This is a genomic window from Clostridium sp. DL-VIII (assembly GCF_000230835.1).
Classification (GTDB): domain Bacteria; phylum Bacillota; class Clostridia; order Clostridiales; family Clostridiaceae; genus Clostridium.
This window is the reverse complement of sequence record NZ_CM001240.1, coordinates 1,502,230-1,558,990: the sequence shown is the minus strand read 5'-3', so window position 1 is coordinate 1,558,990 and position 56,761 is coordinate 1,502,230. Positions and strand designations below refer to the sequence as shown.

The window sequence follows — 56,761 nt, the reverse complement described above, 5'->3', positions numbered from 1 at the left end:
TTTATATAATTATTTTACTAATATGGATAACCTAAAAACAGAAATGACTGTGTATCTTTTAAATGAATTGAATGTGAAATTAATGCAGAGATTAGTTGGCAAGAGCGGAGACGATGCTATAAGAGAATATGCCTCTATTTACAAAGAGTTTGCCTTTGAAAATACCGTTGCTTATGGGCTTTTTATTAGTATTCCAAGTACAGAAAATACTGAATTGTTTCGTTTAGCAAGAGAAACTTCTCATATTATTCGTCAGCTTTTAGAATTTTATATTAAAGATGAAATTCTCTTGGTTCATAAGAGCCGAACCTTACGAAGTCTTCTACATGGTTTTGTATCCTTGCATGCTTTTGGATATTTCCAGCGTGAAATAAATATAGATGAAAGCTTTCAAGTAATGATTGATGACTTTATTTCATCACTTAAGAATAAATAAAACAATTTTATTGCATATTTATTATATAGATAAAAGATAAAAACTACTTAAAATATAGATGTCCTCATATAGCAATACCCTTTAGCAAAGCAAAATGATTTGCTAAAGGGTATTGCTGCATGCATAATCTCTATAAATCATGTTAAAAACTCCATACTATCTGTGGCTTAATTACTTTAATTTAGAATAGCAAAAAATAAGTAGATACATCTACTTAAAGACTCCTAAATATGCAGCTGACAGACAGCTTTAATATAAATTTGTGATACAATTAATTAACTTTTATAAGTTTTTAGATTGTAAATGATCTGGTAAAGGGATATCTGGATCGTGAGAGTCAGTATTAATATATGTTTTAGGGTATGCATCTCTATATTTCGACGGAGTTACACCTTCGTATTTCTTAAAAAGTTTCATAAAATATTTTTCATCTTTAAAACTTAGTATGCGAGAGATTTCTTTAACACTTTTATCGGAGCCTATTAGTAATTCTTTTGACTTGTTTATTTTAACATTATTTATATATTTTAATGTACTTGTGCCAGTATTTTTTTTAAACAAGCGGTTTATATGATCAGCAGTAAAATTGAATCTATCTGCTAGCATTTGCACGGATATATCTTTCCCATCATTTATCCGTATCCACTCCAGAATTTGAAAGAATTTTTGATTTAATACATTCCTCTCTGCATTTGATGTATTAATTGAATTTATGAATTGTTGAGTTAGCTCAACTGTTAATTCTGACACCAAATAATCAGTTGATAAATGTGTATAATATGATGAATTAGCCGTGTGTAGTATCTGTTTCAAATAAATTAATGCTTTATCTAGATCAGTTAATGAAAAGAAAGTTGGTAATAAAATATTTTCTGACTCATTTGAATTTAACATTAAAATAATTTCTTTATAAATCTCAGATTTATTTATCATCATCTCTTCGGCATTACACAAAAAATGAATCCAATAAAAACTACTGCCTTCTTGTGAAGGTGCATATCCAAAATGTAATACTTTAGGAACTAAAAATAAAACATCTCCTGGATTTATTTCATATTGTTCATTTCCTTGCTGAATATATATTGTTCCTTTAATTCCAACAATGATTTCATAATCCTTTACAAAAGTAACAGCTTTATGGTACCAATTTTCACCACAAACAAATTGTCCCGACTTAAAATAATAAAGAGGTTTACTTACATTTGTTTTAAAATATAACATATCTGATTTCACCACCAAAAACACAATTTTGTCAGTTGTTCCATACAAGTAAACGATTTATAATTAAATCAAAAATAACCTATTAATTCCTACTTACATTATAATTTGCTAAAAATTTAATGTCAAACAAAGAAAAAATAATATTTAATGGAGGTGATTTATTAATGATACACTAGATAATTTCAACACTAAATATCGTATTTGTCCACCTAGAAATATTTTATAAGGAGAGATAACTTTGGAACGTGCAAAAAGTAATGAAATAAATTTAAAAAGTATTAACATCACTGATAAGTTTTGGACTAAATATATTGATTTAGTTAAAAACAAAATGATCCCCTACCAATGGAAAGTTTTAAATGATGAAGCTGATATAGTAATTGAAAGAGAACGAGATGATGAAAATATTCCATCTGAAAAAAGTCATGCGATTGAAAACTTTAAAATCGCTGCTGGTTTAAAAAAAGGTCACCATTATGGATATGTTTTTCAGGATAGTGATGTTTATAAATGGTTAGAAGCTGCTGCATATTCTTTAGTTAACTATCCAGATTCAGAATTGGAAGCTATTGCTGATAACGTTATAGATTTAATAGCTCTGGCACAAGAAAAAGACGGGTATCTCGATACTTATTTTTCTATTGATGCTCCTGAAAGAAAATTTAAAAGACTACTAGAAAGTCATGAATTATACTGCGCAGGTCATTTTCTTGAAGCAGCTGTGGCTTACTCTGAAGCTACTAATAAAAGAAAAGCATTGGAAATAGCTTGCCGCTTAGCTGACAATATTGATAGTTGTTTCGGACCAGAGGAATCTAAAATTCATGGATATGATGGTCATGAAGAAATAGAAATCGGCTTAGCTAAGTTATATTCTATAACTCAAAATAAAAAATATTTAAAACTTAGCAAATATTTTTTAACCGAGAGAGGAAAGAATAAAGATTTTCTTAAAAATCAAATAAATGAAGATCCTAATAAAAATTATATATTACCTGGAATGGAAAGGTTCTCATATAAATATTTTCAGGTTCACAAACCGATTTTGGAACAAAAAGATGCTGAAGGACATGCTGTAAGACTAGTATACATGTGCACAGCTCTAGCAAATGTTGCTTATTTGACAGATGATACAGAAATGTTAGATGCTTGTAAAACATTGTGGAAAAGCATAACAGAAAAAAGAATGTATATAACAGGAGGTATTGGCTCTACTGTTATAGGTGAATCTTTCACATTTGACTATGACTTACCTAATGATACAATGTATAGCGAAACCTGTGCTTCAGTTGGACTAATATTTTTTGCTTATAATATGCTTAAAAATGACCCTCTAAGTATATATGGAGATGTTATGGAAAAATGTTTATATAATTCTGTCATTAGTGGAATGGCACTAGATGGTAAACACTTCTTTTATGTAAACCCCTTAGAAGTTAATCCTGAAGCCAGCGAGAAAGATCCTACAAAAAGTCATGTAAAACCAACAAGACCAGCCTGGTTTGGATGTGCATGTTGTCCGCCAAATGTTGCAAGAACTTTAACTTCTTTAGGTAAGTATATATATACTGTGTCCAATAGTACTTTATACATTCACTTATATATCTCTAATGAATCAAATATTTTAGTATATAACAATAAAATATCTGTCAAACAGGAGACAAGCTATCCATGGTCTGAAAACATTACAATATCTCTAGCTGGCGAAGAAAACGTTAACTTAAGTTTAGCTTTTAGAATACCAGAATGGTGTAATTCTTATTCCATCAAGGTTAATAGTGAGATTCCTGAATATAGCATTTGTAATGGTTATGCTTATATTACAAGAACTTGGAGTAAATCTGATATAATAGAAATTCATTTCAAAATGGAAATCCAGGAAATAAGAGCAAACCCATATATTAAATATAACGTAGGAAAAGTTGCTATACAAAAAGGACCTTTTGTATACTGCTTAGAAGAATTTGATAACGGTAAAAACTTACACCTAATTACACTGCCTAAGGATGTTGAATATAAATATGAATTTGATTCAGAAATGCTTGGTGGCGTTGGAAAAATCAAAGTTCAGGGCAAAAAAATGACAATAAACAGCAATTGGAGAGATCAGTTATACAAGCGAAACACAGAAGCTTCTGTCTATGAAAATTCTAACCTTACATTTATTCCATATTACAGTTGGGCAAATCGGTCTGCTGGTGAAATGAGAGTATGGATAGATAAGGATGATATATAGTAAAATACCTATAACATAATCTAAGATGTTATCTAAATCATATTATGGATATTCAGCTATGTTCTATTCTTTTATCTTTAACAATATCTTTTATAGCCTCAAGATCATATTTCATGTTATTCATCTTTTAGACAAAAATAAAGTTAGTTCTTTTAAATAATTAATTTATATAAAAAGAACTAACTTTTATTATATTTTTATATTTTTATTTCTAAATTTATCTTGGCTTTTTAACTTGTGCTTGTGCTGCTGCAAGTCTTGCAAGTGGTACTCTAAATGGTGAGCATGATACATAGTCAAGACCTGTATTATGGCAGAATTCAATTGATGATGGATCTCCACCGTGCTCTCCGCAAATTCCCAAGTGAATGTCTGGGCGAGTGGCCTTTCCTTTTTCTACTGCTATCTTAATTAAAGAACCAACTCCTGTTTGATCTAGTTTAGCAAATGGATCTTGTTCATATATCTTCTTATCATAATAAGCAGATAAGAATTTAGCTGCATCATCTCTTGAGAATCCAAAAGTCATTTGAGTTAAATCATTTGTACCAAAAGAGAAGAATTCTGCTTCTTTAGCTATTTCATCAGCTGTTAAAGCTGCTCTTGGTATTTCAATCATAGTACCAACCTTGTATTCTAAAGTCACTCCTTTTTCTTTCATAACTTCTTCTACAGTCTTTACTATAACATCTTTAACATATTTCAATTCTTTAATTTCTCCAACTAATGGAATCATTATTTCTGGAGTAATGTTATATCCCTTATCCTTTTTAACCTCTATAGCTGCTTCTATAATTGCTCTTGCCTGCATTTCAGCAATTTCTGGATAAGATACTGCAAGACGGCAGCCTCTATGACCCATCATTGGATTAAACTCATGTAATTCAGAAACTGTAGCTTTTAATTCCTCGTAAGTTATACCAATTTCCTTTGCTAAATCCTTAATATCTTGATCTGCAGTTGGTAAGAATTCATGTAAAGGTGGATCCAATAATCTTATAGTAACTGGTCTTTCACCCATTTCTTCATAAATTCCTACAAAATCTGATTTTTGCATTGGTAATATCTTATCTAAAGCTACTTTTCTTTGTTCTACATCTTTAGATGTAATCATTTGTCTTACTGCCATTATTCTATCTTCTGCAAAGAACATATGCTCTGTTCTACAAAGCCCTATTCCTTGTGCTCCAAATTCAACTGCTTGCTTTGCATCTCTTGGACTATCTGCATTAGCTCTGACTTTTAATTTTCTTATTTCATCAGCCCATTCCATGAATGTTGCAAAATGACCTGATATTTCTGGTGTAACTGTCTTTATCTTTTCTCCATATACATTACCACTAGTACCATCAATTGAAATATAATCATCAGGTGTATAAACTTTTCCGTCGACTTCTATTATTCTCTTTTCCTCATCGACTTTAATAGCTCCGCATCCTGCTACACAGCAAGTTCCCATTCCTCTTGCAACAACTGCTGCATGAGAAGTCATCCCTCCTCTTACTGTAAGAATACCTTGTGCAGCTATCATACCTTCGATATCTTCTGGAGAAGTTTCAAGTCTTACAAGAACTACATCTTCACCAAGTGCTGCTCTATCTTTAGCCTCATCAGCAGTAAATGCAATCTTACCGCATGCAGCTCCTGGAGATGCTGGTAATCCTTTTGCAATTGGAGTAGCTTTCTTTAAATCTTCAGTATAGAATGCTGGATGTAATAATGTATCTAATTGTTTTGGTTCAACTTTTAATATTGCCTCTTCTTTAGTAAGCATTCCCTCCTCAACTAAATCAACTGCAATTTTTAAAGCAGACTGAGCAGTTCTCTTACCATTTCTAGTTTGTAAGAAGTACAACTTACCTTCTTCTATTGTGAATTCCATGTCTTGCATATCTTTATAATGATTTTCAAGAGTATTAACGATTCCTTCAAATTGAGCATATATTTCTGGATTTTGTTCTTTTAACTTTCCAATTACAAGTGGTGTTCTAATACCAGCAACAACATCTTCACCTTGTGCATTCATCAAATATTCACCATAAATAGCTTTTTCACCATTAGCTGGATTTCTTGAAAATGCAACTCCTGTTCCTGATGTTTCTCCTTTATTACCAAATACCATTTGTTGTACATTAACTGCTGTACCCCACTCACCTGGTATATCATTTAGTCTTCTGTATACTATTGCTCTTGGATTATCCCATGACCTAAATACAGCTGTAACAGATTCAACCAATTGAATTTTTGGATCACTTGGAAATTCTTCTCCCTTTTCCTTCTTATAAATTTCCTTAAATTGACTGACCAATTCCTTTAAATCTTCAGCTGTCAATTCTGTATCAAACTCAACACCCTTTTTTTCTTTAATTTCATCAATTTTATTTTCAAATAATCTCTTCTCTATTCCCATAACAACATCTGAGAACATTTGAATAAATCTTCTATAAGAATCATAAGCGAATCTAGGATTCTTAGTTAATTCTGCCATAGCCTCTACAGCTACATCATTTAATCCTAAGTTTAGAATAGTATCCATCATACCTGGCATTGAAACTCTTGCTCCAGATCTTACTGAAACTAGTAAAGGATTTGAGTTATCTCCAAATTTCTTTCCTGTTACTTCTTCAAGCTTTGCTAAAGCATTATAAATTTGGTCGATAATTTCATCAGAAATTTTCTTACCATCTTCATAATACTTATTACATGCTTCTGTAGTAACAGTAAATCCGTGAGGAACTGGAATACCTAAGTTCGTCATTTCTGCCAAATTAGCACCTTTTCCTCCAAGCAGATTTCTCATTGAAGCATTTCCTTCACTAAAAAGGTATACATACTTATTTGTCATTTCAATACTCCCTCTCTTCTTGTTATTCTCAATATATTTACTATCGATGCCTGACTAAACCATATAAAAAAATAATAAGTCAGCATGCCACTATACTTTTAGTTTATTTCGTAAGCATGTTAACCCTCGATCTAAAGCCCATTATGAGGTAAACATCCTTCCTATCTAACTAGAAATATACATCGCATCATGGACCTATTATTTTCTTTCATATGCCTAACGACTTCGTAGTCACCCTATTAATTAGTTTTGATTTTCTCCAAGTTTAACAAATAATTTTGTTATGTTGGTCTTAGAAACCTTGCCTATTATTTTAATCCCATCTTTTCCATCTGCTTTTTTCAAAACATCAACAACTGGAATACTATCAATTTCATGTTCAATAATCTTCTTAGCTAAATCATAGGCATTGTCATTTTCATTTGCACAAATTATATTTGGCATTCTTGTCATAATTACACCAATTGGTACCTTATGTATATCAGTTCCCCCTATTGAAATTTTAAGGAAGTCCTTTCTTGAAACTGCCCCTGTAAGTACCCCGTTATTTTCTACAAATAATGTCCCTACATCGTTAAGAAACAGGTATACGATTGCATCATATACCATTGTATCTTCACTTACAGTCACAGGTTTTGACATTATTTCGGATACTTTTATTTTGCTTATGTGTTGATAAACTAATCCACTAGAAGGCTTTCCAGTATATACATATCCAACCTTTGGTCTAGCATCTAAAACTCCTATCATTGTAAGTACTGCTAGATCAGCTCTAAGTGCAGCCCTAGTCACGCCAATTTTTTCAGCAAGTGCTTCACTTGTTATTGGTGCACCTTCTTTTACTAAACATACTATTTCTTCTTGCCTAGGTGATAATTCCAATCTTATCCCTCTTTCTACATTTACAAGAAATATTTGGCACACATTCAATAATTTTTATTACACTCTAATTATATCATGTAATTATTGTTTGACTAGACTTAATTTTCAGAAAAATCAAATAAATTCACCAAATACTTCTTGTTTAATTATTTTATATCACTTTTAAATCTGTTTTTCTTCATTTTACTTATAATATAAGTTAATTTTCTGATTTTTCTTTCTCGTCTTCAAAATTAACAGTATAACTATATACTGTATCAGAACCTGTAGTTCCTTTCTGCTTCGAATCATTATTGTGCCAATTAGCATCATTTTTCACTTCATTAACTTTAGTTCTAATCTTATCTGCAAAATCTGTTGCTTTATCTTTAACATTATTGGCAACTTCTGAAACATATTTATTTACTACTTCTATTGAACCATCTTCTTTAGTTATTTCTATTGTAATTTTTGTCGCTATTGCTGCAATAACACCTGCTGCAAGGACTGGTGGTATTACAACTGCCACAACTCCTGCTGCGATTCCTGCATTAACTGGAATATCAATTAGTTCAGTTTCATCCTTTTTAATTTTTATCCTTGTCACATTACCTTTTTCTATAATTTGTTTAAACCATGCTTTTAACTCTTCTATAGAAACTGAAGTTTTATTTTTTTCATCATCAGCATATTTATTATTCTCTGATATTTTTTCATTCTTCTCAATGTATATTAAAGCTTCTAATACATCTCCTTCGCATATTTCTAATGCATTTTTTGCCTTTTCATAACTAATACCTGTTCTTTCTCGTATCATATCAACTTTTTCTAATGTTACATTTTCCATAATTCATCACTCCTTAATAAACTTTAACATATCTAAACTTTTAGGTCTTTTTGCATAATTGTTGGCTATTAAAAAAGTAATAACTTTTTCTATTTCAGCTTTTATTTCATCATTTAAATTTAATCTATACAATTTATCAACATTCATATTCATTAAAAATCTTAGTGCATTGTATGTACCTTTTGATATAAATACCCCGTGCTCTTTAGGACATTCATCGCACACCCCTCCATAATAAGATAAACTTATATAATTGGAAGCTGATATTTTCTTTCTACAGATACTACAATGATCTAATGTCAAAGAATATCCTGTAGCTCTTAATAACTTTAATTCAAAAGCTCTTATAAGCAGTTCATAATCTAGTGCATCTGTATTTAATAAATATAATGTCGTAACCAAATTTCTAAAAATTTCAATATTTTCTTCATTATCTGTGCAGGCAATATCTATGAGCTCACATAAATATGATGAATAGGTAAGTTTATATAAATTATTTAAAAGTCCTTGAAATGAATTAATTATCTTTCCTTCTTGAAGAGTATATAAGTTCTTCCCTTTATACACAACATATTCTCCATAGCATAATGGCAGTGTTAATGATAAAAACTTACTCCTGCTCTTTTTGGCTCCTCTAACCACTGCTGTAATCTTTCCGAGTTCCTCTGTATAAAACCAAACTAACTTATCATTCTCCTTAAAATCCTGAGTTTTAATAATTACAGCTTTAGTTTTAAAAATCGCCAGACTACCACCCCCTTATTTAGTGATAAGTTATGAGTGACAAGTTAAATAATATAATTTGTCACTTATCATTTACCACTAATTTTGCCTGCTATTATTTTTTTGCCTTATAACCTAGCTCCTTTAATAGTAGTTGGTTATCTCTCCACTCTTTTCTGACTTTAACCCATATTTTTAAATTAACCTTACATCTTAAAAATCTTTCTAATTCATATCTTGAGGTTTCCCCAATTCTTTTGAGGGTTTGCCCATTCTTACCTATTATTATGCCCTTATGAGAGTCTTTTTCACAAATTAGATCTACTTCTATATGATATGTACCTTTTTCATTTTGTTTCATCTGAATTATGTCTACAGCTATGCCATGTGGTACCTCATCTCTTAGTGTTCTCAAGGCTTTCTCCCTAATTATTTCTGATACAACAAATTTTTCTTGAACATCTGTTATCATATCATCTGGATAATATTTAGGTCCTTCAGGCATTACATTTTTCATAAGATCTACTAATTTATCGACATTTTTTCCCTTAACTGCGGAAATAGGTATTATCTCTGCAAAATTAAATTCTTTTGCATACATCTCTAAACTTTTTGCCACTCTATCCTGTGTATTTTCATCAATTTTATTTAAAACCAAAAATATTGGACATTTCTTGTCCTTTAAGGTTTCTAAGATAAATTTATCTCCTCGTCCTATTTCCTCATCTGGATTAGTCAAAAATAGTACTAAGTCAACATCCTTAGTAGATTCTTTTGCAGAATTCACCATATACTCTCCTAATTTATGTTTAGGTTTATGTATACCTGGAGTATCTACAAAAACCATCTGATAATCATCACCAGTTAATATTGTTTGAATATTATTTCTTGTAGTTTGTGGTTTATTAGATACTATTGATAGCTTTTCTCCCATTATATAATTTAACAAAGTTGACTTTCCTACGTTAGGTCTTCCAACTATTGTAACAAATCCTGATTTAAACATTTTTTCCTCCTCAAAATAAGCTTTACCTTAAGGCACATGATTGTACTAAAGGCACAGCTAACGTTATACGATTTTACAAATAGTATACTCTATTTATAAGTTAATTGACAATGTGATATTCTCATTACTATGCTAATTTATTTATCTTGCTCTAATTATCATGTATATTATAATTCATTAATTTTATATTCTGCATCATTATTAATGCTACTCATCATATATTTTTTATCATATATCTTATCCTAAAAATAACATCTTTATTATAAGAAATCTTAATTATAGTCTAAATAAAGTAAAAATAAATAGGGTCAGCACTATTCCAAAAATTGCTCCAACTATTACTTCCAAAATACTATGCACCTCTGAATCGACTCTACTCTGTGCTGTTATGAATGCTAATAAAAAACTAAGTAATATGCATATTGGCTCTTCTGTAATCAACGATATTGCAGTTGCAATGGAAAATCCTAATGCACTGTGACCACTAGGCATTCCTCCTTTTAAAGGAGTTCCTTCTCCAAAAATAGCTTTTGCAATTAAGGTTGCTATGCACACTATTACTAGTACTATAAATATTGTATATGGTTCAGAATTTTTGAACTTATTGATTGTAGTAAACGAAAACTTAGCTAACTTATCCCAAAATATAATATACCCAACTAATAATGCATTTATAGCCGTGATTAGCACTGCACCAGCTGCTGCATTTTTGGCTATTTTTGCTAATGGATGATAATAGTTTGTAGTCATATCTATAGTTGCTTCTATAGCTGTATTTACTAGTTCTGCTGCTATCACCATAGTAATTGTTACTGCCAGTATTAGAAACTCGTTTCTTGTTATATCAAAGAAAAAGCTGGCAATTAATACACCTAAAGCTACAAACAAATGTATTTTCATATTTCTTTCTGTTCTTACTGTATCTATGATCCCATTTATTGCATTATTAAAGCTTTCTAATGTTTTTTTTATTTTCATAGTTTACCCCTGCTTCTCATATTTAACTCTTTAAATACAATACCATACCCGCTAATACCATAATACCAAATTGACTTTTATCTGCTTATATTAAGTTTAGCCAGAATCTCTTCCTCTCTCTTTCTCATGATTTGTTTTTCTTCATCCTCCATATGATCATATCCCAATAAATGCAGTACTGAGTGCACTACTAAATATGATGCTTCTCTTTCATATGAATGATTAAACTCTATACTTTGCTCTAATGCTTTTTCTAAAGATAATACAATATCTCCAAGAACAAGTTCATCTCCATCAAAATCACTTGCTGAAAACTTATAATTTTTATATACTTCCTTAAAAACCTTCTTATCTTCATATTCAAGCATAGGAAAAGAAAGTACGTCAGTCTCCTTATTTATTTTTCTTGTATCATTATTAATCTCTTTAATTTCATTATTGTCTACAAATACTAATGAAACTTCGCATTCTATATCAACTTCTTCTTCTTTTAATGCAAATTCTATTACTTCCTCTAATCCCTTTATAAATTCCTCTTTTACTTCCAGTTTATCCTGTCTGTTGTCTACATATATCATTATTATGTTACTCCTTAGTCTCTGTTTTATTTTTTTCACTGTTTAAATCTTTAATCTTTTCTTTTGGATATTCTATCCTTTGATGATATATTCCATTTAATACAGTGCAAAAACATTCTCTAATTTTTTCTATATCCTTTAATGTTAAATTGCAATTATTAAGCTGTCCTGATGACAATTTATCATCTACTATGAAATTAACCATTTCATTAATTTTTTCCTTGTTAGGCTCCTTAATTGACCTTACAGCAGCTTCAACACTATCTGAAAGCATTACTATAGCAGCTTCCTTTGAACTCGGTATTGGGCCTTCATACATGTAATCTGATTCTTTTATTTCATTCGGATCTTCAGCACTGTTCTTCATTGTATAATAAAAATATTTTACCAATGTTTTTCCATGATGTTCAGCTATAATATCCTGAATTACCTTTGGCAATTTATATTTTTTTGCCAGTTCAAGTCCATCACTTACATGGGATTTTATTATCATTGTGCTTAAATTGGGGGGTATATTATTATGTGGATTATCTCCACCCATTTGGTTCTCCCCAAAAAAATATGGTCTCTCTATTTTTCCAACATCATGAAAATATGATCCAATCCTTGTGATTACAGAATTTGCACCTACAACATCCGCTGCCATTTCTGCGAGATTTGCAACAAGCATACTATGATGGTAAGTTCCTGGTGCCTCCATTAATAATTTCTTCAAAAGTGGATTATTCGGATTTGATAATTCTAATAGCTTTAAAGATGTGACTTCATTAAAGGTTCCCTCTAAAAATGGTAATATTCCTAATGCAAATACACCAGATAAAAGTCCTCCGGCAATTGCAATTCCACCTTTTAATAAAATATCACTAAAGTTGCTTGAAACTAATATTCCTGTCGACAATGATAATATAGCACTGATAGCTGCAATATATACAGTTGAATATAATAATTCATTTCTTTGCTGCATTCTTCTAAGCAGCGCAGCACCTAATATAGAACTTACTATACCTAATATTATAACCTGAACGTCAAATCCATTCACTGCACTTATAATTATTATATTTAGGGTGCTTAACACAATTGCTATCTTATAATTAAACAGCAAAGTCATCATCATTGGAGCACAAGCAAAAGGAATTAGAAATGGTGATATAACTCCTATTATTCTTGCAAATAACAATGAAATTATATTAATGGTACTTATTAAAGTAAGCTTTTTAGTGTTCATAAATATATCATTGTAATTCATTTTAACGTAATTGTATTGCAGAAATAATATTATAGCTAAAAACACTGCAACTGCCAAATATACATATATATATACAGTTTTATTCTGATTATCTAACATTCCCAAATCAGATAAGATATCTAATTGATCTTGAGTTACGGGTTCTCCCTCTTTCACTATAGTCTGATTTTGCTTTATTATCACCTTTGACACACCTTTTTGAGCCTCTTGAATCTTTTCTTGTGTCTTTTCTTCATCAGAAAAGACATCAGGATTTATCTGTGTTGGAACCAACTGTTTTAACACATTGATTGTTGCAACATCTAAATTCAAAGCATCTATTTGAGTCATACTTGAGTTTTTTGCCTCACTAAGAGCCGCATCATCATTTTCATTTATATTTTTTTCATAAACCTTATCAACTATATTGGTTATTCTATCTTCTAAATCTGATAGCTTATCCGCTTGAATATTCACCAATACCTTACATTGATCATCTGTTAATTGAAATGCTGTTAATTTCTTTAACTCTGCTATTTTATCACTTTCACCGCTTGCAGAATTCGCTGTACTACTCAAAGAAATCAGCTTATCAAATAAAGCTTTAATATTATCCTCTGCTTGCTTTTTTACTTCTGGTTTTAATGTATATTGCTTTCCAACTTTTTCGAGAGCTTGATCTTCTTTCTCTTTTGTAGCCTTTTCATCTACTATATCCCTAGGTGCTTTTATATCCACTCTAGGGATATCCCCTTCCTTCAAGCTATATTGCTTTGGTGTTATTGCAGTAACAAGCAATAAATAACCTATAATAAACACAAGCATAAACAATATAACTCTTTGAAGTTTATTATTATTAATTTTATTATTTTGTCCTATATTCATGCTTTTCACCTTTTCATCCTGTAATAAAGTTATTAGGTATTAAGAATAACATTCAAAGATGTCATTTATGATATGTTTTTTGCAATATTCTGCTCCACAGTAAATATAACTTTAACTAATATTTTTCCGTTTTCTATATCCTCTACAGTAATTTTTTTATCTGTAATCTTAGCATCATTGCTAAGTGTTTTAATTAATGATGCTTGTAACTTATCAGCAGCATCTGCAACCGCAGCATCTTTATCTAAATTTATATTTGTTCCTGTTTTCTCATAATATGTTATCTTGTTAAAAAATCCATTCTTTTCTTCTATTTTATCATAATACTCAAATGCATTTATAGCTTTTTTCAAGTAAATTTTTTTCCCAAAGAAACTTAAGTATATATCACTATTTTTTCTTCCAGACCTTTCAAGCTTTTCCCCGCTAACTTGAATTTCCATGAGTTTTTCATAGAAGGTGTTAGCTATTACAGTTCCACTTGGTTTTACTTCTTTTTCAAAGCCTTCTCTTCCTTGAATTGGTGATATTAACTCATCTCCCTCTTTTACTATGTCTCCTGGTGATACCGATGGATTTCCAGAATTAGTATAGACTCTTTTTACTTCACCATCCATACTGGCAACAACTTGATTATATAATGTTTTTTCTGTAGAGGGCGGATTGACTTTTTCCTTTATAACTAATTTTAAAGTTGATCCTTCTATTCTTACCCTGATCCACATTATCTGGTCATTTAAATCTTCCATCTTTTTCTCAAGTTGATACACATTTACGCTTGATTTACTAAGTCCCGGTCTGATTCCAATTGATGAAAGCTGCTGCCTAATTTCAAAAGGACTTAGATTTCTCTCTGTCTGTATATCTATAGCCCATATATAATTAGATAGTAAATATATTACAACAAAAAACAGCATTGCCCCAATAACTAAAGAGATTCTCTTTTTCATTTTCATAAGTAAGACTATTATACCACTCGCTCTAACTGTTTTTACCTTTCCTTTATGTTTCTTTATAAGCATTTCTGCTTCTTTGTAATCTTTAAAGTATATGGTAAATCTGATTGTTGTCAAGTTAACCTTAATTATATTACAAGTGTAGATTTCATTATTCCAAAGCAAATTTAACATTTTTTCTGGCATTAACGCATTAACTTCTATGGTTATCATTCCCGATTTCAGACTTTTATAAATCATTTTTTGCCTCATATGAAATACCCTTAAACACACCACTTATTGTAATGCTTGTCTCTGCTATAAAAAGTATTTCAAAATCTCTACCACTTATTACTATAGCTCCAATTCTTGAATTTATTTTAACCATATTAGTTTCAAAAAATATAATGCCCTTATGATTCTCAATTGTTATCTCTCTATCCCCTACAACTATTATCTTTGGTAAATCTAATGAAATATCACTTGGAAAATCTAATTTATTTAGTATCTTCTCTCTTCCCTTTTGAAATTTTTCTTCCATAATTGCCTCCCTCATAAACTTCTTCATTGTAATTTATGATGGCGCTTGGAAATTAATACACAAATTATTATCTTTAAGTATTTTTTATATATGATTAATTTTAGAATCTTTTCAGCAATAAATAATAAAAGAACTCAAGGTTTTCTTGAGTTCTTTTATTATTTATTATTTAAATATTCTTTAACAATTTGACTTACAAGTTTACCATCAGCTCTTCCTACTACTTTAGGCTTAACAGCTGACATAACTTTTCCCATATCTTTAATGCTATTTGCACCCAACTCTTCAGCCGATTCTTTTACTATTTGTTTTATCTCTTCTTCACCTAATTGCTGAGGAAGGTATTTTAACAAAATCTCTATTTCAGCTTTACACTGATCTACCAAATCTTGCCTATTTCCTTTTTCAAATTCAAGCATGGATTCTCTTCTTTGCTTGATTTCTTTAGCTAATATACTAATAACTTCATCATCTTCAAGCTTTCTATTATCAGTTTTTTCAACCAATAATATAGCAGACTTAGCAGTACTAATTACGTTAGCTGTGAATTTATCTTTTGTCTTTAAAGCAGCTTTCCAATCATCTTGTAATTTTTCTTTAATTGTTAGCATAATTGTACCTTCTTTCAAAAGAAAATCTCACTATTTAAACTTTCTCTTTCTAGCAGCTTCTGATTTTTTCTTTTTCTTAACGCTTGGCTTTTCGTAATGTTCTCTCTTCCTAACTTCTGAAAGAACCCCAGCTCTAGCACATTTTCTCTTAAATCTTCTTAACGCACTTTCAAGTGTTTCGTTTTCTCCAACTTTAATTTCTGACATTTACTATCCCTCCCTCCGCTAGCTTAAATTAACTCAGCTATGGGCTTAATAACACATGCTATATTATACAATATTTAAATAAACAATGTCAAGAAATTAAGAAAAAATCTCCATTGATTTGCGGATTACTTATCCCCTTAATTCTTAGCCTGGAGGCCACTTCAAGCTTCTCCCTCCAAGTACATGAAAATGAATATGTTTCACTGTCTGACCTCCATCTTCACCGCAATTATTGACAATCCTATACCCTGTATCTGATATATTAAGTTCCACAACTAACTTGTTAATAACATTAAATATGTGTGAAACAATATTAATATTATTATCATTCAAAGCATTTACACTTTCAATGTGTTCTTTAGGTATCACTAAAAAATGAACAGGAGCTTCTGGATTTATATCGTAAAAAGCATATACCTTATCATCTTCATATAACTTTTTACTTGGAATTTCTCCCATCGCAATTTTGCAAAATATACAATCTTCCATGGTTTCACCTCCCTCTAAGTAGTTACAAGTGACAAATTTCTAACTTAGTTTTCTTGTATTTATTTTTCTTAACAATCATTATACCAAATTTATATTTTTTTTCCAACCACATAATTTCCACATGCTTCTACTATTTTGCAAGGAACCAATTTACCTATCATGTTTTCATTTCCAATAAAAATCTCAACTTTGACATAGTTTCTTGTATATCCCTCAAATACCCCAGGCTTATTTGAAACTTCTTGTTCAATTAAGACATCAAGCTCTCTTCCAACTAAGGATTTACTAAAATCGCCTTCATTTTTTTCGTTAAGCTCAATTAGAGCTTTGCTTCTCTGTTCCTTAACATTTCCATCAACCTGGTTTGACATGTCTGCTGCCTTAGTTCCTTTTCTCGGACTAAATTTAAATATATGCGTTTTAGTTAATTTTATTCGTTTTAAGTATTCATAGGTTTCATTAAATTCTTCGTCAGTTTCACCTGGAAATCCTACGATTACATCAGTTGTTATTGATGCATCTTTCAAATTTTCTCTAATTCTATTCACTGCATCCTCATACTCTTTAGCCGTATATCTTCTATTCATCCTCTTTAAAGTAGCATCACATCCACTTTGAAGAGATAAATGAAATTGCGGACATAATTTTTTCATGTTCTTTATTTTCTCTATGACTTCATCAGTAAAGAAACTAGGTTCAATTGAGCCTATTCTCACTCTTTCTATACCATCCAATTTTTCAATTTCTTCCAATAAAGTTATCAAGCTTACATTTCCATCTAAATCAACACCATAAGACGCAGTATGAATTCCAGATAATATTATTTCCTTAAATCCATGTTCATTTAACTTCTTTATTTCCGTTAGCACTTTATCAGGATCTTTTGAACAGGTTGTTCCTCTTGTATATGGTATTAAGCAATATGCACAGAATCTATTACATCCATCCTGTATCTTTAAGAAAGCTCTGGTTTTATCTTGATACTCTTCTATATTTAATTCCTCAAATTGCTTATTTTTAAGAACTTCTCCAACCATTAATTGAGGCTTATGCTCATCTTTAGCCTTGTTTACGTAATAAACAATATCTCCCTTGTTTCTAGTTCCAAGTACAACATCTACGCCCTCTATTTTAGAAACCTCATCTGGTGCTACTTGAGAATAGCAACCAACTGCAGCAATTATAGCTTCTTTATTTCTTCTTCTCGCCCTACTTATTATCTGTCTGGATTTTTTATCGCTCATATTAGTCACTGAACATGTATTTATTACATAAACATCCGCAAAATTCTCAAATTGGGTGATTTCATAACCTTCTCTTATAAATTTTTCTGCCATAGCCTCTGTTTCATAATGGTTTACTCTGCATCCTAAAGTAAAAAAGGCTACGATTTTTTTATTATTATTTTCTCTATTGTTCCTTATTTTATAACGATTAACATCAACTATTTTTATTTTATTTTTTTCCATAGCAATAGCTTTCCTCCAAACTTCAATCCTCATGTCTATTGATAGAGTTTAATATATTTTCTTTTGAAAGACAAGGAAATTTGTAATAAAGGCCATGACAATAATAGTCATGGCCTAGTGATTTCTATAGTTCTATTAATTTTTTGTATTATATCTAATTCTCTCTTAAAAATATAAAAGCAAGAAAAAATATCATCAATTAATTCTTGCTCTTATTTTATTTCTTCCTTAATATATTATATTTTATTTAATATATTAATTTAAAGGTACTTCAATCTTAAATCTATATTTTTATGTTTTAAATAAATTTAAGTACGGTTATAGTATGTTTTTTACTTTGTTATTTTTAATTTTCTAAATTATTTATAGCATATTGTGCTTCTTCTTCAGTAAATTTCTCTCCTGCATCTGACACTAATTGATCATGTACAGCACTCTTAGACATATTCATTTCATTTTGATATGTTTTGGCTTTTGCTAATGCATTCTTTTTCCAATCTGCTTTTACGTTATCTATGGCGTATTGTGCTTCTTCTTCAGTAAATTTTTCTCCAGCGTCTGATGTTAATTGCTGATATAAGCCTTTTTTAGATAAATTCATTGTGTTGGCGTAACTATCTGCTTTTTTTAATGCATTGTTTTTCCAATCTGCTTTTACGTTATCTACAGCATATTGTGCAGCTTCTTCAGTAAATTTTTCCCCAGCATCTGATGTTAATTGCTGATATAAGCCTTTTTTAGATAAATTCATTATGTTGGCGTAACTATCTGCTTTTTTTAATGCTGATTGATATTCCTTAGGTGCATTATCTTTTGTATCATTTGTAGCATCTTGGTTGTTATGCGTTTCAGATGTATCTTTAGTATTACTTATGCTTGAATTAGTTGTATCACTTGTTGCTACATCTTGTTTGTTTTTATTTCCACCAGAAGATGCAGCTCCTATTATTACTATTAAGACAGTAACTATAAACCACCATCTTTTATAAATAGGCTTTTTATTTTTTGCCCCACAGCTTGGACATGTTTTGGCATTTTTAACTATTTCTTTCCCACACGTTTTGCATTGAATCATTTTAGGCATTAATATCTTCCCTTCTTTTTACAAGTTATATAATATAATTGTATAATATTTCATTAATATGTCAATATTCCTAATCGTAAAGGGTAATAATTTATCAATAGAGATAGCTCTTCTTTCTGCTAATTTTTAGCTATCTCTATATTTTACCTCTTGATTTTAATTACTAAACTAAGATATAATAGATTTGCAAAATGGACTGGTGGCAACTTCGGTTACTGCCTCTTTTTTATTTGTATAATGTTTAATATTAGTGTCAATAATTAAGATGTTAAGCTTTTTATCCCCTAAACAAATATAGCTAGTATGTAATCCCAGAACTTACATACTAGCTATATTATTTATATCGAAACCTCTCATTAATAATATTTCTCATTTACAATATCATATCTTACCCCTTTAATCCATAACTATTATAGATCTATTTCTTAAGTAATTCATTTTTTACATACTCATTAATAGTCTCTTCTTCCCCTTGGAATATATCTGTTAAATATAATATAATCTCCTGTTGCTCCTCTGGTAGCCCTTTTATTGTTTCCAATATTGTATCTATAGTTACTTTTCCCATATGCCATCCCCCCTAATTTAGTATCATACAATATTATATTATTATACTGTTAAATCATCTATAACGTATTTTTTGCAAATTTGCCAATTCTATAATTTATAATCACTTATTAAGAATACATTTAATATATTATACTAAGTCTCATATTTTCTTGCCTGATTAAAATATTAATTTTTATTATCTTGAGGAATCATTAAAATGTGATTCCTTCTTTTTTATTCTGAATAAGTAACATTATTATATTTATTTAATATAATAGAATATGATATATATTAATATTTCAATATTGTTTTATACAAGTAATTCATTAAAGTTCCCTCCTTATTATAATTTTTTTATAAGCAGTAAATTTAGTTAGCATCAAAAAAATTTACTGCCTTTTGTTATTTATTAGGAAGTCCTTTAATATAATATATAGTAGGATCACTTGAGTTTCCTCTTATCTAGTATTAATACAATAAATTCAAATGGATTATATTTTTATATAGTCCCTTTGTTTTAGTAACATTTTTCTTGTGTTTTAATATAATATATATTATTAGCAACCATTTTATCATAAAAGAGCTAGTATCATCTTCAGTAGTTAGGATTCTTAATATGGTCCTAACTACTATTTTATAAATTAATTTAACAGAAAATTATGGAGGTAATTATTATGAGTTCTGATGGTGGTTCAAGCAAGACAGTTATTTACTCCATATTTTTTCTAACGTCTGTTAGTATTAATTGGGTCTTATTTTTAGCATTTCTATATAAAATTAAAAAATAATGGCAGCAAACAACATTTCTATTGTGTGCCGCCTAAAATAAAAGGTACAAAGATATAGGTAATATATTTACCTTAACATAATACGTCTACTAAATCAAGATTTTAACAAGGAACATTTCTTATCTCATTTTAATATACTACAATATAAATAAAATAAAAATTATTTGTGCCCATATCTCAACAAAATTATGATTATTTTCTCTTTTTGCCTAATAAGCGGTAATTAAATTACTCTTAGCTACTGCTTATTTTAGTATAAAAAAATAAAGGTAGATAATATACACCAATTAAATCTACCTTTATTAAAGCTATTATGGACCAAGCTTTTTTTCTAATTTAACATATTTTTATTTATAATTCAATTTATTTTAGATTGTATCACACAAATATCAAAAAATAAAGCAGTAGCTGGATTTCTCTTAGTTACTGCTTATACATTAAAATTCTTCATAAATTCTAGGATCTTGATTATTTGTACGTCCATTCTTACGAGAAAGTCCAGAAATTATTTTCATTTCTTTTTCTGATAATTTAAAATCAAAAATGTTTAAATTATCTAATTGATGTTCTTTTGATGATGCTTTTGGAATTGGAATAACTCCAAGTTGCATATGCCAACGTAAAATTATTTGTGAAATAGATTTTCCATATGTTTCAGCTATTTTAGCAAGTTTCTCATTACTTAACATGCTATTACCTCTTCCAAGAGGGCTCCAAGACTCTGTAACTATACCATGTTCTTTATCAAAATCACGTTGTTCTTCTTGATTGAAATAAGGATGAAGCTCGATTTGATTAATACTAGGAGTCACTCCAGTTTCTTTTATTAGAGTCTCTAAATGTTCTGGCATGAAATTGCAAACGCCTATTGATCTAATTAAGCCTTGTTTTTTTAATTCAATCATTGCCTGCCAAGCTTCAACATATAAATTAATTTTTGGATTAGGCCAATGAATAAGATATAAATCGTAATACTCTACTCCACCTCTAAATAGTGATTCTTGAATTGTAGTAATAGCCTCTTTATATGAGTGATGACGTCCAGGTAATTTAGAAGTTATTATAAGTTTTTCTCTTGAAACAGAGCTTTTTCTCACTGCCTCTCCAACTGCACCTTCATTTTCATAATTAAAAGCTGTGTCAATTAATCTATATCCTAAATCAATTGCCTGTTTAATGTTATTAGCTCCTTCTATACCATTTAGGCCATATGTTCCAAAACCTATGCTAGGTACTTTAAGTCCATCATTCAGTAAAAATTCTGTAATATTTTCCAACATAATTCATTAGTCCCCTTTCAATAACTTTCAGATAAATAACATTTAACACTAATTCTTATATCTTTTTAAGCTTAAATCAACTATGTTGATTTAAACATATTATACCATATAAAAATTATAATGTAAGAATTTAAAGTGTTAATATTTCTATAATTTACAAATTTTCTACAAGAAATAAATGGCATAGGATTAACTCCCATCCCCTAAAAAATCTAACTTAATTTTACTAACTACACCGTTACTATCAAAAGAATATCCATATAATCCACAATCATGAATCATTTTCCCATCACTATAATTTTAAATAGCTCTACACTAAAACAATAGCAACAAACAAAGATATCCTTGTCTGCTGCTATTATTATAAAATAAAGTAATGCTTTCATTTATGTATTACCATTATATTGAAATCAAGTAAATGATAATTATAAACCAAATAAGAGTAGTCAGCAATATTTCTATTATCTACTACCCTTATTCTAAATTGTTAAGCTTAATGGGTAAAACGGGTTTATACTTATATTTATTTAATTTTACCATATCTTAACTAATCATTCTATATTCATTGTAAAATTTAATCTATCATCAATCATCCCTTCATTTTGTGCCCGAATTAATAATTTATTATATAACATTTTAATTTCATTGGTATCCATAAAATATTCTTTCTCATCCTCATATATTATATTCTTAAGTTCTTTTGAATCGTCATATAATGCTTCTATAGCCTGTAATATTGTCAATACTTCTATTTCATCTAACTTTATTTCCATGCGATTCACCTCTGATCATTATTTTTACATAAGTATTTAATTTCAAGCATTTAAATTCCAAGTATTCTTAAAAAAATAGGACTAATTACACTGCTAAATATTTCTCCAAATTTAAATACAGCTTTTGCAACTACTAATCCAATCTGTTGGTTATACGCTATGCACATAGCTAATATAAAAAATCCAGATAGTGGTTTAATCAAACCTCTTGTTATCCCCATACTCTCACCCTTCCTATAGTTTTACACAATTATACCATATAATATGTAAAATGTAATAATATTGCATAAAAAATAAAGCAGTAGTTGGATTGCTCCTAGCTACTACTTTTCATGTAGATTATCATCATATTTGGATAATGACTCTATCATTGTCGACATCGCACTTATATTAAAGCATTGAAATAAATTATATATAAAACTCTTAATTTCTATAATCGCGAAAATGTTTATAAATAAGTATAAATATATGCATATTCTCAAAATTATGTTCTTTGCTTCTTCATTAATATTTACGATATTATTTGTTCCTATATATATTATTATAAATGTTCCTATATAATTAATTATTATTAATAAAACATATAATATACACATGGCGAAAAAATATAGATTATATTCAGAGAATAGTGACTTTCCATGCTTACTTTTGCTTAAGAAAAGTATCTTTAATGTGTTTCTATTAATCAATGCCTGAAATAATGCATAGCCAGTAAACAATATTGCAAACATAGCCATTATTACTCCATTTGATAATCCTAATAAATCTTTTAGGTTACTTAGTGTATTATTAGATTTAACACTTATTTCTATTGGATATGCTAGTATTACTAATACTATTAAAATCACCACTAATCGTCTTTTTGATGGTATTATGGTGCAAAAAGCTTCTTTTATTACTTCACTAAACTTTTTACTTTTATATTTTTTTATATCAGATAGGTTATCTATCAGAATTTGTTTTTTAGTCATTTTGCACCTCCATTTTACTATTTATTTCAGAAACCTTGTTAACTTTATCTTATTTAAATCAAATATTTTAGCATTCTCTTTCCCTACTTCATTCATCAACTCATTATCTTTAAGTGTATTCATGGAGACAGTTGACACAGTCTCAACAGATGAACCTTCTGGATATTCTATCGGAAATCGTTCACTCATCGATTCATTATCAAGTTTACCTCTTGCTCCATTTTCATATATAACTTTTAAATCAACTTTTGCCAAACCTTTACTTTGATTTATTCTTTCAGCAACTTTATTAAATTTAGTTGGTGAAGTAATAACTATTTCACTATTTTTAGCTCCTAGTTCTTTCAAATCATCTTCCATCCATTCAAATGCATCTTCTGTGTTTATATCACCATTTTTATGAAAAAATCTAAATCTTAGCTTGCTTATAGTTCTAACATTTTTTAATTTTTCTATAATTTCTTTTTGAGATGGTATATCTACTACATCTATTGTTGGATAAGGTATTTTTTCGTCTTTAGGTAAATCTTCATTGAATTTTTTTATAATAATACTTGTCATATATTTTATAGTTGCAGCAAAGCTACGTATATTAGGACTACCTTTTTGATTTGGAGTATATAGCATTCTATGATTATCCAAAAATAGTGTAAATATAGAAATTGGCGCAGTATCATATAACTTATTTGTAAAATTAATTTTACCTTTTTCAACATCATATTCAGTTCTTACTTCTAGCTTTGTCTTCTTAACAAGCATACCTTTTAACACTATTCTTCCACTTTGAAGATTTTCTAACTTTACATCTTCAAAAAAATATTCATCATCTCCTACTCTTCTTATATCTTCTGATGTAAAAGCTGGATAAATTATTTCTGAAAAATACGTTAACATAGGATCATTATTCTTTCCAAAAGTACAGTTGAAATTAGCAATAGTTGTTGTTCTTTGCATTTTTATCCCCTCCATTATAATGTTCATATCATTTTAAATTTATGCTATAACAGAGGTAATAGAATATGCTCTATTATAACAAGAAATAATTTTAATTGTGTAAATTTGATTTCTTGTTATATATTGTAAAACATTTCTACATTTTTCACAATAATTCCAAAAAATTTATCTATCAGAACATTTGTTCTCTTATTATATTTTAGCATTCTTTTATTTTAAAGTAAATATATTAAATTCCTATGTTAATACTCATTATAGAAAAAAGTTAAAATAAATGTTTTTATTATTTTTATAATATACTCAGCTATATTACAACCTGCAGCAGTTCCTTCAACACACGATAGCATATATGTAAAAAAAGTTAAAATATCTATATCAATTACACGTAGAGTATAATATGTATATATTATATATGCTAAAAAGAAATATCCCGCGCTTCTAAAAGTATCAATAAGAATTTCCTTTATTCCAAAACCACTTTCATTAATGGTTCGGGGATAATTAAAAATTTTCGATATTGATATGATTATAATTATAAAAATACATACTTGCCTTATGGCCTCTAAATAATTAAGTCAAACTTTTATATCTGTTAAATTCATTATGCTACTCCTTTTATCAGTTCATAAATGTATTATTATATTCGCAATTTTTCAAAAAAAATAAAGGGTACAGGATTAACTCCTATACCCTAAAAATCTAACTTATTTTAGTAGCTACACCATTACTATCAAAGCTGTAACCATATGAATTACAATCATGAGCCATTGAGCCATTAGAATATAATAAATAATATTTATCATTATCTAAAACCCAACCAGTAGCCATTTTGCCATCTGCTTGTAAGTAATACCAATCTGAATTATATTTAATCCATTCAGCTTTTGCCATCATACAGTTATCTTTTAAATAATAGTAATATCCTCCATCTTGAATCCAAACTGATTGCCTTGCATATCCATCAGAATCAAACGAATACCACTCTCCATCTATATATCGCCAAGAATCTTTATAATAGTATTTATTAGCAGTATCTGTACAATACCACCAGCCAGTATTATTTTTATTCCATCCTAATACAATATTGACTTCTTGCAATTTTTGCTTAATGTCTGTCCATCTTTGCCAATTATTAGAACTAAATGAATTAGGGCAACACTTTCTACTAGCATCATAATGTCTTACCACATGGTCTATATCTATATTGTATTTGTTCATAAGATATTTAATTAAATCTAGGGTATTTTGAATTGTTGCACCTGATGGAATACCATCAGATTCAATGCACATTTCAATACCTAATGAATTACTATTACTTATTCCATATACTCCATGACCATCACCACAATGCCAAGAGTAATATGCATCTGTATTTATAATTTGAATTATGTTTGCTGAATCAACAAAAAAATCTGCTGATGCTTGCCTATCTCCGCCAGCAAAATAATCATGTTCATTTTGTGCGATTGCTCCTGGATCTCCTGTATCATGAATGACTATATACTGTGGAACTGTACTTCTAGCAGTTTTATTATAACTAATAATTTGTTCTTGTATATCTAACACGCTATCATCTCCCTATGCATTTGTAGTTGCATCATCTGCTGTATTTGCTTTTGGTGTAATTGTAGAATTAATAACTATTGCGTTTTTAATATCTGCACCATTTGAGCTTATAGAATCTTGAGCAACATCATTTTGAATATCTGTTGAAGCCTGTAAAGTATTTTGAGTAGCTTCATCAACAGATTTATCATCTGAAACTTTAGCTAAGCTCTCTCTATCTGATACTGTAATAATACCTGTGTTAATAGCTTCTCCAGTTAATAGTGTAGATTTATAAGCATTAACTTCTCCAGCTATAGCTTGCCTTAAATCATACAAATTCTGTTCTGATAATCCTGGTATTCTTTGAAGTAGCAGTTTATTAAATTCATCTGCTTTTGATTTGAATAGTTTCGATGCATTTTTAGTGATCCTGAATTTCTCTTCAACTATATTCCATACTTCCTTGGCTGTTTGTAAATCCTGTTCATGTCCACTAGCTTTAATAGCTTGATCAATTTGTTCTTTCTTTTTAGATAGCACTTCTACTGCAGCACTTCCAATTGTTTTAATAATCACTACTAAAATTGCAGTAATAGCAGTAGTAGCAATAGGGGCAATTTGACTAATTAATAATTCTTTCATTTTACATTTCTCCTTTTTCTATATCATCTAGCCTCTTATGGGCTGATTTTGCTGATTCTTCTACTTTTGCAACTCTCTCTATAACTCCATTGATTTTATTATCTTGCATTTTCATATCTAGTTTAATATCATCAACACCTCTAGAAATATAATTAAGTTGCATTTCAAGCTTTGTCTGAGTATTACTTTCCTCTTTTATATCTTTTGTTGCTGTTCTTTTATAGCCTAAGAATCCTATTATTGCTCCAGATACCGTGCAAATAATCCCAATTGTTGTTATATCCATATTTCACCTTCCTTGATTCAAATTTTATAAAAATAAGCATAAAAAAAGACTCCTAAAAGTCCCGATTTACGCTTAAATTCCTTATCTTTATATTCCCAATATTTTAAATAATATTTTTTTAATAGCACTGATTTTATACTTTTTATTTAAAGTTTCAGAACATTCTCCATTAATAATGAAACAATGGTTCTTATTACATTCCATATTTTTAGTTGGATCGCAGGGATATGTCTTATTCCTTTCTTGCAAAATAATCACCTCTTTTCTGCGCCCTATCTTTCTATGATGCAGAAACTTGAGTTATATTAGTTCCAATTATTTCTGTTTTTTCATCCGCTGTAATCCACTTAGCCTGTACAAATGTATCTAAGTCACTAACTGCATACAGCCCTAATCCATAGTATTCCTTTATTATTCCATACCAAAAATTGTCCATTATTTTGCACCTCCTAATTTAGCTATTTGACTTAATAAATTTGCATTAATTTGTTGTTGATGTGTTAATAGTAATTGAATATTAGCATTATCTTTTATTAGTTTTGCCCTTAAAATTTCCTCTTGTGTTGGTTGTATAGTTTTATTTTTAATTACATTAAGTTCTTCTTTCGTTAATCCTTCAACCCATTTATCACCATCCCATTTAGGTTTGTAAAAACCTACAGGACAATTAATTTCTATGCAATCATCTGGAGTTATTTCTTTATTTTCTAGTAAAACATCTTCTATAAAAAATCCATTATCATCTATTTTTAATACTTTTCTCATCTAAACACTCTCCCTAAATTTTATGTTAACCGATAATCTAGTATTTGTGTGTCCCACAACCATACCATTAACTCCAATATAAACATAGCTATGTGTACAATTATCATCTGCTGCAAAAATTAGCGGAATATTTGGTCTATACCCTGCTGGAAGAGTAAAAATAGGCGTGTCTGGAGTTCCACTCGAAACAACTCCTCTTATACATACATATCCAAGACTATCTTTCCAGTAATACAGATATCCATAACCACTATAGTTTATCCATCCATTTATTAATGTAGGAGCAGTTGGAGCCTCATATACATTACTTGCTTTATTATTATTTAGTTCATTTATAGCTCCTGTTACAGTTTTATTTGTCGTTGTTCTAGAATTATCTGTGTTATTCGCCTTTTCTGACAAGGACGTACCATGAGCATCCAGTGCCTCTTCAACTGTACTTTCATTATATTTTACCAGTGATGCATTCGTATGAGGATAATAAATATTACCTTGATCATCTTGTATTTCTACATCTTTTATTGACATTTATTCTGCCTCCTTTACATAGTCTTTAAAAATAATTTTACTTCCGTTCCTGTTGCATATGTTGTACCAACTTTAGCACTCGCACCATCCGCACCTGCTGGGCCTTGTGCTCCTGTAGCACCAGTAGCACCTTTTAGACAAGTAGTATATACCCATTTTGCTGTGGCTGCATTTCCGGCAACGGTACAGTTATATACATTTCCAGTACTTGTATTAAAATATTGGTCTCCTACTAAAGCAGATGTTATTCCGCTACCACTAAATATAGTTGCTGTTGTGCTAGTTCCTGTTATTGCTGTTCCAGTAAACCATTGTGAACCTCTAGTTCCAGTTGCACCTGTAGAACCAGTAGCTCCTGTTGCGCCTTGAGGCCCTGTTGCACCAGTATCTCCCTTATTGCCTTTTAATTCTCCTGCATCTAACTTCTCTTGAAACGTTTCTCCATCGCTGAATGTGACTGCATCTGCACTTGTCATTACATCTACTTCTTGTAAAACTTCTCCTGTACTTTCATTTAGCAATTGAACCCTTACTTTGTTTAAACTTGCCATTATATAATCACCCTTCCTTTTAAATTACTTTTATACCCATTGTTGGACTTACTTTTATATTTTCTGTAGTACCGGTGCTTATTGTATCTGTTACTTTAAAATATAAAGTGTTTTTCTTTCTGTCAGCTATAGCTGGTAATGTCTCTCCAATGTACAATTCTATTTTTTCTGACAAGTGTGTAGTAATTGAATTAATAGAATTGGTTAAAATATCTATATCTTTCTTTGTTGCAAGTACCACCGTTGGATCTATTTTTAGTTCAATACTGCTAGTGCTGGTTACTTCTAATGTCATTTTAATATAGATTTCTTTTGTACTGCCATTAGTTGCAATTGGTTTATATGTCTCAGGATATTTACCGATTGATATTAAAGCACCAGTATCATCAAATGCACCTACTTCTCTTATATAAAAATCTCCTACATCTGAAGGAAGGGCACATATTATATTGATCCAATTTGCATTATCCTCATCAACCGCAACCGAATTTATATTACAAGAATAAACCGAATGTACTAAGTCAGTTTGACTTTCATTTGGATTATAGTAACTACCATTACTATCTCCAATTTTCATAGTCGTTAGATTAATTTTAGTCCCTAGTGCTATGCTATTAGCTATCTTTGCCTTACCTATAGCAGTCGGTATTGTATAAAATTGTTCTGCCATTATATTATCCCTCCTTAGGCTGTACTGTTATTGTTTCAGCTCCGCTTGTTTGTGCTAAACCGATATCTATATTCCCATTTGTACTTATACTAGTTATTTGATATGGAAGTACTCTTATTTCTTCCCCATATAATCCAAATGCTTTTATAGATAAAACACTATTAGTATTAGATGTAATTTTGTAATCTGCTCTTAAATATGTGGTTTTTACTTCCTCTATAACTTCAAAAAAGTCTTCTATATTTTTTGATATTCCTGAATTAGAAATAAACTCAATTTTAAATTCAAAATTAGGTAAATCCAATATTACATCTATCTCTTCACTTATATAGGCTTTAGCAATATCCTTTATCATTTGTTCAGAGAAATCACCTTGTCCCAAGAACCTTGACTTAACTCGTGCTCTTCTAGCATCTAAACTATCATTAGGCAAACTCTTTATTTTAAATTCTTTTTCCCATCTAGTTAAAGTATTTGCATCTGCTGTATCTATGTCATAGTTCAGCTTTATAAGGTCAATGCGTGAGTTTAATATGTTCAACTCGTTAGCATTAGCATTATTAATTTGCTGCATAACTTTAGATGTTTTATAATAATCAGGCTGATATCCTAATAATGTATTGCTATCCAACATTAACATCTCCTAACACTGCAACTTCTTCATCTCCAATAGTTACATTTTCAGCAGCTCCATTTAAAAGCAAATTACTATAATCTGTTATACCTTCTGCATTTAAAATTCTGTCACCTATAAATGCATAGCTAACATAACTTTGTTGAAATGCTACTGTTTTAAGATACTCCATAATTGAGTTTTCTATATTTGTTTTCGCTGTAGCTGGATCTAAACCACTTTGTATATTGACACTTATATGAATCGCTGTTTCTGTTGCACTAACTACAGTGCAGACGGCTCCGCATAGTGGCATCTTTCCACTACCATCTCCGTTTTTATTAGGATCAATATAATTTTGAACTGCTTGTATTAATGTTGAATCAGCACCAACTTTATTAGAATTTATTATTACAACTTTAACAGTACCATTTCCATTCCATAAAGGTATTACCTTGGCATCACCAACACCAGTAACTTCTAAGGCCCAATTTCTAAATTGAGCTTTATTTGCGCTGGTAACTAAATTTTGAATTTTAGCATAATATCTAGCTCTTAAACTGTCGTTATCTTCTTCATCATATCCATTGGTAAAAGCACTGCTATTCGTTACTTTTTGCAATCCCGAAAGAGTCTTTGGAAAATATTTAATAGCTCCTGAAGGTACATTCCCAATACTCCCATAGGTTTTACATTGTACATTTACAACTATACTTCCACTTACTGGAACTATGGTTGTATCTATGAATTCAAAATTTAAAGCATCACTTCCTACAAGTTCACCTTTTGTTATTGGTGATCCTGGTGTTCCTGTTATAATTACAGGGCCATTAGATTGAGTAGTTTCTTTTCTATAAACTCCAAATTTATTTACTACTTTGTCTAAATCTTTTCCTTCTGCAGTATCTGCAAATGGAACATTAGGTAAATTCTCAATTTTTTTATATGCACTCTCTAATTCAATAGAGACTGGTTTTTCAGCATCATACATAAATTCGCCCTGTGATTTATTGTAGTTATCATCAATATCACTTAACAACCTATCTTGTATTTTATCTCTGCTATCACTCATTAAATCACCACACTTTCGGTATTTGCTCCATAGATACTAATAACATCAAATTCACAATTTAAAAGCATTTTGTCTCGAACAAATACAAAATTATTTACAGCTTTAATATTAGAATTTTTTAATAATGCTTCTATAACGATTGTCTCAACTTGTGCTTGTATATAAGCAATAGGATACTTACTAGTGATAAGCTCTAATAAGGATACTCCATATTTTTCTACATCATCAGTATTATAAATTTTATATTTATTCTTTTCAGTTTTTAAAACCTTCTGTATCCATTGCTTAAGTGCATCATATCCAGTTAACATTTGCACTTTACCGTCTTTAACTACAAAGTCTCCTATTTCAAAATCAAAACTCGGAGATTTACCATTACTATTAATAGAATTTGAAGTATTCAATTGTGTCGTCGTGTTTACTATATTCTGATTGGGAAACAACCCTCTCACCTCGTTTCTATACCTTATCAAAAGCTATAAAATATTTCTTATTTAATGGAAAACACAATACTTCATCATTAACATTTAAATTTCTTGTAATAGAAAAAGTTTGCGATTCTCCATTAATGACAATTGATCCTGTCATTATCTTAAGAGTTTCACAAACTTTTAAATTTTGGCCTTCTGTGAAATATGCTGCTCCATCTGATATTGAAATTTTTAATGGATTCAAAGAAACTACTTTTCCAATTTGAAATTGAGGTGAATCTACATTATTTCTATCATTAAACATTTTAGCAAATCCAACTCTATAATCATCCATAATATCACCTACCAAGTTATTGTTATATTTACTTTATGCTTTCCTTTAGCCAGTGTATGTTGTGCATTTTTTATCTTATAATAATCATTAAGCCTACTTCCTGCATGTATATAAATTAAGCGGTTAGCTTTAATATCATCACCACCGCTTACTGCTACAACTTCAAAGGTTGACTGATATTCTATTTTATTACTACTTGCTAAAGCATTATCAGCCATATTCTGAGCCTGTGCTATATTCTTATCATCTACACTTATTACATCAGTTAAAATACCATAGAAATTTTGCTTACTTGTATCTTGTGCAGTAGCTTGTATTACTGTGCTATCTCCGTTTCCACTGATTACAACTATTACATTTTTCATATTTTCCATACTGGCTTCGATATTAATTTCTTTAGGTAGAATAATATCCGGAGAAATCTTCATATCAGCAATATCATATACATATGTTGTCGCACCTTGTATTTCCTTAAAATAAGTCGTGCCCTGGTCATCAGAAGCCTGCTTTAAAATATCTTCAATCATGCTGTCTCTATTAGTATTTGAATAATATTGATCTATAATCGTAGGAATATTGACTACTTCACCAGTTAAATAAGCTTCATTTAATAATTCATTAATTGCATCACTAGCTGCTATTCCATTAAATTGTTTAATAGGTATTTTGTCATTCTTTAAATAATAGCTATAATCTTGACAAGTATATGACCATGTCCATCTTTTTTGAGTTGGCTTTAATGTAATCCCCCTGAAGATCTCTACATCATCATTTAATAATTGCACTACAGTTCCAGTTGGTATTTCTTTTATGCTATCAAAACTTAATTGAGTCCCTAAAGAATCCGAATCACTGCTCCATGTAATAGTATTGCTATCGTTTATTATATCTACACCATTAACCATTAATTTATACATAATATCACCTAACCTTCTATCCATGCGCCGCTATCATCGAATGTGTAATCAGTTCCGTCTATATTGTATGTTCCACCATAATACATAGCACCATCTGAACCAAAATAATACCATGTATAGTTATAATATACCCATTCATTACGTGCCATTTTGCAGTCTTCTTTAAGCCAATAATAGTTTCCTCCATCCTGTAGCCAAGTAGTTTGCCTTGCATATCCTTGAGGATCAAAACTATACCATTCATTATCTATTAACTGCCATGAATCAGAATAGTAACTCCCTGCTGTATCATAATAGTAATACCATCCAGTGGAATCCTGCTGCCATCCAATTGTAGTTGACGTAGTAGTTATTGTAGCATTATACTCTCTCCATTGTTTAAGATCTAAGCTATATTTATAATCGCCATTTTTCATTATTGGATGTTCGAACTTTTCAACACTGAAAGTATCATTTACATAATTACCATCCTTTGTAGTAATAAGTAACCTAATTGGTTCGGCATTGGTTTTAGCATCTTCAATTAAATCAATAATTTCTTTTCCATTGACCTTGCTTTTGCAATAATAATATTTACTTGCATCACGTGGCAACCAATCGTCCCAAGAGCCTTGCAATAATCCTTTTTTATCAATAAAGTTATATGGTATATCCCAATAAGTCTCGAATTCTTCATTTTTACTCTCACTAGAAAAGGCTGGCAGCTCTTTAGGTATCGTAGGAAATTGTAATACTTTTGTTCTATTATAATCACTCACATATATATTATATCCGCTCATATATTACCTCCTAACCTTTAGAATTAACCATTCCTAATTGAATTTGATTATAAACATGCTGCCCTACTTGATTTGCAAACTCTTCATTTCCTACCATATTGCCTTGAACTATTACATATATGTTCATTCCATTATTACCATTTCCATTTAATATCTTCTTAGTTTGGTTTGCTGTATAAACTTTTGCACCACCTGGTAAGTCAATAGCTTCTGGTCCATGTTCTCCAACTATTGTAGGTCCACCAGTAGCATATTGTGTTCCTGTAGCTTTCCATCCCCAAGGATTAAATGTTACTTGATCTGCATTAGATGTATCAACATTTGAATAATTTCCAGTAATATTAACCTCTTTATCTGCTAAGGTTGTATTGTTCCATTTATTTGTCCATGATTTAAACCAATCATAAGCTCGTTGAATCGCTCCAGTTATCTTATCCCAATTAGCTACAATTGCTAATAAAGCAGTTCCAAAAGGATTTAATACAGCACTTATAAATAGCAATATTGGATTATCCTCAAGAATTCCCCAAACCCATTTAATCCAATTATATATATCTTGCCAATGTTTAACTACTTCGTATATAACAAAACCTAAACCCGCTATTGCAAGCGCTACAACTCCTATTGGGTTTGCATCCATAGCTACATCTAGAGCCCATTGTGCAGCTTCCCATGCGTTTGTTGCATTCTTAATGCCCCATATAATCATTTCTATCGTTTCCCACGCTTTAGTAGTGATAGAAACTATCTTTGTCCATGTATTAACCGCTATAATTGCAAGCTTCCACGCCACTACAGCCATTGTAACGCCCTCTATTATCGGCTTTATTGTAGTCCAGTTATTTCTATAAAAATCTACAACTTTTGTTGAACTATCTATAATATCCTTTATTGCATCTCCAACAGAGTCCCAGCTATCTGGTTTTATTGAGTCGAAAGCAGGCGCAACACTATCATATATTGTTTTAGCTAAATTTCCAATGGAACTACCTAAGTTCTGCAATGCTGGTAAATCAGTATCTAAAATATTACTTGCAACATTTAAAAATTCACCTGTGACACTTGAAATAGTCTCTTTTACTCCTGGTATTTTATCCTTAAACCAATTAGCAAAATCATTTAGTCTCGGCAGCGCCTCATCAGATATTGGAACTAAAATACTCGTTTGAATATTACGTTTTATTCCTTCAAATGCACTGCCTATATCATTGTATTTAATATCTTTAATAGAACTCATTGCATCATATGTGCTATCAATCGAACCATTTAAATTCCCTAAACTTTCAATTGCATTTATACCCAAATCCTCAAATTGAGTTCCAAATAACTCAACACCAATCTGAGATTGCTTTAATGGATCTTGCATATTACCTAATGCACTAACTACATTTTCAAATGAACTTCTTGCAATATCTCCACCTTGTGCAAATTTAGCTGACAAATCGGCTGCATTAAATCCAAGCTGAGTAAAACCATCTGTTGTAGTTTTACTTCCATCAACTGCTCTTATAGAAAATTCCTTAACTGCATCTCCAACTTTATCAAGGTTAAATGCCCCTGAAGCTGTTCCATTTGCAAAAATATTAAACATATCTTGAGCACTTAAACCAACCTTCTTAAATTGCACGCTATATTCATTAATAGAGTCAACCATTTCATCACTGAAATCTAATCCTTTTTGCTTCCCTTGTGCAATCAAATTAAAAGCATTCTCACCATCTACTCCAAATTGGTTCATAATCGTATTGGCACTTCTTATAGATTCATTTACGTCTATGCCAAAGGTATCTCTTAATGCAAATGCATCTTCTGCTAATTCTTTTAAATCATCACCACTAGCACCTGTTTGTTGCCTTATGCCTTTAATTGCTTCTCCAATTTCGTCAAAATTTTCTCCGAAATTATCATTATAAATATCAAGCATAGTATCTCGCATGCTTCCTAATGCATCATCACTTATTCCAGTTGCTGCTTGAATACCATTTAAAGATTTTTGAAGCTCATTACCAAAAGTAACTGTTTCAACAATTCCTTCTTTCATTTGTTCCCAAATGTCCATTCCCGCACCAACGCCAATACCTCTTAATATAGATTGTCCAATGGTATCATATGCATTAGAAACAGTTTTTTTCATGTTCAAAGCTTGATCTTCAGTATTTTTCATTCCATTTCTAAAAGATTGCGTATTTTTAGCAACGTTTTGAATTGTATCACTAAAATTATCTTTTAAATTTAAAATCGTACTAATTACTTTTGAAGCCAAATTATCACATCCTTATTAAGTTTTTGGTGGTTTGGCATTCATTAATTCATTTTTGTAAAGAACATATTCTTTTAAAACCTCCTTTTGAGTTTCAGGAAGATTCCATAAATATTCGAGAGAATGACCACATTCAAAGAAATAACAGAGCCAAAATAGTGGCCCTATATCTCCTTTGTCATTCCCTCTTATGAGTTTTTTATTTTTTTCTTAGTTTTCTTGCCATCTCCGAAAGTATCTTTAATTTGATTTGCTATGTTAGGTAAATTTTCAACTCCAAAAGCTTTAATAGGTGCATCCAATGGATCTTGTATTCCCCATGCTTTATGCAATTCTGGATTTTGTAAAAAAGGGCATGAAAAATAAATAAAGTCTTTTGCTGCTTCAGTTATAGCTCTCAAATTTGTTCCTATGATTTCTTCATTTTTATTCATTTTTATAGCATTTGCCTGTGCATTTAAGAATTCTAGTAAATTATCTTCAGTTGGTTTAATAAATGTTATTACTCCCCAGCCTTCTATTAGAATATCTGCTTCTTTCTTTCTACTTGATTCTCTTTCTAATCCCTGATTTATGAATTCCTCTAAAGATAATTTCTTTAGTTGTTTTTCTTCCTGCTTTTCATCAAATTCTTTTAAATTTTTTTCCATAATAAATTCCTCCAAATATTCATATTAAAATTAAAAAGATGCTTAATTAAAAGCATCTTAAATAGTTTCAATTGGTTCAAAATCTCCAAAATTAAATGGAAATTCTTCTTCAATTATTTTTTTAGACTCAAAACCGGCAAGCAAAAATTCAGTTATTACTACTCCTTCTATACTTGCCTTTTCACTTTTCCCAGTGGCATTGTCAGTTAAACTCGATATTAATTTAATATCTGGCATAACTCCACTTTTATATGCATCAGCACAAATCTTCCATATTGTACTGTCTACTTTTTTTACAGTAATAGTTCCTTCACCGCTCCAACCATTATATCTACTATATGTTGCATTATCTCCGCAAAATTCAATACTTTCAAAGTCACCTTTTACCTTGGCTTCAATTTTACTTAAATTAGCTAAAAGCTGACCATTGAACCATAAATTACCGCTACTACCTGTTAAAACTTTATTAGCTAAAGCTTGATTTGCCATAATCTAAATACCTCCCTTAAGCTAAATTGATTGCAAATTTCAAATCAACCATGCTTTGTAATACTTTTGCATTTGCAGTTAAGAATAAACTTCTTTTAAAAGTATTCTTTCTGACTTGTAAATCTGTCCATCCTGAAGCTTCTGAAGTTCCGGCAGCTATCCATGCAGCTCTCTGTGCTTCCACATCAATATCACTTTTATTGTCATATTCTCCATCTAAAACGTCAGTCCCCTCTGCTGATAACTCTTTAAAATAACCATTAACTGCTGATATAAATAAAATTTGATTATCATATTTATTCTTATATCCACCGCCAAGATAATCTTCTTTAAATGTTGTTGATATATCATCTTGCATAAGATCCATAGCTTCAACAACTTCAATCTCTTTCATATCTTCTGTTATAGTAGTACCATTTGTAGTTATCAGTGAATTAATTCCACGTGCAATTCTTACATTAGCACCATCATTAATTAATATAAATTTACCAGCTCCGAGAGCTGCATTCCTATCATCAACCTCAGTGACTTTACTAAGGTTTGTACATTTAAAATAGTTACAACCTTGACTAATATTGCATTTAGCTAATATTCCTATTAAGCTTGGACAATAATGTACTCCTTCGACTTCTCCTCTTGTAGTATCTGAAAAAGTCACATGGTCATTTACAAAATTAACTACATGCTTTTCATCTGGTGCAATTGTGACATTAAAAACTACAGCCTTATAAGTTCTCTTTTCCATTGTTGCTTTAGTTTTTATCCAACTTGATAACGTAGTAAAATCATCTGCTGAACCATTTCCAATAGTAATCCATCCAGTCGCAACATTCTGCGAAACAATATTTAATGCATCCGCTATAGTTGGAGCTGTTTCCCCTTCTTCTGCTGTAGCATCTATCCTAACTATACAAACTTTATACGGTGCAAATGCAAATATATCATTAATGTACTGATAATTACTTGACGAATAATCATTTTCTTTAACATCAGTAATTATGTCATATTCTCTATAATCAAATGTCTTAACGGTATCATCCCTAATAATAAGGATTGCGTAACCTCTCTCACTACGATCAACGAGTGAATTTGCCTTTTGCTTAAAGCTTACATCTATGTTTGGCATTTCTACTGTCATTAATCATCACTCCTATTCTTTTAAATTTAAGTTGAAATTTAACTCTTCTATATTCTCTAAATTTGAATCGTCATAAATTTCTTCAAGGGAATATAACTCAAAAGTAACCTGTAATACACCGTCAGTTGTGCTGCACTGTATCTCTCCATCTTCAGCAATTGGCATGTAAAATGTATCTGTGACTTTTACATCTTCTAAAAATGTATTTACTAATAAATCCTCCATTGCTAAATTATCTAATTTAGGTTTGTACCTATCTTTAGCAAAAAAATAAACCCTTACTGGAAGAGTTCTTTCTTTTAATTGACTATTAAATTTTCCTGCTTGTATAGTATCAAATGTTACTTTTATTGATGGCCTTATAGCATTTATATATGATCCATCTACATCTTTTTTTATATCTTCTTTAGTATCTTCTGTTCTTACCTGAACATCTGCAAATTCTGTATTTACTAATGCAGCTTGTATAACATTATTTATAGCCTTATTTATTTGTTTCAGTGTAATCATAGTTATAACCCCTTTATAAATACTTCTTGCAAAAATTCTTCAACATCTGAATAATAACCACTTTCAAATGCTTTCGCTGCTTCTTCCATGAAATGAAACCCAGGAATAAATTTTTCCTCTCCAGTTTGCTTATGCGATTGCCCTCTTGCAACTTTTTTATGTGGAGTCCACATATATCCATCATTAATTAAGTGAACATGGGGACTACTATTAAGAGCTCTTACAGACCAAACACCTCTGTATTTATAGGCTTTTCCTGCTTTAAATCCTCTAATTAAATTTCCTGTTTTCTCTTCTATTCCTTTACTCTTAAATACAGCTTTATTTTTTTTATTTAGCTTATTACCTTCTTTTTTTATGAATTTCTTGCTTTCTTTTGGCATAGTATCATTTGCTTTTTCAACTAACTTTTTTTCAAATTTAGTTAGTTCACTAAAATCAAATCCATCACTACTCATATTATCCTCCTATGATCTCTTCGCAGAATATTTCAAGAAATTGATGCGAAAAATAAGGATCTAGTACATATTTAATATCTAATCTATGGCCTTGATAAATAAACCACATATCTTGAGTAATATCTTTTCCGGCTCCATATCTGACTATAACCTTATGTGTCGTATTAGAAAGTATTGTATCAGTCTGTTGTTTTTGTAATGAACTTGTTTGTGGGATTATTTGTGCCCAAATAGTTTTTATTTCTCTTGGTCCAAAATCTTTTTCGTCAATCTCATTATCAAATTCTATATTTCCCCATACAACTATTCTCTTATCTAATCTTCCTTGCATAGCATTACCATCATATACTTATTGCTTGTAATTGTGGTATAAAACACATTTCAAAAGCAAATGAAAATTTTATTTCTCCAGGTGATAATTGCCATATATCATTAACTCCTATAGTTAAAGCTGCAATACCTAATTCAGTTTCAATGGTTGTTTGGGCTATTCCAGCATTCATCATATATTGCTTGACAGCCATAATCTTAACTTTTAGTGTTTCATCAGTATCATTTCCATCGACACTTAATCCTTGTTTAACTTTATCGAGTATTTCTTGATCATCCATACCAAATTTACTCCTTTCTAATCCTGGCTATCAACTAAATCTACAAGAAAAGGGACTAATATAACTTTTAGTCCTGAACTTTTCATCTCAACTTCTATTTTTTCATGTAGATTCTCATGTTCTTGAGTTGTTAATGGTTTAATAGCCTTAAAGTATATTACTATTTCGTCTCTTTTTATTTCTGTAGCATTTTCAATTACTACATTTTCTGTTTCACTTTTGATTTCCGTAGTATCTTCTATCACTACATCTTCTGGCACATTTTTAGCTTTAGCCATTAATTACCGCTCCTTTCTTAAGATGCACTATATGAATAATATGCAAATGTTTCTTTAGGGAATGTTCCTTTACCGCCACTATATAGTTTACCTCTCCATACTGTCTTATCTTCACTAAATTTTTCAGAAGTATTGGATTCTATAACAAATGATTCTGATTCATTTACTATATATGTGCTTAAATCTCCATATAATATGCCATCAGTATCTGGCATTTGCGAAGTAAATATTACAGGTTGTCCTGCAATTAGATACGGTGTAGCAGTTCCATAATTGTCCTGACCTGGTAAGCCTTGAATTAATGGTGAAACAGTAACTATTGGTTTACCTGTAGAATCAGTTAATGCAAAAAATCTATTAAAAAACGTACTTCTTTTCATTACCCATGTTGCATTATCTCCATAAGGACTTTCTACACTTCCCATTATTCCAGCTATACCTTTCCAATCTAATATTGAATAAGTTTTAGCCTGCGAAGGTGCTACTTTTATAGCTGTTATAATTCCTTCAAATGTTGAAGTATCAAGAGTTCCATTCAATACATAATTTTCACATAAAAGCCCTATATACTTTCCTATTTCCATTGATAAATATTGCTCAAATGCTGGAATACTATTTCTAAGCAATAAATTTTTTACTACTATGGTAGCTACAACTGCCATTTGACTTATCTTAACTTCTGTAAATGAGAATGTAAGAGTTGCACTTCCATCTGCATTATCAGTTGTTGGTGAATCTACTGTACCTATTGGTAATGATACATCTCCAGTAAAACCAAACTTAGTTATAGCACTATATAACTTACCATATTGTTTTATAACACTATAAACATTATTTAAAGTTGTTTGAGGTACTAGATATTCACTTCCTGTTGTAACGCTCTCTCCATTCATGCTAGTAACAGCTCTTTTACCAAAAGCCATTATTTCTGAATCCTCTTCACTTACTTTATTGTTTAAGAAACTTCTATAAAACGCATCTCTATACTTTGCCGATGATCTGTAATTTTCTTCTGTTATTTCATTTCCCTTTAAATCTTTTAACATTCCAAGTCCTCCTCTTTTTTCAACTGGTGCGTCTTTTAGTTGTGTTCCTATTTCATCAAGCCTTGCTGATATTGAGCGTATGTTTTCAGCAGCTCCATTTAAATCTTCAACTGACATATCTCTATGATTTTTACATTTTTCTTTTAACTCTGATCTCTTTGATTCAAGTTCTGTTTGTTCCCTTTTAAGTTCTGCTATTTCTTTTTGTGTTAATTTCATTTTATTCCCTCCTACATGCATTCAATAAATTTAAATAATGCTTCTTTTTTACTTTCTTCTTCTTCATTTCTGGTGTTCATATCCATACCCATTGATGTATCATCATTGGTGTTTGTATTATTATTACTTGTGTTCGTACTCATAACCTTATTTACAGGACATGTACATACTTCACATTGAGAACAATTGTAATTACAAGTAATACATGGTTTATCTACTTTAGGGCACGTGCAATTAGGACATGCTAAGTTACATGTGCTATTGGTTAATGCATTTCCACTACTTTGGTTATTATCACTTATAACAACTGTTTGCTCATAAGCTGGAAATGTTACAATACTAACTTCATAAACTTGATTTATTTTTGTAACAACATCAATTTTATTTTCCCAGTCAGTTGCTACCATTGATTGGTTATCAAACCAAAATGACATTCCATCTACTAATTCTCTTTCAACTCTGTCATAGACATAATCATCAAGAGCTGTATTCCCTAATGTAACAGTTATAAACAAGCCAACATCATCAATAACAGCAGTAAGATTTTTACCCATTCTTCCTAATACCATTGAGCTGTCATGATTAAACAGTATTACTAGGTTCGAAAAATCTACAGTTGCCAACGCATTTTTGTCTATTTTCTCTACCCAATTGCTCCCCATATATGGATGCCCATAAACATCAAAAAGTATTGGATATCCTTTTAATGTTCTTACCTGTTGTCCATTTATTTCTTCGGTTGAAGCTCTAAATTTTGATTTTGTATTTTCAAAATTAACTTTTCTTTTGTTTGAAGCTATTAATGGGGACTTCTTTTCTTTAATTTCCAAACTAATTTCCTCCTTTACTTTCCATCATTCGGATTGTCTAATGTTCCTCCAACTTCATAAATTCCTGGTTCAAGTGTTTCAAAGTTCTTATTTCCAAGGAATTTGTCAAGTTCAGCTGGACCTCTTGGCATTCCTAATCTCCGTCTTATTTCATTTCTATTCATGATTGTTCCATAAACCATTTCTTTGTAGAATGCTGTTTTTGCTGCTAATGTACTTATCTCCAAGTCAACTGTTTCAGCTTGAATTTTGTTATTGAAGTATATTTCATTACTTGAAAATAATTTATATGTCAATTCCTCTTCAGCTTGATATATTATTGGTTTAAGTTTATTATCTACAAACTGTTCATAATCTAATTCGTCAGCAGTACCATTTATAATTTCATAAGATGGCCCAAAGTAGTTATAAAGTTGTTTTATAACTTCAGTTAATAATTCGGTATTTAATGGGCTACTTTTATAATTAAATGGTAAGAGTTCATATTCAGCTCCTATCATTCCCATTCCTGTTGTATTTTCAGAAGTTAGAAATGTCTGCTTAAATTCATCAAGCTTTTTCTTCATATCACTTGATTTTAAAGAAGCTTTAACCTGCAATAATGCTGATATTCTTCCATTTGTTTCACTATCTCCAACTGCTTGATTCTGCATAGTTCCAACTATCTTTGTATAGTTTCCTGTAGCTTGTTTAGGTGCTCCGCCTTTAAATGTCGGAAATCTTTGTAAGTGGATAATATCATCATAATAAAATGCATAATTTAAATTTCCACTGAAGACAATTATCAATTTTTCATTTTCATCTTGAGTAAATTCAAATTGAGTAAATGGAAGTGGATATATAGCTGCTAAAGTTCCATTATCATTCCATTCTGGCATTCCAAAAGCATTGTTTGCTACAAGATAATTTGTAATCATTTGAGTCCAAAATACTTGAGGGCCTTGATACTTATTAGTTCTTACATTCAAAACATATTGAAAACTATCATTAACCATTGTCATATTGCCCTCTGTATCTCCACGTATATGATAAAAAGGTACACATGCTATTTTTTCAGCCACAAAATTAATTGCTGTTCTTACTTCTGGAATGTCATATAATTGTCTATTTATTTGAAGTATGGAGTAACCTTGGTTAAGCATATTTATAAGTTTTGTTGCTGTCAGTTGATCTTGCTGAAAAAAGTTTTTTATACTATTAAATATTCCTATATTTCTCACCACCTTTCGCAGATAAAATCTTTTATTGATATTCTTCAAACAAATCTTTGCATTTTTTATAAGCAATATAGGCACATAAAAAAGACACATATCCATCGATACGTGCCTTTGATTTTGATTTATCTGGTTGTATGTCATTATTAGGCATTGTTATCTTCGCTGCTGTATTTGTTGTACACCATCTAAATAAACCATTATGCCTGCTAAATTGTATTATCTCATCTTCAAATAATACCCTAGTTTCTTTCATAGGCTCTGATAAACTCTTAGCTCCCATTGCTACTGGAAATAATACACCTCTACCATCTTTATCTTCCTTTGGAAACCCATTTAGTGCCATGTCTTCGCTCCATTCATCAAAATGCCACCTGTCGGCGCCAATTTTCCAAAATGTTACTTGATATTTCTCAGATAATTCAATAAACCATTCAGTTACATCACTTTTTTTTACTAAACTACCTTCACATATTTTAAGTAATTCATTATTAAGTGGATCTAATGCATTAGTATGGCAAAAACTTTCATATGCCATTTTATCAGCCTTTGAATTTTGTTGAATTCTAGATTCTGCTATAAAATATTTTTGGAACAAATATAACTTTCCATCTATAGGTATTAAAGCTGAAGCACAACATAAATCTGTTGTTTCTGCTAAATCAGCACCACCAACTGCATACTTGTCCTGTATCATATCTAAATTCATATCAATAGCGCATCTGTCTACATCTTGTAAGTTAAAGTAAACTACACTCATAGAACTTGCTCTATTTAAATGTTTAGCTAAAAATGATGGCATTTGAGCAGGATCTTTCAACGCTTTTTGATATTCTCCTTCAAGATAGCTCATTGTCGGTCTAGCTTCTATCAATCCTGGATTAGCTTTTATCCAGCATTTTCTATCTTCTGCTTTATCATTCTCATCTATTCTAAATATAATAGGAAAAAGTCTTTCTTGGCTCTCACCATTTAGTACTGCTTCACATCTTTCAAGTACACTATCAAAAATACCTTCTCTTTGAAATCCAAAAGTACTTATAATAAATATTAGAGGTTGTGTCCTAGCTCCCATTGCGGATGAAAATACATCATAAGTATTTCTATCTTTTATAGCATGCATTTCATCAATAACAACACAATGAGGATTTAATCCATCTTGTGAATTACTATTTTTACTTCCTGCCTTCATATAGCTATTTCCAGCAGGAAACAAAAACATTTCTGAATTATCTTTATCCCTTCTAGTTTTTACATGAGGTTTTAGAGCTTCACTACTTAAAGCAAAATTTTTAGCCGCTTCATATACTATACTTGCTTGTTGTTTTTGTGTTGCTAAACACCATACTTGAGCTGCTGGTTCCCTGTCGCACATCAGCATAAAATCAGCTATTGCAGATACGAATGTGCTTTTACCCCATTTTCTAGCAACCAATAAAGCCATTTCTTTAAAATATCTTACTACCATATTTAACTCAGTATCGTATATTTTAAATCCAAATACACATGCTGCTATATACTTTTGCTCAATACTTAACTCTAAGGGCTGTCCTGCCCAACGACCTTCTCTATGTTTTACTAACCTACAAAAATCAATAAAAGCTTTTACATCCGTATCATCATAAAATACAGTTTTACTCTTAAGAAGCTTCTCAACTAATTTTTTTAGTTTCTTAATATCCTTACCATGATTCTTAGGTTTTTCTGAAACATAATCATGCCATTCCTTTATATATTGTGGAACTTCAGCTTTTACTTTAGCCATTTTTACCACGATTTATTATATTGAATAATTGATCATTTTCATTTGTTTCTTTTTGTGGCTTTTCTGGCATAAGATCAGTTAATTGCTTTATTATTCCCATATGATTTTTAATCATGGTATTATATATTTCAACTTCAGGACTCTTTTTAGTTCCAAATTGATTTTCACCATTTTTATATTCTGAAACAGTTCCGTCTTGAATTATTTTTTCTTGTAAATCCTCAAGAGTGATTGTCATAAAAGCAGCATTTTTTATTAATGAAGATACTTTATCCATAGTATTTTTAGGCATATCTTTGAATAATTTTTTCAACCTATTTGCCTCTTTTTTGATTCTTTTTTCATTTTCTATCTTTTTCAAAAATCCTTCATCTTCTGTTGTTTCCTGCGATAAAATGTAATCTTTCATTATTTCACCTTCTTTCATACCACACCCCTCATGTACGCGAAGCTCGAGTGATAAATTATCTCACCTATACGGTCTCACAGCAATCGATAAAATTTGTTTACCCCGGGGGGATTAAAAAACTTTGTAGTCCTATACTTCTATCGTGTTCCTCTTCATGGCAATCATTGCAAATATATTCTAAGTTATTAGGGTTGTAAGCTATATCCCAATTATTTTTGTTATCATCAGTTAACCACTTCTTATGATGTACAATCTTACCTGGCACCATCTTACCTTTATGCTTACACCTTTCGCATAACCCATTGCTTCTAGAGATAACATATCTCCTTGCATCTTTCCATTCTTTAGTTTTATATATTTCACTATGCCTAGCCATGCTATCACCTTCTATTTTTAAAATTTATTTTTTCTTATCACTATTATTAAAACATTCTCTTATATCTCTATCTTTATATGGATAATAATAAAAATCCATCTTCTCGCATTGCTTTATGTCCTTACAGTTATTACATTGCCCAGGAGGCTTAGCACATATTACATTTCCATTGATGAATCTGACATTAAGTTTTACTCTCTTTCTCATACATGGTTTATCTCCTTTCTGTTTTATTGCATTAAAAGAGACTCTATTCCTAGAGTCTCTTATTTTCCTATCTCAGCATATTATCAAGCGCACAATAAATAGATTCTTTTAAAGAAGAACATGTTTTTTTATTTATTGAAGTGCTTAAGATTCCAGCTACATAATAACAATTATTTTTAAATTTTATTTCCATTACTTTTTCAATACTATCATGTGCCATAAGTAGTTGAATAGTTAGCATATTTCTGTCTGGCCTTATAGTAGAGTTTATGCTGAAATTTCCTTTTGCCTTAAGAACAATACTTTGTTCTTTAATTTGTTTCATATATTCGTCTACAATACTTTTTACTTCTTTATCATCCATAACTCTTCCCCCCTTCATATATCTAATTATACAAAAATAGACATATAAATTATATATTTTACAAAAATACATAAAATAAACCAATAAAACTCACTATATTTTCTCGAGCAATGGATGAATTACATTTCTTTTCATAATATATTTTTATTCTACTAATCTATAAGCATAATAAAAATACCCTATATTATCTACAGGGTATTTCGAAAGGGGTTAATAATTTATGAAGGGAAAATTTATGCTTTTCCTATTTACTATTATAAGCCTTTTATTTTGTGATTTCTTGGAGTTTTTCTTAAACTTTTATAGATATTTCCTACAGTTTTTCTATAAACCTCTTAATAGAGATACTTTTTCATTCTCTTAGCTGCTTGCTTTTCTATTTGCTTAATTCGTGTATATGTTAATCCTAACTTATTTTGTACTATATAATATCTCCTGCGTTCTATATGAACAATCTGCATTATATCTCTTTCTTCTTCAGTTAGTATTGATAATGCATTATCAATTTTTTTAAGTTCTCTTCTTTTAGCTGCCTGTTCTCTATATAATTCCTCTTTCCTTCTCATGAGTCTCTCTGCCTGTTGTTCTACACTTGATGTAATCTTATAAGTTTGTCCTGTTTTTTCTCCGTCTGGCTGTGCACTTATTCCGATTATTTCTTCTTCAAGTTCCTGAACTCTTATATCTATATAATTAATATCCGCTAAAATCTCTTTATATTCTTCTACTTTGTTTATTACGCTTTCCATCTGTTATCCTCCTTGAATTAACTTTATACAACTAATCTTCTATATTCATTCCTTAAATTTTCCTGGCTTAATTGAGCATATATTTGTGTTGTACTTGGAGTAGTATGCCCTAATATTCCTTGTACGCCTTCAATTCTCATACCAGAGTTTAATAATCTAGTTGCTTGAGTCCGTCTGAACTTATGGCAATGTACTCTTTCATCCACACCAGCTCTATCTTTTATTTTAGCTAATATTAATTGTAATGCTCTTACTTTTATATGATTATGTGAACCTCTCTCAGATATAAATAAATATTCTGATTCTCCTTCTCTTGTACTTAAATATCCTTGCATGTGTAATTTAGCCTTTGTAGAAAAGAATACGATTCTTTCCTTACTTCCTTTTCCAAGCACTTTTATGCTTCTTTCCTGCCAATTTATATCTTCTAGCTTAATGTTATCTAATTCTGATATTCTACAAGCTGTACTATCCAATAGTTCAAATAAAGCTTTTTCCCTTTCTGTAATACATGCTTCTCTTAACCTCTCCAAATTTTCAGCTTTATATGGCTGTAAAATAACACGTGGTACTTTTGTTTGTTTAAGCTTAAATGCTGGATTTGTAATCATATATTCTTCTGACTGCAACCATCCGAAGAAGCCTTTAAGCATTGTTATATATCCATTTATAGTTGTTGCTTGTTTGCCTTTTCCCATAAATGCTAAGAACATTCTTAAATCCATTGTTGATATAGTACTACATGGCTTAGTAAAAAATTGATCTAGCTTTACTAAAAATAATCTATAATTATCTAATGTTTTTTGACTTAATCCTTCTAACTTCTTACAAGCCAAGTATATAGATGCTTTTTCTTCTATATCGCCTGCTACTAAATCAGTACATTTAGATGTAACTTCATAATCGTAAAGTGTTTCGTCTATAGTTCTTTTTATATCTAATTGTAATGAAAAATTTTGTTCTAATATTGGTAATATTAATGTTAACTTTCCTAATAGTTTTATACTGACTTCTTCGTTTAGGTTGCTCATGTTTATCATTCCTTTCTCTGTAGTTTTTTATTTCATTTGCTTAAATCTAATATTTAATATAAGGTTCTTCTATGCCATGACCACAGCAAGCAGATTTAGCATCTTTTACATATCCTAAGCAAGCATCATATCCTTCTTTTGTTGGAAACTTGCCACATTTCTTACATGACTTAGAATCATCAAATTTAGAATTATCCTCTACATAAAACCACTCATTATTTTTAAAATATATCAAATTTCCTCTTGCATATGTTGTTATCATATTTATTAGCTCCTCTCCACTATCTTAAATAACAAAACTTACCATCATTTTTTTGTATATTATCCTTAGAATTTAGAATACTACTTAATGTAGCGATTTTCTTAAGAATTGTTAGAACCAATCCCATAAAAGTAAGTCCCTCTTTGTAGGGGCTTATTTATTGCTTGAATGTTGAAGTATTAAAATATACTCACTTGCAAATTCAAATGCCTGTTCTTCGCTGTATTTCTGTTTTTTCATCTCTTCATATACTGCTCTATGCATCATTACAATACCTGGTACTAATTTAATAAAATTTTCTATCGCTTCTTTATATTCACTATTGTTAATTATTCCATTTACCAAATTTAATATATCTTTTTTATTTTTCATAATGCTTTTACTCCTTCTTTGTATATTTCTTTTCTAATTTCACATAATAAATATGAAATAGAAATATATAATATAGAACTTTTCATTAGCTTAAAGAAAATAGGTTCTTCTTCTTGATGGAGGCTTATTTTCTTTATTTAATATTAAGTGTCACTTAATGTTAACGCTCATATAATATTATTAGGATAGTGGAATTCTCCTTTCATTATTTACAGTTACTTGTAACTTTAACGAACGTTTTTAATCATTATTTAGAATAACTATCATATAATAATATAAGCCTTTTTTCATTATCGGTAGTTCCTCTACCTCCCCATTTAATATGGGGCTTTTTTTATCTAATATTGGTAAGGTGTTCGTGATGAACACCTTTTTAATTTAGCTATAGTAATCTGCTTCCTGGAAATCCCGGTTTTTCTCCTTTTGGTGATGGATTATGACTTATTTGTAGCTTATTGTTTTTATTCCATAAACTTTTAATTATTATTAATCCGAAGATTTGAATAAATATAATTGTTCCACATATTATTAGCGTTATTTGAACTCCTTCACTCATTCTTTATCCTCCTTTCTTCTCCAAATCTACATAACATAAATTACCATAATATATTTTGCATATTATCTTTAAAGTTTAGAATACTATCTAATGAGTTAGTTGTTTCAAATAATTTTTAGACGTACTCTAGAAAATAAGTCTCTCTTTGTAGGGACTTATTTTTCGTTATAGTGATTTTTACAAACTACTTAACATTTTAGTATTATGTAGCATTAGTTATGCATATCAGCTAAACATTCATTGCAAAAGCCATCATTCTTTTTGTATTCTTCATATGGCATTACCACTTGACATGTATCACACTTTGCCACTCTTTCACCCTTCAAGTTTATTAATGTATCATCATCTAATTCCACAATCTCACCATTATCTTTTAAATCATAAGATTCTAAACTTTCACAATCAGCATAAAACAAAGTTGCTATTTCAACTCCACTATCCTTCAATGGATAAGAGCTTTCACCTTGTAATGTTTTTTCTGTCATAATAAATACATCACATTCAACTTCTCCGAGGATGCAACCATATTGAGTTTGTTTTACATGAATATCATTAGCAGCCTTTTTAAACGCATCTTCACTCTCAAAACAAGACTTATATCCCCAAACACAATCGCCATCTTCATTAAACCATAAATTTTCCATACTAATTCTTCCTCTCTATATTTTTATTTGATACACAATTTTTACAGCTTGCGCATTACTCTTCATCTTCAAAATAGCAACTAATATCTTCACCAACAAAAGAATCTAATACATTGCATATCCCCTCAATGAATTTGCTAGTATAATCATCTATAAAATCTTGTAAGTTGCAAATCTCTTGCCCATCCCATTCAATGCCACATTCGTCAGGTGATAAACTATGCTCTCCCATACTTTCATGCTTTAAAAGATTTGTTTTAGTTACTAATTCGCTTTTAAATTCATCTATATCCCAATATTCTTGCTCTTCATTTAAAAACTTCTTTACAGCTATTAATGTTTTTTTATTTGCTTTCATATAAATTCACTCCTTCTACAACTTACCACTCAATTGAAGCTATAACTTCTGGTTCATTAAGTAGTTCATCAAGATAATTATTTTTAATAACTTCTCTAAATGAAGTGTACTTGCATATTAATCCATCATGTCTCATTAAATCTCCAAATTGAACTTTTTTCATTGTTCCCTTATCTGTTTTTTCAATATGAATGAGTTCATCAGAATCGCCTAATATTTCAATATCATTTTTATCTTTTGTTTCCCACCACATTCCTTCTAAATCTAAATCGCATTCTTCTATATCGTCTCCTGTTAATTCATCTTCAAATTCTTTGTTATACCAATCTAAAGTATCTTTTAAACTCCAAGATGTTATATACCATTCATAATCATTTAATTTATAAACTGCTCTGTATTGATTTAAAAATTTTACTGGAAAGCTCCTTTCTTCATCATCTTCTAAGCCAACTACCTGTTGTCCATAATTATCAGTATGTTCGTCTACTTCAACTTTCCATATTTTATTAGGATAATTCATTGCTCCAACACAATTATGCATTGTAACCATTTCACCTTTTTTAATCATTTCTCTCTACCTCACTTTGATTGCTTCTTCATTCAACACTTTATAGCGATTATTTAATCTACAGATCTTGTATCTTGTACTAAAAATTCATATCTTCCCTCATTATTTCAAAGATAGTCGTGTCATAATATTCTCCATCTGCTAACTTCTGGCTTCTTCTTTTTCTTCCAATAACATTCCCACCATACTTGGATATAAATTTTGTATACATTTTTTCTGCTTCACTTCCTACGTATGCTGCAAATTCAAATTTATTTGCATTGTAACTATGCTTTAATTCCCTTAAAAACTTTATTAAGTCCTTAGCAAACACTGCATTCGGATTCTTAGTAAAATTCATTATTCCAAATCTATCTATATTTTTACTATCTCTATTTATTTCTGCACTCATAAATCCTATAATTTTACCTTCAGAATTAACAGAAACTCTTTGTATTACATTCCAATCATCTTTTAATATTTCAATATCAAAGCTCCTATATGAACATCCACTATAGAACTTAAAGTAATCATCGCACATAGCTTCTACATACTTTTTTCTTAAATCTTCACTATATAAAATGGCTTGTCTTAGCATATTATCCTCTCCATTTCCTTATAATACTTATTACAGCTTCTTTGTTTTCTTCTTTAATATCTTCATTTCCAATAGTCTCTTTTATCTCATCAATTATCTTTTTGATCTCTCGAGGAGGACAGCTGCATAATTTTAAGCCTTTAGATTCTCCACTTAAAATTGTTATGGTATTCCATGACTTTTCAATTCCAAACCCCTTATAAATTATCCCTTCTACTTCTGTATATCCTTCTCTAGTTCTAGTTTTTATTCTAAAATTAACTTTGTCTTGGCTATTAAACTCATCTTCACACTTTTTATCTTCTTTTTCATCATCTTCCATCTTTTGCTGACGTTCTTTAAATTTATGAATTTTTTTGAACTCTTCAAAGTTTTTCTCATGCTCTTTAAAATCTTCTTCAGTAAGTTCTCTTATAATATCTAATTCCTCTACATTTATAGAGCATTGAAGCTCGCATTCTTCATCTGCTAAATACCAAACGCAGTATTCATAATCATTTGATATCATGTCTTTCATTCCTGAATCATAGCTTGCTTTATAAAACCTCTCCATCTGATCTAACTCTATAGGTCTAACTATTAGCAGCTCTCTATCTTCGTCTATTTTAGCTGCCATTAATTCTAATCCTCTATATTCTTTAAACTCATCATTTGAATCTTCTTTTACTTTAACCAATAGATATTTCAATCCCATTATTCCATCCTCCCATATTATTTAATATTGAGGGGAATAGTCCCCTCATAATTCGCAGTAACCATAACATTAACAATTGTGTAATCCCTGCCAATGCTCCTAGTCCTGCAAGTTTTACTTTAGTTGTACAGTTAGTCCTCTATACTTTGATATTAATTCCTGTGTTTCTTTAATCCATTGATCTTTAATTTTATTAGCTAATTCCTCTAAGTCTTTTCTTTTATTTCCAACATGATACATATTGAATTTAACTACTTTTCCTTCTTTAACTTTCTTAGTATCATTTGGACTTAAATGTCCTTTAAATGATCTTATTTCTAAAGTCAAATGTGCTTTATCTGTAAATAACATATACATAACCTCTCCACCTTCCTATTTACTATTGTTTTGAATTTAACCATTGTAAACATACTTCTCGTCTATTTGTGTACTTACATGAAAGAGCAAAATCACAAAGTCCTGAGCATCCATTTCCACCACCTATACCAGTACACTTTTCACACAAAAAATCTGCCATTTCACTTGTTGTCATTTCTTTTATTCTGTCTATTACACTTTTAGATAAATATTCTGGAACTATCTGCTCTACTATTTCACCAGTATCCTTATCAACTACATCATTATCTATAACTACCAAATTAATATCATTTTCTTCATTGGCTTTGGTGTCCGAAACGGACACCGTTTCTTTTCTAGTCTCTTGAACTACCGTTACTATATCTTTAGATTTTATTTCCTCTCCATTTGCTACTTTTTTAGCTATTTCCTTTTGCTCCTCTTCAGGTAATTTACTAGTCTCATATGCTACTGTTATTCCTAAATTACCTTCCTTAAATTGTTCCTTAGCTTCTTCAGTTAGATTATTATTAATTGCTTCCATTCTAGCTACCTGAGTGCGACTTGTATTCATCAACTCAGCCACAACGTTTCTTAATTTTCCTTTTATCTCTAATCCATCTTCATCTCTTGCCCTTATCAATGCCTTTTTTAACCTTATAACTTGTTCTGTTTCTTCAAAAGGACTTAACTTTCTAGTAAAGGCATTTCCTATTATAAGAGATAATTCGAAAAATGCTTCCGTCATATCCTTATATAAATACTCAACTTCTTCATATTCTTTATGTCCTCTTTCGATATTTAGAATATTAGCTAAGTTTCTTCTATGACCACTTATTATTCGAAATTCATTATTTACTCTCCCTAATACTGTTGGCTGCTGCTGACCTACTAATAAAAATGTATCTGCCAATTCTTCAATATTATCCTGACTATAAAAGTTGCTTTGTGATGGGATAACATTTCGAGGATCTAACTTTATTCTCTTGTAATCTTCTGTATTAATTTCTTTAATGCCCTTACTTTTGCTATTGACTAAGGACATCATATTAAAATTACTCATAACCAGCTACCTCATATAGTTCTTTGTTTTTATAAATGTTTCCGATGATCGTATCAATTGCAGTTTTGCTGAATAATGGTACTGCTCTTTGTTCTTTATGATTTACTATCCACCATGCACATTCCATAAAATCAACTATTCCTATTATGTCTTCTTCCCCTGGTACTCCACCTTTTCTATCTACTATAAAACCTTGGTATATTTCTTTTTTATTAATATCATCTTTATTTGCATATTGAATTGGCCTTAAATGTGCATTTACTGCTGTTCCTTCTAATTCGCATTTCCTATTGAATGACTGAACTGTCCCATCTGCTACAGCTATACTGCAATTAATGTAATCTACTACTTCATTTGTCTTAGTGTCAACAAGCTTGAATTTTAATTTAAATCCCATATTACATTCATCCTTTCTATAAACTTAAATATTCTTCTACAAGGCTTATATAGTCCTTAGATGCAGTGCAACGCTTTGAATACTCTAACAAAGGTAAGTTCTCAAATGTGCTTTCCTCTACTTTTATTGATCTTCTTATAACAGTATTTAATATTGGATACTTAGAATCATTTCTCAATTCTTCTAATTTACTTATGTTTGATTTATTCTTTGAAAATTGAGTTATAAAACAACCTTTTAAAGTTGCTGTTTCTACACTATTAATTTGATTTATAAGCTCTTGCATCCCATCCAATGAAAATTGATCTATTCTTATTGGAATTAATACATCATTTGAAGCCACTAACGCGTTTATTACAGATATATTAATGTCTGGTGGATTATCTATTATGCAATAATCGTACTCATGGCTTACTTGATCTAACGCATTTTTTAATATTTCTGCTTGTCCTTCTCTCTCCTGATCTGTTATAACCTCCAAGTTAGCTCCTAACAAATCCATATTTGCTGGAATTATATCTAAGTTCTCATATTCAGTTTTTTGTATAACTGTTTTAACATTTATGCAGCTTTCCACCATAATATCAGCTATAGTTTTTTTTGCATCTTTAACACTAAATAACTTTGATGTATTACCTTGCTTGTCATTATCCACAATTAGTACTCTTTTGTTGTGGATTGTTGCTAAAATATGTGCAAAATTTACACTGCTAATAGTTTTAGCAACCCCACCTTTTAAATTAATAATGCTTATAACTTTCATACTCATAACTATCTAACCTCTTTCATTATTTATTTTCTATTTATTATCTACAGCGAGATATTCTCTTCCAAATCTTGTCCCTATTTCGCATGCAACAATCCAATGCTTGTCTCTCTCCATCCTTCTTCAACTGTCTTTTTCTTGCTATATCTGCAACTGTCTTTTGTGTAAGCTCATGAGGTGTCATTCTTTGATTTTCCATACTAATCACCATCCAAACTTTAACTTATATTTTTTAATATTGTAGTTCTTGGCTGCATCAAATAATTTTCAATTGTATCTGCTGCTTCTCTCCATCCATAACAGACAGTAACAAAATAGCCTTGCTCTTTTAATAGCTCTATCCATTCATCTTGCTCTTTACTTGTTTTATTTTTACCAGCCTTAAGTTCAATATAAAGTCCACAATAACCACCATGTGGTGAAGGTAAAACTAAATCAGGTACACCTGCTTTTACACCTTGCCTTTTCAATGAAGCAGCTTCCCTTTTTTCTCTTCTACCACCATTTGGGACATGAAATAATAGCCGCAATTCTGGAAACCTTTGTTCATAATATCCTGCCCATTGAAACAACCATGCTTGCTCTTGTGATTCTTTTATTGTTAACATATAATTCCTCCTCTTTCAGGTATTTTTATAAGTGTATATGTTAGATATTTATATCCTGTATATTGATCCATATCACTATAGATACTTTCCTTTTCCACATAGTACCCTTTTATAGGTTTTGGTTCTTCCAAATATTTATTGGAAGCAACTATTTCTATATCGGGCTCTGGAATAATCAAATTTTTACTAGAATAATATCTCTTACGCTGTAATTCCTTTGTTGTCGAAGAATATTTTATAAAATAGTTTGCCAATTTTTTATATTGCCCATTTGTATTTAATGGAGTTACATGTATTCTTCCTTTTGTCCAACATTTACGTAAAATTTTAATTGGTATTTCATTAATAACTAAATGATGATGTCTAGCTCCTTTTTGTCCTATTTCCATTACATGTATATACTTTAGTTCCATTCCTAATTTTTTACATTCTTTTCTTAACTGCTTCAAACAATCACTCATATCTTTTCTCATTTCTTCTTTTCCATCTGGTTTATTTTCTGAATTATAATCAAAAACAGTATGATAATCTCCATCTACAAAATTTGCATTCATTTTCCATCTCAATTTATCTTCTGCATGTCTCTGATTTATTTTCTCTTGTTCCTCTGTTGTAATTCCAACCCTTTCTCCTCTTTTCATTCCCTTAGCTTTATACTTACTTGTAAAATACTTTTTTATCTCTATAGTTACACCAGCTTTTACTTCCCTTTTTACGTATGGCATATATTCCCTCTCTTTTCTCTTCTGCTTTATTTATTAATATCTATATTTGTCCTAGAGTTAATATAATTATCAAGTCTCAAAGTCTTGATTCTATTGATTTTTTGCCATACATTTGGTATAATATTTTTACAGAAATTATTGCTAAATGTATAGCTTAATGACTATGGTTGTTGGTGCAATCATAGTCATTTTTTATGTGCTTTTTACAAATATTTAACATTATTATTTTCCATTACTTTCCTTATGTTGCTTGTCCTTTTTTATTGCTTCATAAAATTTAGTTCCATTATTTTCAAATACAAATTTTAAATGACATCTAGAAAAATCAATTGTACCCATTGGCATTTTGCTTGATTCCATAATGCAAATATACGTCTCTTCAATTTTTCTAAATGATTCAACAGGAATCTGTATAGCTCCGCATGTTATGCTTATCATTTTGCTATCTCCTCAAATCAAAAGGCACTCTAGTGACCTTGTTGTAAAATTTGTAATACTCAAGATATTCTCCTACAATTAAAAAATCATCTGGATTGCATCCTAAATTCTTCAAGAATAATTTATACTTCCTTTTTAGTCTCTTTGGATTCTTCAACCTCTCAT

The 56,761-nt window shown here is 30.2% G+C and carries 75 protein-coding genes (2 of these 75 running past the window's edge); 2 read left to right on the top strand and 73 right to left on the bottom strand.

All coding sequences use genetic code 11. The features are described 5' to 3' along the window. Positions 1-436, top strand: the 3' portion of a protein-coding gene (locus tag CDLVIII_RS07125) for a TetR/AcrR family transcriptional regulator (protein ID WP_009168765.1). Its footprint begins 125 nt before the window's first position; 436 of the gene's 561 nt are visible here — the last part of the coding sequence; its start codon lies off the left edge, out of view; it ends in the stop codon at positions 434-436. Between the two features lie 282 nt (positions 437-718). Here CDLVIII_RS07125 and CDLVIII_RS07120 read toward each other — a convergent pair whose 3' ends face one another. Further along, positions 719-1,657 carry an AraC family transcriptional regulator gene (locus CDLVIII_RS07120; protein WP_009168764.1) on the bottom strand — a complete coding sequence of 313 codons (939 nt, stop codon included), beginning with the start codon at positions 1,655-1,657 and terminating at the stop codon, positions 719-721. Positions 1,658-1,895: 238 nt separating this feature from the next. On the opposite strand from CDLVIII_RS07120, the gene CDLVIII_RS07115 reads away from it, so the two are divergent. Then, a complete protein-coding gene (locus CDLVIII_RS07115) occupies positions 1,896-3,893 on the top strand; it encodes a beta-L-arabinofuranosidase domain-containing protein (RefSeq protein ID WP_009168763.1) in 1,998 nt (665 codons plus the stop codon). Positions 3,894-4,110: 217 nt separating this feature from the next. On the opposite strand, the gene ppdK is transcribed toward CDLVIII_RS07115, so the two are convergent. From ppdK to CDLVIII_RS06785, 72 genes are all read right to left on the bottom strand, one after another. Further along, positions 4,111-6,738, bottom strand: coding sequence for a pyruvate, phosphate dikinase (gene ppdK, locus CDLVIII_RS07110; RefSeq protein ID WP_009168762.1), 2,628 nt, complete (start codon positions 6,736-6,738; stop codon positions 4,111-4,113). 243 nt (positions 6,739-6,981) lie between these two features. Continuing rightward, positions 6,982-7,620 (bottom strand): helix-turn-helix transcriptional regulator, encoded by a 639-nt coding sequence (locus tag CDLVIII_RS07105; protein ID WP_009168761.1) that lies wholly within the window; start codon positions 7,618-7,620, stop codon positions 6,982-6,984. 199 nt (positions 7,621-7,819) lie between these two features. Further along, the gene (locus CDLVIII_RS07100) at positions 7,820-8,446 is read right to left on the bottom strand and encodes a DUF4342 domain-containing protein (protein ID WP_009168760.1); all 627 of its coding nucleotides are present in this window, start codon (positions 8,444-8,446) and stop codon (positions 7,820-7,822) included. Between the two features lie 6 nt (positions 8,447-8,452). Continuing rightward, complete coding sequence (recO, locus tag CDLVIII_RS07095; RefSeq protein ID WP_009168759.1) at positions 8,453-9,193, bottom strand: DNA repair protein RecO; 741 nt, start codon at positions 9,191-9,193, stop codon at positions 8,453-8,455. 91 nt (positions 9,194-9,284) lie between these two features. Next, entirely contained in the window at positions 9,285-10,175 is an 891-nt protein-coding gene (gene era / locus CDLVIII_RS07090) for a GTPase Era (protein ID WP_009168758.1), read from the bottom strand. A gap of 276 nt (positions 10,176-10,451) precedes the next feature. Beyond that, the gene (locus tag CDLVIII_RS07085; RefSeq protein WP_009168757.1) at positions 10,452-11,153 is read right to left on the bottom strand and encodes a diacylglycerol kinase; all 702 of its coding nucleotides are present in this window, start codon (positions 11,151-11,153) and stop codon (positions 10,452-10,454) included. 77 nt (positions 11,154-11,230) lie between these two features. Continuing rightward, a complete protein-coding gene (gene ybeY, locus CDLVIII_RS07080; RefSeq protein WP_009168756.1) occupies positions 11,231-11,731 on the bottom strand; it encodes an rRNA maturation RNase YbeY in 501 nt (166 codons plus the stop codon). 7 nt (positions 11,732-11,738) lie between these two features. Then, positions 11,739-13,841: an HDIG domain-containing metalloprotein gene (locus CDLVIII_RS07075; RefSeq protein ID WP_009168755.1), complete on the bottom strand. Its 2,103-nt coding sequence runs from the start codon at positions 13,839-13,841 to the stop codon at positions 11,739-11,741. 65 nt (positions 13,842-13,906) lie between these two features. Next, on the bottom strand, positions 13,907-15,037 hold the full coding sequence (yqfD, locus tag CDLVIII_RS07070) for a sporulation protein YqfD (RefSeq protein WP_009168754.1): 1,131 nt from the start codon (positions 15,035-15,037) through the stop codon (positions 13,907-13,909). Beyond that, entirely contained in the window at positions 15,027-15,317 is a 291-nt protein-coding gene (gene yqfC, locus CDLVIII_RS07065; protein ID WP_009168753.1) for a sporulation protein YqfC, read from the bottom strand. The genes yqfD and yqfC overlap by 11 nt, the downstream gene beginning before the upstream one ends. A gap of 158 nt (positions 15,318-15,475) precedes the next feature. Next, on the bottom strand, positions 15,476-15,928 hold the full coding sequence (locus CDLVIII_RS07060) for a GatB/YqeY domain-containing protein (RefSeq protein ID WP_009168752.1): 453 nt from the start codon (positions 15,926-15,928) through the stop codon (positions 15,476-15,478). Positions 15,929-15,958: 30 nt separating this feature from the next. After that, complete coding sequence (gene rpsU, locus CDLVIII_RS07055) at positions 15,959-16,135, bottom strand: 30S ribosomal protein S21 (RefSeq protein WP_008429643.1); 177 nt, start codon at positions 16,133-16,135, stop codon at positions 15,959-15,961. 144 nt (positions 16,136-16,279) lie between these two features. Beyond that, on the bottom strand, positions 16,280-16,624 hold the full coding sequence (locus CDLVIII_RS07050; RefSeq protein WP_009168751.1) for a histidine triad nucleotide-binding protein: 345 nt from the start codon (positions 16,622-16,624) through the stop codon (positions 16,280-16,282). Between the two features lie 89 nt (positions 16,625-16,713). Continuing rightward, positions 16,714-18,093, bottom strand: a complete 1,380-nt coding sequence (mtaB, locus tag CDLVIII_RS07045) for a tRNA (N(6)-L-threonylcarbamoyladenosine(37)-C(2))-methylthiotransferase MtaB (protein ID WP_009168750.1) — start codon at positions 18,091-18,093, stop codon at positions 16,714-16,716. A 346-nt stretch (positions 18,094-18,439) separates the two neighbouring features. After that, entirely contained in the window at positions 18,440-19,177 is a 738-nt protein-coding gene (locus tag CDLVIII_RS07040; RefSeq protein ID WP_009168749.1) for an Ltp family lipoprotein, read from the bottom strand. Positions 19,178-19,595: 418 nt separating this feature from the next. After that, the gene (locus tag CDLVIII_RS31125) at positions 19,596-19,745 is read right to left on the bottom strand and encodes a hypothetical protein (protein ID WP_009168748.1); all 150 of its coding nucleotides are present in this window, start codon (positions 19,743-19,745) and stop codon (positions 19,596-19,598) included. Positions 19,746-20,951: 1,206 nt separating this feature from the next. Further along, on the bottom strand, positions 20,952-21,794 hold the full coding sequence (locus tag CDLVIII_RS07035) for an aldo/keto reductase (RefSeq protein WP_009168747.1): 843 nt from the start codon (positions 21,792-21,794) through the stop codon (positions 20,952-20,954). 551 nt (positions 21,795-22,345) lie between these two features. Then, the gene (locus CDLVIII_RS07030) at positions 22,346-22,567 is read right to left on the bottom strand and encodes a hypothetical protein (protein ID WP_009168746.1); all 222 of its coding nucleotides are present in this window, start codon (positions 22,565-22,567) and stop codon (positions 22,346-22,348) included. A gap of 50 nt (positions 22,568-22,617) precedes the next feature. Beyond that, the gene (locus tag CDLVIII_RS31120) at positions 22,618-22,788 is read right to left on the bottom strand and encodes a hypothetical protein (RefSeq protein WP_009168745.1); all 171 of its coding nucleotides are present in this window, start codon (positions 22,786-22,788) and stop codon (positions 22,618-22,620) included. Positions 22,789-22,890: 102 nt separating this feature from the next. Continuing rightward, positions 22,891-23,538 carry a hypothetical protein gene (locus tag CDLVIII_RS07025; protein ID WP_009168744.1) on the bottom strand — a complete coding sequence of 216 codons (648 nt, stop codon included), beginning with the start codon at positions 23,536-23,538 and terminating at the stop codon, positions 22,891-22,893. A gap of 21 nt (positions 23,539-23,559) precedes the next feature. After that, a complete protein-coding gene (locus CDLVIII_RS07020) occupies positions 23,560-24,492 on the bottom strand; it encodes a hypothetical protein (protein WP_009168743.1) in 933 nt (310 codons plus the stop codon). Positions 24,493-25,191: 699 nt separating this feature from the next. Further along, a complete protein-coding gene (locus tag CDLVIII_RS31820) occupies positions 25,192-26,058 on the bottom strand; it encodes an N-acetylmuramoyl-L-alanine amidase (protein WP_009168742.1) in 867 nt (288 codons plus the stop codon). A 12-nt stretch (positions 26,059-26,070) separates the two neighbouring features. Further along, on the bottom strand, positions 26,071-26,682 hold the full coding sequence (locus CDLVIII_RS31115; protein ID WP_009168741.1) for a hypothetical protein: 612 nt from the start codon (positions 26,680-26,682) through the stop codon (positions 26,071-26,073). A 1-nt stretch (position 26,683) separates the two neighbouring features. After that, a complete protein-coding gene (locus CDLVIII_RS07005) occupies positions 26,684-26,968 on the bottom strand; it encodes a hypothetical protein (protein ID WP_009168740.1) in 285 nt (94 codons plus the stop codon). A gap of 280 nt (positions 26,969-27,248) precedes the next feature. Continuing rightward, on the bottom strand, positions 27,249-27,404 hold the full coding sequence (locus CDLVIII_RS29705; protein ID WP_009168739.1) for an XkdX family protein: 156 nt from the start codon (positions 27,402-27,404) through the stop codon (positions 27,249-27,251). Then, positions 27,404-27,733 carry a hypothetical protein gene (locus tag CDLVIII_RS29190; protein WP_009168738.1) on the bottom strand — a complete coding sequence of 110 codons (330 nt, stop codon included), beginning with the start codon at positions 27,731-27,733 and terminating at the stop codon, positions 27,404-27,406. The genes CDLVIII_RS29705 and CDLVIII_RS29190 overlap by 1 nt, the downstream gene beginning before the upstream one ends. Then, positions 27,734-28,261, bottom strand: coding sequence for a hypothetical protein (locus CDLVIII_RS06995; RefSeq protein ID WP_009168737.1), 528 nt, complete (start codon positions 28,259-28,261; stop codon positions 27,734-27,736). 14 nt (positions 28,262-28,275) lie between these two features. Continuing rightward, positions 28,276-28,812 carry a hypothetical protein gene (locus tag CDLVIII_RS06990; protein ID WP_009168736.1) on the bottom strand — a complete coding sequence of 179 codons (537 nt, stop codon included), beginning with the start codon at positions 28,810-28,812 and terminating at the stop codon, positions 28,276-28,278. Between the two features lie 19 nt (positions 28,813-28,831). Continuing rightward, the gene (locus CDLVIII_RS06985) at positions 28,832-29,482 is read right to left on the bottom strand and encodes a phage tail protein (protein ID WP_009168735.1); all 651 of its coding nucleotides are present in this window, start codon (positions 29,480-29,482) and stop codon (positions 28,832-28,834) included. A gap of 4 nt (positions 29,483-29,486) precedes the next feature. After that, the gene (locus CDLVIII_RS06980; RefSeq protein ID WP_009168734.1) at positions 29,487-30,116 is read right to left on the bottom strand and encodes a putative phage tail protein; all 630 of its coding nucleotides are present in this window, start codon (positions 30,114-30,116) and stop codon (positions 29,487-29,489) included. Continuing rightward, complete coding sequence (locus tag CDLVIII_RS06975) at positions 30,106-31,167, bottom strand: baseplate J/gp47 family protein (RefSeq protein WP_009168733.1); 1,062 nt, start codon at positions 31,165-31,167, stop codon at positions 30,106-30,108. Before CDLVIII_RS06975 ends, CDLVIII_RS06980 begins: the two co-directional genes overlap by 11 nt. Beyond that, entirely contained in the window at positions 31,167-31,571 is a 405-nt protein-coding gene (locus tag CDLVIII_RS06970; RefSeq protein ID WP_242835852.1) for a DUF2634 domain-containing protein, read from the bottom strand. Before CDLVIII_RS06970 ends, CDLVIII_RS06975 begins: the two co-directional genes overlap by 1 nt. A gap of 55 nt (positions 31,572-31,626) precedes the next feature. Then, complete coding sequence (locus CDLVIII_RS06965; protein ID WP_009168731.1) at positions 31,627-31,932, bottom strand: DUF2577 family protein; 306 nt, start codon at positions 31,930-31,932, stop codon at positions 31,627-31,629. An 8-nt stretch (positions 31,933-31,940) separates the two neighbouring features. After that, positions 31,941-32,873 carry a hypothetical protein gene (locus CDLVIII_RS06960; RefSeq protein WP_242835850.1) on the bottom strand — a complete coding sequence of 311 codons (933 nt, stop codon included), beginning with the start codon at positions 32,871-32,873 and terminating at the stop codon, positions 31,941-31,943. Then, complete coding sequence (locus CDLVIII_RS06955; RefSeq protein ID WP_009168729.1) at positions 32,858-33,628, bottom strand: cell wall-binding protein; 771 nt, start codon at positions 33,626-33,628, stop codon at positions 32,858-32,860. Before CDLVIII_RS06955 ends, CDLVIII_RS06960 begins: the two co-directional genes overlap by 16 nt. A gap of 10 nt (positions 33,629-33,638) precedes the next feature. Then, positions 33,639-35,891, bottom strand: coding sequence for a phage tail tape measure protein (locus CDLVIII_RS06950; protein WP_009168728.1), 2,253 nt, complete (start codon positions 35,889-35,891; stop codon positions 33,639-33,641). A gap of 185 nt (positions 35,892-36,076) precedes the next feature. After that, positions 36,077-36,538 (bottom strand): hypothetical protein, encoded by a 462-nt coding sequence (locus tag CDLVIII_RS06945; RefSeq protein WP_009168727.1) that lies wholly within the window; start codon positions 36,536-36,538, stop codon positions 36,077-36,079. A gap of 57 nt (positions 36,539-36,595) precedes the next feature. After that, the gene (locus CDLVIII_RS06940; protein WP_009168726.1) at positions 36,596-37,027 is read right to left on the bottom strand and encodes a phage tail tube protein; all 432 of its coding nucleotides are present in this window, start codon (positions 37,025-37,027) and stop codon (positions 36,596-36,598) included. A 16-nt stretch (positions 37,028-37,043) separates the two neighbouring features. Next, positions 37,044-38,165, bottom strand: coding sequence for a phage tail sheath C-terminal domain-containing protein (locus CDLVIII_RS06935; RefSeq protein ID WP_009168725.1), 1,122 nt, complete (start codon positions 38,163-38,165; stop codon positions 37,044-37,046). 12 nt (positions 38,166-38,177) lie between these two features. Further along, complete coding sequence (locus tag CDLVIII_RS06930; protein ID WP_009168724.1) at positions 38,178-38,675, bottom strand: DUF6838 family protein; 498 nt, start codon at positions 38,673-38,675, stop codon at positions 38,178-38,180. 2 nt (positions 38,676-38,677) lie between these two features. Then, positions 38,678-39,133 (bottom strand): hypothetical protein, encoded by a 456-nt coding sequence (locus CDLVIII_RS06925; protein ID WP_009168723.1) that lies wholly within the window; start codon positions 39,131-39,133, stop codon positions 38,678-38,680. 1 nt (position 39,134) lies between these two features. After that, complete coding sequence (locus CDLVIII_RS06920) at positions 39,135-39,464, bottom strand: phage head closure protein (RefSeq protein ID WP_009168722.1); 330 nt, start codon at positions 39,462-39,464, stop codon at positions 39,135-39,137. 10 nt (positions 39,465-39,474) lie between these two features. Next, entirely contained in the window at positions 39,475-39,744 is a 270-nt protein-coding gene (locus CDLVIII_RS06915; protein ID WP_009168721.1) for a phage gp6-like head-tail connector protein, read from the bottom strand. Positions 39,745-39,761: 17 nt separating this feature from the next. Next, positions 39,762-40,022, bottom strand: coding sequence for a hypothetical protein (locus CDLVIII_RS06910; RefSeq protein WP_009168720.1), 261 nt, complete (start codon positions 40,020-40,022; stop codon positions 39,762-39,764). 17 nt (positions 40,023-40,039) lie between these two features. Further along, positions 40,040-41,287: a phage major capsid protein gene (locus CDLVIII_RS06905; protein ID WP_009168719.1), complete on the bottom strand. Its 1,248-nt coding sequence runs from the start codon at positions 41,285-41,287 to the stop codon at positions 40,040-40,042. An 11-nt stretch (positions 41,288-41,298) separates the two neighbouring features. After that, positions 41,299-42,117 carry an HK97 family phage prohead protease gene (locus tag CDLVIII_RS06900; protein ID WP_009168718.1) on the bottom strand — a complete coding sequence of 273 codons (819 nt, stop codon included), beginning with the start codon at positions 42,115-42,117 and terminating at the stop codon, positions 41,299-41,301. Positions 42,118-42,131: 14 nt separating this feature from the next. Further along, positions 42,132-43,340: a phage portal protein gene (locus CDLVIII_RS06895; RefSeq protein ID WP_009168717.1), complete on the bottom strand. Its 1,209-nt coding sequence runs from the start codon at positions 43,338-43,340 to the stop codon at positions 42,132-42,134. A gap of 19 nt (positions 43,341-43,359) precedes the next feature. Further along, positions 43,360-45,096 carry a terminase large subunit gene (locus CDLVIII_RS06890; RefSeq protein ID WP_009168716.1) on the bottom strand — a complete coding sequence of 579 codons (1,737 nt, stop codon included), beginning with the start codon at positions 45,094-45,096 and terminating at the stop codon, positions 43,360-43,362. Then, positions 45,089-45,523, bottom strand: a complete 435-nt coding sequence (locus CDLVIII_RS06885; protein ID WP_009168715.1) for a hypothetical protein — start codon at positions 45,521-45,523, stop codon at positions 45,089-45,091. Before CDLVIII_RS06885 ends, CDLVIII_RS06890 begins: the two co-directional genes overlap by 8 nt. 79 nt (positions 45,524-45,602) lie before the next feature. Beyond that, on the bottom strand, positions 45,603-45,881 hold the full coding sequence (locus CDLVIII_RS06880; RefSeq protein WP_009168714.1) for an HNH endonuclease: 279 nt from the start codon (positions 45,879-45,881) through the stop codon (positions 45,603-45,605). 24 nt (positions 45,882-45,905) lie between these two features. Next, positions 45,906-46,088: a hypothetical protein gene (locus tag CDLVIII_RS06875; protein WP_009168713.1), complete on the bottom strand. Its 183-nt coding sequence runs from the start codon at positions 46,086-46,088 to the stop codon at positions 45,906-45,908. A gap of 67 nt (positions 46,089-46,155) precedes the next feature. Beyond that, positions 46,156-46,452, bottom strand: a complete 297-nt coding sequence (locus tag CDLVIII_RS06870; RefSeq protein WP_009168712.1) for a hypothetical protein — start codon at positions 46,450-46,452, stop codon at positions 46,156-46,158. Positions 46,453-46,787: 335 nt separating this feature from the next. After that, entirely contained in the window at positions 46,788-47,201 is a 414-nt protein-coding gene (locus tag CDLVIII_RS06865; protein WP_009168711.1) for a sigma factor-like helix-turn-helix DNA-binding protein, read from the bottom strand. A gap of 23 nt (positions 47,202-47,224) precedes the next feature. Next, positions 47,225-48,232 carry a tyrosine-type recombinase/integrase gene (locus tag CDLVIII_RS06860; RefSeq protein ID WP_009168710.1) on the bottom strand — a complete coding sequence of 336 codons (1,008 nt, stop codon included), beginning with the start codon at positions 48,230-48,232 and terminating at the stop codon, positions 47,225-47,227. A 46-nt stretch (positions 48,233-48,278) separates the two neighbouring features. After that, positions 48,279-48,494: a hypothetical protein gene (locus CDLVIII_RS06855; protein WP_009168709.1), complete on the bottom strand. Its 216-nt coding sequence runs from the start codon at positions 48,492-48,494 to the stop codon at positions 48,279-48,281. Between the two features lie 153 nt (positions 48,495-48,647). Next, complete coding sequence (locus tag CDLVIII_RS06850; RefSeq protein ID WP_009168708.1) at positions 48,648-48,866, bottom strand: hypothetical protein; 219 nt, start codon at positions 48,864-48,866, stop codon at positions 48,648-48,650. A 382-nt stretch (positions 48,867-49,248) separates the two neighbouring features. After that, positions 49,249-49,422, bottom strand: coding sequence for a hypothetical protein (locus CDLVIII_RS31110; RefSeq protein ID WP_009168707.1), 174 nt, complete (start codon positions 49,420-49,422; stop codon positions 49,249-49,251). 212 nt (positions 49,423-49,634) lie between these two features. Next, positions 49,635-50,066, bottom strand: a complete 432-nt coding sequence (locus tag CDLVIII_RS06845) for a hypothetical protein (RefSeq protein WP_009168706.1) — start codon at positions 50,064-50,066, stop codon at positions 49,635-49,637. Between the two features lie 55 nt (positions 50,067-50,121). Then, positions 50,122-50,424 (bottom strand): hypothetical protein, encoded by a 303-nt coding sequence (locus tag CDLVIII_RS06840; protein WP_009168705.1) that lies wholly within the window; start codon positions 50,422-50,424, stop codon positions 50,122-50,124. Positions 50,425-50,446: 22 nt separating this feature from the next. Further along, the gene (locus tag CDLVIII_RS06835) at positions 50,447-50,992 is read right to left on the bottom strand and encodes a hypothetical protein (RefSeq protein WP_009168704.1); all 546 of its coding nucleotides are present in this window, start codon (positions 50,990-50,992) and stop codon (positions 50,447-50,449) included. 79 nt (positions 50,993-51,071) lie between these two features. Beyond that, positions 51,072-51,569, bottom strand: coding sequence for a hypothetical protein (locus CDLVIII_RS06830; protein WP_009168703.1), 498 nt, complete (start codon positions 51,567-51,569; stop codon positions 51,072-51,074). 1 nt (position 51,570) lies between these two features. Then, positions 51,571-52,263, bottom strand: a complete 693-nt coding sequence (locus CDLVIII_RS06825) for a hypothetical protein (protein WP_009168702.1) — start codon at positions 52,261-52,263, stop codon at positions 51,571-51,573. 114 nt (positions 52,264-52,377) lie between these two features. Beyond that, positions 52,378-52,620, bottom strand: coding sequence for a hypothetical protein (locus tag CDLVIII_RS06820; RefSeq protein ID WP_009168701.1), 243 nt, complete (start codon positions 52,618-52,620; stop codon positions 52,378-52,380). A 22-nt stretch (positions 52,621-52,642) separates the two neighbouring features. Then, positions 52,643-53,662, bottom strand: coding sequence for a ParB/RepB/Spo0J family partition protein (locus CDLVIII_RS06815; RefSeq protein WP_009168700.1), 1,020 nt, complete (start codon positions 53,660-53,662; stop codon positions 52,643-52,645). Beyond that, positions 53,655-54,059, bottom strand: coding sequence for a hypothetical protein (locus tag CDLVIII_RS06810; RefSeq protein ID WP_009168699.1), 405 nt, complete (start codon positions 54,057-54,059; stop codon positions 53,655-53,657). The genes CDLVIII_RS06815 and CDLVIII_RS06810 overlap by 8 nt, the downstream gene beginning before the upstream one ends. Before the next feature lie 16 nt (positions 54,060-54,075). After that, positions 54,076-54,828, bottom strand: a complete 753-nt coding sequence (locus CDLVIII_RS06805) for a ParA family protein (RefSeq protein WP_009168698.1) — start codon at positions 54,826-54,828, stop codon at positions 54,076-54,078. A gap of 37 nt (positions 54,829-54,865) precedes the next feature. After that, entirely contained in the window at positions 54,866-55,024 is a 159-nt protein-coding gene (locus CDLVIII_RS30405; RefSeq protein WP_085959791.1) for a transcriptional regulator, read from the bottom strand. 19 nt (positions 55,025-55,043) lie between these two features. Next, entirely contained in the window at positions 55,044-55,433 is a 390-nt protein-coding gene (locus CDLVIII_RS06800; protein WP_009168696.1) for a VRR-NUC domain-containing protein, read from the bottom strand. Further along, positions 55,427-56,158, bottom strand: coding sequence for a hypothetical protein (locus tag CDLVIII_RS06795; RefSeq protein WP_009168695.1), 732 nt, complete (start codon positions 56,156-56,158; stop codon positions 55,427-55,429). The genes CDLVIII_RS06800 and CDLVIII_RS06795 overlap by 7 nt, the downstream gene beginning before the upstream one ends. A gap of 222 nt (positions 56,159-56,380) precedes the next feature. Beyond that, positions 56,381-56,596, bottom strand: coding sequence for a hypothetical protein (locus CDLVIII_RS06790; protein ID WP_009168694.1), 216 nt, complete (start codon positions 56,594-56,596; stop codon positions 56,381-56,383). A 4-nt stretch (positions 56,597-56,600) separates the two neighbouring features. Next, entirely contained in the window at positions 56,601-56,753 is a 153-nt protein-coding gene (locus CDLVIII_RS31105) for a hypothetical protein (protein ID WP_186005549.1), read from the bottom strand. Further along, a protein-coding gene (locus tag CDLVIII_RS06785; protein ID WP_009168693.1) for an aspartyl-phosphate phosphatase Spo0E family protein crosses the window boundary here: on the bottom strand, positions 56,750-56,761 show its 3' portion. Its footprint extends 168 nt past the window's final position; the window shows 12 of its 180 coding nt (coding positions 169-180); its start codon lies beyond the right edge, outside the window; it ends in the stop codon at positions 56,750-56,752. The genes CDLVIII_RS31105 and CDLVIII_RS06785 overlap by 4 nt, the downstream gene beginning before the upstream one ends.

Excerpts from the sequence above, each read along its gene's own strand:
- CDLVIII_RS07120 (WP_009168764.1), bottom strand. The coding sequence starts at position 1,657 with ATGTTATATTTTAAAACAAATGTAAGTAAACCTCTTTATTATTTTAAG.
- ppdK (WP_009168762.1), bottom strand. The coding sequence starts at position 6,738 with ATGACAAATAAGTATGTATACCTTTTTAGTGAAGGAAATGCTTCAATG.
- CDLVIII_RS07100 (WP_009168760.1), bottom strand. The coding sequence starts at position 8,446 with ATGGAAAATGTAACATTAGAAAAAGTTGATATGATACGAGAAAGAACA.
- era (WP_009168758.1), bottom strand. The coding sequence starts at position 10,175 with ATGTTTAAATCAGGATTTGTTACAATAGTTGGAAGACCTAACGTAGGA.
- CDLVIII_RS07085 (WP_009168757.1), bottom strand. The coding sequence starts at position 11,153 with ATGAAAATAAAAAAAACATTAGAAAGCTTTAATAATGCAATAAATGGG.
- ybeY (WP_009168756.1), bottom strand. The coding sequence starts at position 11,731 with ATGATATATGTAGACAACAGACAGGATAAACTGGAAGTAAAAGAGGAA.
- CDLVIII_RS07075 (WP_009168755.1), bottom strand. The coding sequence starts at position 13,841 with ATGAATATAGGACAAAATAATAAAATTAATAATAATAAACTTCAAAGA.
- yqfD (WP_009168754.1), bottom strand. The coding sequence starts at position 15,037 with ATGATTTATAAAAGTCTGAAATCGGGAATGATAACCATAGAAGTTAAT.
- yqfC (WP_009168753.1), bottom strand. The coding sequence starts at position 15,317 with ATGGAAGAAAAATTTCAAAAGGGAAGAGAGAAGATACTAAATAAATTA.
- CDLVIII_RS07060 (WP_009168752.1), bottom strand. The coding sequence starts at position 15,928 with ATGCTAACAATTAAAGAAAAATTACAAGATGATTGGAAAGCTGCTTTA.
- rpsU (WP_008429643.1), bottom strand. The coding sequence starts at position 16,135 with ATGTCAGAAATTAAAGTTGGAGAAAACGAAACACTTGAAAGTGCGTTA.
- CDLVIII_RS07050 (WP_009168751.1), bottom strand. The coding sequence starts at position 16,624 with ATGGAAGATTGTATATTTTGCAAAATTGCGATGGGAGAAATTCCAAGT.
- mtaB (WP_009168750.1), bottom strand. The coding sequence starts at position 18,093 with ATGGAAAAAAATAAAATAAAAATAGTTGATGTTAATCGTTATAAAATA.
- CDLVIII_RS07040 (WP_009168749.1), bottom strand. The coding sequence starts at position 19,177 with ATGCCTAAAATGATTCAATGCAAAACGTGTGGGAAAGAAATAGTTAAA.
- CDLVIII_RS31125 (WP_009168748.1), bottom strand. The coding sequence starts at position 19,745 with ATGGGAAAAGTAACTATAGATACAATATTGGAAACAATAAAAGGGCTA.
- CDLVIII_RS07035 (WP_009168747.1), bottom strand. The coding sequence starts at position 21,794 with ATGTTGGAAAATATTACAGAATTTTTACTGAATGATGGACTTAAAGTA.
- CDLVIII_RS07030 (WP_009168746.1), bottom strand. The coding sequence starts at position 22,567 with ATGGAAATAAAGTTAGATGAAATAGAAGTATTGACAATATTACAGGCT.
- CDLVIII_RS31120 (WP_009168745.1), bottom strand. The coding sequence starts at position 22,788 with ATGGGGATAACAAGAGGTTTGATTAAACCACTATCTGGATTTTTTATA.
- CDLVIII_RS07025 (WP_009168744.1), bottom strand. The coding sequence starts at position 23,538 with ATGACTAAAAAACAAATTCTGATAGATAACCTATCTGATATAAAAAAA.
- CDLVIII_RS07020 (WP_009168743.1), bottom strand. The coding sequence starts at position 24,492 with ATGCAAAGAACAACAACTATTGCTAATTTCAACTGTACTTTTGGAAAG.
- CDLVIII_RS31115 (WP_009168741.1), bottom strand. The coding sequence starts at position 26,682 with ATGAAAGAATTATTAATTAGTCAAATTGCCCCTATTGCTACTACTGCT.
- CDLVIII_RS07005 (WP_009168740.1), bottom strand. The coding sequence starts at position 26,968 with ATGGATATAACAACAATTGGGATTATTTGCACGGTATCTGGAGCAATA.
- CDLVIII_RS29705 (WP_009168739.1), bottom strand. The coding sequence starts at position 27,404 with ATGGACAATTTTTGGTATGGAATAATAAAGGAATACTATGGATTAGGG.
- CDLVIII_RS29190 (WP_009168738.1), bottom strand. The coding sequence starts at position 27,733 with ATGAGAAAAGTATTAAAAATAGATGATAATGGATTTTTTATAGAAGAT.
- CDLVIII_RS06995 (WP_009168737.1), bottom strand. The coding sequence starts at position 28,261 with ATGTCAATAAAAGATGTAGAAATACAAGATGATCAAGGTAATATTTAT.
- CDLVIII_RS06990 (WP_009168736.1), bottom strand. The coding sequence starts at position 28,812 with ATGGCAAGTTTAAACAAAGTAAGGGTTCAATTGCTAAATGAAAGTACA.
- CDLVIII_RS06985 (WP_009168735.1), bottom strand. The coding sequence starts at position 29,482 with ATGGCAGAACAATTTTATACAATACCGACTGCTATAGGTAAGGCAAAG.
- CDLVIII_RS06980 (WP_009168734.1), bottom strand. The coding sequence starts at position 30,116 with ATGTTGGATAGCAATACATTATTAGGATATCAGCCTGATTATTATAAA.
- CDLVIII_RS06975 (WP_009168733.1), bottom strand. The coding sequence starts at position 31,167 with ATGAGTGATAGCAGAGATAAAATACAAGATAGGTTGTTAAGTGATATT.
- CDLVIII_RS06965 (WP_009168731.1), bottom strand. The coding sequence starts at position 31,932 with ATGGATGATTATAGAGTTGGATTTGCTAAAATGTTTAATGATAGAAAT.
- CDLVIII_RS06960 (WP_242835850.1), bottom strand. The coding sequence starts at position 32,873 with ATGGATAGAAGGTTAGGTGATATTATGTATAAATTAATGGTTAATGGT.
- CDLVIII_RS06955 (WP_009168729.1), bottom strand. The coding sequence starts at position 33,628 with ATGAGCGGATATAATATATATGTGAGTGATTATAATAGAACAAAAGTA.
- CDLVIII_RS06945 (WP_009168727.1), bottom strand. The coding sequence starts at position 36,538 with ATGGAAAAAAATTTAAAAGAATTTGATGAAAAGCAGGAAGAAAAACAA.
- CDLVIII_RS06940 (WP_009168726.1), bottom strand. The coding sequence starts at position 37,027 with ATGGCAAATCAAGCTTTAGCTAATAAAGTTTTAACAGGTAGTAGCGGT.
- CDLVIII_RS06935 (WP_009168725.1), bottom strand. The coding sequence starts at position 38,165 with ATGACAGTAGAAATGCCAAACATAGATGTAAGCTTTAAGCAAAAGGCA.
- CDLVIII_RS06930 (WP_009168724.1), bottom strand. The coding sequence starts at position 38,675 with ATGATTACACTGAAACAAATAAATAAGGCTATAAATAATGTTATACAA.
- CDLVIII_RS06925 (WP_009168723.1), bottom strand. The coding sequence starts at position 39,133 with ATGAGTAGTGATGGATTTGATTTTAGTGAACTAACTAAATTTGAAAAA.
- CDLVIII_RS06920 (WP_009168722.1), bottom strand. The coding sequence starts at position 39,464 with ATGCAAGGAAGATTAGATAAGAGAATAGTTGTATGGGGAAATATAGAA.
- CDLVIII_RS06915 (WP_009168721.1), bottom strand. The coding sequence starts at position 39,744 with ATGGATGATCAAGAAATACTCGATAAAGTTAAACAAGGATTAAGTGTC.
- CDLVIII_RS06910 (WP_009168720.1), bottom strand. The coding sequence starts at position 40,022 with ATGGCTAAAGCTAAAAATGTGCCAGAAGATGTAGTGATAGAAGATACT.
- CDLVIII_RS06905 (WP_009168719.1), bottom strand. The coding sequence starts at position 41,287 with ATGAAATTAACACAAAAAGAAATAGCAGAACTTAAAAGGGAACAAACA.
- CDLVIII_RS06890 (WP_009168716.1), bottom strand. The coding sequence starts at position 45,096 with ATGGCTAAAGTAAAAGCTGAAGTTCCACAATATATAAAGGAATGGCAT.
- CDLVIII_RS06885 (WP_009168715.1), bottom strand. The coding sequence starts at position 45,523 with ATGAAAGAAGGTGAAATAATGAAAGATTACATTTTATCGCAGGAAACA.
- CDLVIII_RS06880 (WP_009168714.1), bottom strand. The coding sequence starts at position 45,881 with ATGGCTAGGCATAGTGAAATATATAAAACTAAAGAATGGAAAGATGCA.
- CDLVIII_RS06875 (WP_009168713.1), bottom strand. The coding sequence starts at position 46,088 with ATGAGAAAGAGAGTAAAACTTAATGTCAGATTCATCAATGGAAATGTA.
- CDLVIII_RS06870 (WP_009168712.1), bottom strand. The coding sequence starts at position 46,452 with ATGGATGATAAAGAAGTAAAAAGTATTGTAGACGAATATATGAAACAA.
- CDLVIII_RS06865 (WP_009168711.1), bottom strand. The coding sequence starts at position 47,201 with ATGGAAAGCGTAATAAACAAAGTAGAAGAATATAAAGAGATTTTAGCG.
- CDLVIII_RS06860 (WP_009168710.1), bottom strand. The coding sequence starts at position 48,232 with ATGAGCAACCTAAACGAAGAAGTCAGTATAAAACTATTAGGAAAGTTA.
- CDLVIII_RS06855 (WP_009168709.1), bottom strand. The coding sequence starts at position 48,494 with ATGATAACAACATATGCAAGAGGAAATTTGATATATTTTAAAAATAAT.
- CDLVIII_RS06850 (WP_009168708.1), bottom strand. The coding sequence starts at position 48,866 with ATGAAAAATAAAAAAGATATATTAAATTTGGTAAATGGAATAATTAAC.
- CDLVIII_RS31110 (WP_009168707.1), bottom strand. The coding sequence starts at position 49,422 with ATGAGTGAAGGAGTTCAAATAACGCTAATAATATGTGGAACAATTATA.
- CDLVIII_RS06845 (WP_009168706.1), bottom strand. The coding sequence starts at position 50,066 with ATGGAAAATTTATGGTTTAATGAAGATGGCGATTGTGTTTGGGGATAT.
- CDLVIII_RS06840 (WP_009168705.1), bottom strand. The coding sequence starts at position 50,424 with ATGAAAGCAAATAAAAAAACATTAATAGCTGTAAAGAAGTTTTTAAAT.
- CDLVIII_RS06835 (WP_009168704.1), bottom strand. The coding sequence starts at position 50,992 with ATGATTAAAAAAGGTGAAATGGTTACAATGCATAATTGTGTTGGAGCA.
- CDLVIII_RS06830 (WP_009168703.1), bottom strand. The coding sequence starts at position 51,569 with ATGCTAAGACAAGCCATTTTATATAGTGAAGATTTAAGAAAAAAGTAT.
- CDLVIII_RS06825 (WP_009168702.1), bottom strand. The coding sequence starts at position 52,263 with ATGGGATTGAAATATCTATTGGTTAAAGTAAAAGAAGATTCAAATGAT.
- CDLVIII_RS06820 (WP_009168701.1), bottom strand. The coding sequence starts at position 52,620 with ATGTATATGTTATTTACAGATAAAGCACATTTGACTTTAGAAATAAGA.
- CDLVIII_RS06815 (WP_009168700.1), bottom strand. The coding sequence starts at position 53,662 with ATGAGTAATTTTAATATGATGTCCTTAGTCAATAGCAAAAGTAAGGGC.
- CDLVIII_RS06810 (WP_009168699.1), bottom strand. The coding sequence starts at position 54,059 with ATGGGATTTAAATTAAAATTCAAGCTTGTTGACACTAAGACAAATGAA.
- CDLVIII_RS06805 (WP_009168698.1), bottom strand. The coding sequence starts at position 54,828 with ATGAGTATGAAAGTTATAAGCATTATTAATTTAAAAGGTGGGGTTGCT.
- CDLVIII_RS30405 (WP_085959791.1), bottom strand. The coding sequence starts at position 55,024 with ATGGAAAATCAAAGAATGACACCTCATGAGCTTACACAAAAGACAGTT.
- CDLVIII_RS06800 (WP_009168696.1), bottom strand. The coding sequence starts at position 55,433 with ATGTTAACAATAAAAGAATCACAAGAGCAAGCATGGTTGTTTCAATGG.
- CDLVIII_RS06795 (WP_009168695.1), bottom strand. The coding sequence starts at position 56,158 with ATGCCATACGTAAAAAGGGAAGTAAAAGCTGGTGTAACTATAGAGATA.
- CDLVIII_RS06790 (WP_009168694.1), bottom strand. The coding sequence starts at position 56,596 with ATGATAAGCATAACATGCGGAGCTATACAGATTCCTGTTGAATCATTT.